This is a genomic window from Rahnella sp. CJA17(1/100) (assembly GCF_963881615.1).
Lineage (GTDB): Bacteria > Pseudomonadota > Gammaproteobacteria > Enterobacterales > Enterobacteriaceae > Rahnella > Rahnella aceris.
This window is the reverse complement of the sequence record NZ_CAWOJA010000017.1, coordinates 1-52,638: the sequence shown is the minus strand read 5'-3', so window position 1 is coordinate 52,638 and position 52,638 is coordinate 1. Positions and strand designations below refer to the sequence as shown.

Sequence of the window (52,638 nt, the reverse complement as noted above, 5' to 3'; positions counted from 1 at the left end):
GGGTTGGGGTGGGGTATTACGGTCAAAAACAAAAGTTGAAGCGTGCTTCAGCCAGTGTATGGTCTGCTAAACCCCCTCCCAGCCTCCCCCTTCGCAGGGGGAGGAGTTTAATCTAAACCAAGCACACCGCGCAGTTTGGACAAGTCTTCTGCCAGCGTGGTGATCGGCCCTTTCATTGCGTTACGGTCTGCATCAGACAGTTTTTCATAATTCTCGTAACCGTCTTTGGTTTTGTATTTATCCAGCAACGCATCGACGGTTTTGAAGTTAGCGTCGATTTTATCCAGCAACGGTTTATCGGCTTTGACCAGTAACGGACGCAGCAGATTGACGATTTTTTGTGCGCCATCAAGGTTGGCACGGAAATCCCACAGGTCAGTGCGGCTGTAACGGTCTTCTTCGCCGCTGATTTTACTGGCGGCCACTTCTTCAATCAGGCCCGCCGCGCCGCCGACCACTTTGCTAGGCGGGAAAGTCAGGTCTGCGATACGTTTTTGCAAATCAACGGTATCGGTATAAAGCTTGTCAGCAAAGGGTTCGGTGCCTTTGGTGGTTTTGTCCGCGAAGAGAATTTTCTCCAGACGGTGGAAACCGGTGAAGTTAGGATCTTCGGCTTTTTTCTCGAAATCATCTTCACGGGCGTCGATGCTGCCGTCCAGATCAGAGAACAGTTCGGCAATCGGTTCGATACGCTCATAGTAAACACGGGTTGACGCGTAAAGGGATTGTGCCTTCGCCAGATCACCCTTCTTCACTGCGTCGGTAAAGGCTTTGGTATGCGCCACCAGTTCAGCGACCTGCTGCGTCACATAGACTTTGTATTCTGCAATCGGGCCAACCAGCGCCATGGCGTCAGGCTTACCGGACGCGGCTGTCCCCTCGGCGGTGACAGTCAGTTTGCCTTTCGGATTGCTCAGCAAACCACAGGTCATGTCGTATTCGCCCGGTTCAAGGTTAGCCGTCATTTTCTGCGTGAAACCCGGTGCCACGTTTTCACGTTCTTCCACCACCATCACGCCTTTCAAAATTTCCCATTCCAGGTTTTTCTGACTGTTGTTATGGATAACAAACTGGGTTTTACCGGCGGGCACGGTCAGCGCCATCGGTTCACATTGTTTGTCGTTAACAGCAATTTTGACCTGACGAACATCAGCAGCCAGCACGTTGGCGCTCAGCGCAAAAGCCGGCAGGGATAACAGTGCAATCTGTAAAGCTTTACGGCGAAAATGTGTCATGTACAACTCCGTGACAAAGGCAAGATGATGGAAAGGTTTAAGGATCAACGTCGTGTTTTTTGCCCGGCAGAGGCCGGCGCGGCCACAGGCGATTTACCTTGTGGCATAAAGAACAGGAACAGCGCAGGGATCAGATACAGGAAGTACACCGCGACCTCACTGACCGTCGGGGCTTCCTGATAGCCAAACATCCCTTCCAGCAACGTGCCGAATAAAGAGTGCGTGGATAATGTGCCGCTCAGATCAAAAGCAATATCCTGCATACGGTTCCACAATCCGGCTTCGTGGAAAGCGCGAATAGCCCCCGCAGCCAGCCCGGCGGCGACAAACAGAATGAACAGGCTGGTCCATTTGAAGAACTTCGCCAGATGCAGCTTCACCCCGCCGTAGTAAATCAGGAAACCCAGCACGATGGCCGCGCCAAGCCCGAGCACTGCGCCGATCGGCGCTTCGATGCCGACGTCCTGCTGGAAGGCCGCCAGCAGGAAAAACACCGATTCCAGACCTTCACGCGCTACCGCAAAAAACACCATCGCGACCAGTGCCCAGCCCTGACCGCGGCCGGAATTCAGCGCATGATCAATCGCCCCTTCCAGATGCACTTTGATAGAACGCGACACTTTGCGCATCCAGAACACCATGTAAGTCAGGATGCACACCGCAACGACGGCGACGATACCTTCAAACAGCTCCTGCTGTTTTTGTGGAAACTCACCGGTCGTGGCATTGATGAAAAGACCGAGCGCCAGACAGAGTGCGGCAGCGATGAAAACGCCAATCCAGACCACACCGAGCCACTGCCCGCGTTGCGTCCGTTTGAGATAGCTGGCAATCAGGCTGACGATCAGTGCAGCTTCCAGCCCTTCGCGAAACATAATGAGAAACGGAACGAACATGACGAGCTCCCGAGCCCTGAATTCTGACGAACAACAGAATGTGTAAGGTCTCTGTAAAGAAAAGTAAAAAGAAACGATAGTGATTATCATTCTTGCCAAAAGAAATACAAGAGGTAACCGATCCTTTTTTTGAAGCGTGATCGGTAAATAGACAGGAAAAATCAGGACGGGGGGATTATCCGGCGGAAAATGCTGAAAACCGGGGGCTGAATGCCCCCGGTCTGAGTGTCATAAAAGTAAAATACCGTTAAATAGTATTATATTCCGCTTCCGCAACAGTGAAGCGCTGTTCCACGGCGGCGGAAGGTTTACGCCCCGCCAGGCTGACAATCCAGATAGCCAGAGACGCGAAAATAAAGCCGGGAATGATTTCATACAGTTCGGCCCAGCCGTATTGTTTCCACAGGATCACTGTCACGGCACCGACGATCATGCCTGCCAGTGCACCGTTACGTGTCATACGTTTCCACATCACGGAAATCAGGATCACCGGTCCGAATGCTGCGCCAAAACCGGCCCATGCATAACTGACTAAACCGAGAACACGGTTTTCCGGATTGGCGGCCAGTGCAATCGCGACCAGCGCCACAACCAGCACCATCGCACGCCCTACCCACACCAGTTCGCGCTGGCTTGCGCCTTTGCGCAGGAAGGCTTTATACAAATCTTCGGTAATGGCGCTTGAACACACCAGCAACTGACAGCTCAGGGTACTCATCACCGCCGCCAGAATAGCGGACAGCAAAATACCGGCAATCCAGGGATTAAACAGAATTTTCGTCAGCTCGATGAACACGCGCTCTCCGTTTTGCGTCACGTTGCCCGCTTCGCCCGGATTATTGCTGAAGTACGCAATCCCGAAGAATCCTACGGCGATGGTGCCCGCCAGACACAAAATCATCCATGTCATGCTGATACGGCGCGCGCTGCGGATAGTTCGGTGAGAATCAGCCGCCATGAAGCGCGCCAGAATATGCGGCTGACCAAAATAGCCCAGTCCCCAGCCCAGCAATGACAAAATCGCCACCAGATTCATGCCCTTGAACATATCGGTGTATTCAGGGTTTTTGGCATTGATTACCATCATCGAGGTATCAATACCGCCAACTGCGAGGATGACGATAACCGGTGTCAGGATCAGCGCGAAAATCATCAGGCTGGCCTGCACGGTATCAGTCCAGCTGACTGCCAGAAAACCGCCGATAAAGGTATAAATGATGGTCGCCGCCGCACCAGCCCAAAGTGCAGTCTGGTACGTCATACCGAAGGTGCTTTCAAACAGACGCGCACCGGCCACGATGCCGGAGGCACAATAAATGGTGAAGAACACCAAAATCACAATCGCGGAGATAATGCGCAGCAGCTTGCTGGAATCTTCAAAACGATGGGTAAAGTAATCCGGCAGTGTCAGCGCATTATTGTTGGCTTCAGTGTGCACACGCAGCCGCCCTGCCACCAGTTTCCAGTTCAGGTACGCGCCGATGGTCAGGCCAATGGCGATCCAGCTTTCCGAAATCCCGGAAATAAAAATCGCCCCCGGTAATCCCATTAACAGCCAGCCGCTCATGTCAGAAGCACCGGCTGAAAGCGCCGTCACCACGCTGCCTAAACTGCGTCCGCCCAGAATATAATCATCAAAGTTTTTGGTTCGTAGATACGCGATGAGCCCAATAAAAATCATCCCGAAAATATAAACACAAAACGTCACCAGCATCGGTGTGTTCATTGTCATTCCATTCTCCACTTCTTATTTTTTGCGATGTTGTCCGGCAGCTGTCTGTCCTGAAGCACTCCACCAGAAGTGCTGCTAAAAACCTGCCGGGGCGAGATGATGGCTGAAACCCTGTAAGGTTGCAGCAAGACTCTCCATATTTTTTACGTAGTCACTGACTCTGTGTGGTTTTTGTTCAAAATTACTGTCGGGCCGGATACTGGTTTAGCCTGATCCACTTTTCAATATTTTTAACATTTCAAATACACAAAATTCACGCTCCATCACAGTTATCCGCAATACCGGTTGTACTTTGCACTGACAAAAGTTGCACCTGATGCAACCTTTGACATTCTCCTCAGGTGAATACAGGCAAGATCCATGCCGTTATTTTATTGTTAAAAATGCCAGACAAATCACAACAGGCATACTTCATGCATTAACAGGGTTGCACAAGGTTGCAACATAGAAGATATTGCTCAGCATAAAATAACGAATTCACCTGAAATTTTTTATATGGAGTGTTTGCGCATGGGTATGACGACGATGGGCGTGAAGCTGGATGAAGGTACACGCGACAGACTTAAAGAAGCGGCTCATAAAATTGATCGCACGCCGCACTGGCTGATCAAACAAGCGATATTTTCCTATCTGGAACGACTGGAAAATGGCGATACACTGCCGGAAATTCCGGCGCTGAATGGCGCTGCGCCTGAAGGTATGGAAGATGTCGCTGTGCAACTGGTTCAGGAAGCCCATCAGCCGTTCCTAGATTTCGCCGAGCAGATCCTGCCACAGTCAGTCAGCCGTTCTGCCATCACTGCCGCCTATCGCCGCCCTGAACCTGAAGCCGTGTCGATGCTGCTTGAACAGGCGCGTTTGCCTGCCCCGCTCAATGATGCTGCGCTGAAACTGGCTACTGACATTGCCACCAGACTCAGGAACCAAAAGAGTGCAAACGGCCGCGCCGGTATGGTGCAAAGCCTGCTGCAGGAGTTCTCTCTGTCTTCTCAGGAAGGCGTGGCGCTGATGTGTCTGGCGGAAGCGCTGCTGCGTATTCCCGACAAACCGACCCGCGATGCGTTAATCCGCGACAAAATCAGCAACGGTAACTGGCATTCGCATCTGGGCCGCAGCCCGTCGCTGTTCGTTAACGCCGCGACCTGGGGTTTGCTGTTCACCGGCAAGCTGGTGGCGACGCATAATGAAGCGAGTCTGTCAAAATCGCTGAACCGCATTATCGGCAAAAGCGGCGAACCGCTAATCCGTAAAGGTGTGGACATGGCAATGCGCCTGATGGGAGAGCAATTCGTGACCGGCGAAACCATCGCCGAAGCGCTGGCCAATGCCCGCAAACATGAAGAAAAAGGTTTCCGCTATTCCTACGACATGCTGGGTGAAGCCGCGCTCACCGCGAAAGACGCGCAGGCCTATTTGCAGTCCTATCAGCAGGCGATCAATGCCATCGGCAAAGCCTCCAATGGTCGCGGCATTTATGAAGGCCCCGGCATTTCCATCAAGCTTTCCGCCCTGCATCCGCGTTACAGCCGTGCGCAATATGAGCGTGTAATGGAAGAGTTGTATCCGCGCCTGCTTTCACTGACCTTGCTGGCACGCAGTTACGACATCGGTATCAACATCGATGCCGAAGAAGCTGACCGCCTGGAAATCTCTCTCGATTTGCTGGAAAAACTCTGCTTCGAACCGGAACTGGCGGGCTGGAACGGCATCGGCTTCGTGATTCAGGCGTATCAGAAACGCTGCCCGATGGTGATTGATTACCTGACCAGTCTGGCTCAGCGCAGCCGCCGCCGTCTGATGGTTCGTCTGGTGAAAGGTGCGTACTGGGACAGCGAAATTAAGCGCGCACAAATGGACGGTCTGGAAGATTATCCGGTTTATACCCGCAAGGTTTACACCGATGTCTCCTATCTGGCCTGCGCCCGTAAACTGCTGGCCGTGCCGAACCTGATTTATCCGCAGTTCGCGACGCATAACGCCCACACCGTGGCGGCGATTTATCAACTGGCCGGTAATAACTATTATCCCGGTCAGTACGAATTCCAGTGCCTGCACGGTATGGGTGAACCGCTGTACGAGCAGGTGGTGGGGAAAATTTCTGACGGCAAACTGAACCGCCCGTGCCGTATTTATGCCCCGGTCGGTACACACGAAACACTGTTGGCGTACCTGGTACGTCGTCTGCTGGAAAACGGCGCGAACACCTCCTTTGTTAACCGTATTGCCGATGCCACGTTACCGATCGATGAACTGGTTGCCGATCCGGTTCTGGCGGTCGAAGCGCTGGCCGCCAGCGAAGGTCAGGTCGGGTTACCCCATCCGCGAATCGCCCTGCCGCGCAATCTTTATGGCGAAAAACGTGTGAATTCTGCCGGTCTGGATATGTCCAGCGAGCACCGTCTGGCCTCCCTTTCCAGCGCCCTGCTGCAAAGCGCCAGCCACCCGGTCAAAGCGCAGCCGATAATTGATGCGCAAACGGACGACGGCGAATTTCTGCCGGTGATCAACCCGTCTGAAAATACCGATATTGTCGGGTATGTTCGCGAAGCGACAGAAGCTGAAATCAGCCGCGCGCTGGATGCCTCAACCGCTGCCGGGTCAATCTGGTTTGCGACGCCTCCCGAAGAACGTGCCGCAATTCTGCAACGGGGTGCAGAACTGATGGAAGCGCAATTGCAAAACCTGCTTGGCGTGCTGGTGCGCGAGGCGGGAAAAACCTTTAATAACGCCATTGCCGAAGTGCGTGAAGCGGTGGACTTCCTGCATTATTACGCCGGGCAGATCCGCGAAGATTTCGCCAATGACACGCACCGTCCGCTGGGGCCGGTGGTCTGTATCAGCCCGTGGAACTTCCCGCTGGCGATCTTTACCGGTCAGATTGCTGCCGCGCTGGCCGCCGGGAACAGCGTGCTGGCAAAACCCGCAGAACAAACGCCACTGGTCGCTGCGCTGGCCGTCAGCATTCTGCATGAAGCCGGAGTTCCGGCAGGCGTATTGCAGTTGCTGCCGGGCCGGGGTGAAACGGTCGGTTCGCAACTGGTCAATGACGAACGTGTACGCGGCGTGCTGTTTACCGGTTCGACGGATGTCGCGGGTATTCTGCAACGCAACATCGCCGGTCGTCTGGATCTGCAGGGGCGTCCGACGCCGCTTATCGCCGAAACCGGCGGGCTGAACGCCATGATTGTCGATTCCTCCGCGCTGACCGAACAGGTGGTGACGGATGTGGTCGCGTCGGCTTTCGACAGCGCCGGTCAGCGCTGCTCCGCCCTGCGCGTGTTGTGTATTCAGGACGACGTCGCCGACCACACGCTGCAAATGCTGCGCGGTGCGATGGCGGAATGCCGGATGGGCAATCCGGAGCGCTTGTCTACGGATATCGGGCCGGTGATCGACGCCGAAGCCAAAGCCGGTATCGAAAAACACATCGATGCGATGCGCACCAAAGGCCGTACTGTGTATCAGGCTGCGCAGGAATTTACGGCTGACCAGCAGGAATGGATCCGCGGTACCTTTGTTAAACCGACGCTGATCGAGCTTGAAAGCTTCGATGAGATGAAGAAAGAAATCTTCGGGCCGGTGCTGCACGTGGTGCGTTATGCCCGCCAGGATCTGGATAAGCTGATCGGTCAGATTAATGCCGCCGGTTATGGCCTGACGCTGGGTATTCATACCCGCATCGATGAGACTATCCATCGCGTTACGCAGCAGGCACACGTCGGCAATATGTACGTGAACCGCAATATGGTGGGTGCTGTCGTGGGTGTGCAACCTTTTGGCGGCGAAGGCTTGTCCGGCACCGGTCCGAAAGCCGGTGGCCCGCTGTATCTTTATCGTCTGCTGAGCAGCCGTCCGCAAGACGCCGTCCAGCAAACCCTGTTACGTCAGGATCGCGAACTGCCGCTCGATACCTCCGTGCGCGAAGCCTTGCTGGCACCGCACCGGGCGCTGCAACAATGGGCAACGGAGCAGAAACACCGTGAGGAGTTTGTCGCAGTTTGCGAACGTTTCGCCCAAACCAGTCAGGGCGGCACCTTGCGCACACTGCCGGGGCCAACCGGCGAGCGTAACACTTACGCACTGTTACCGCGTGAGCGCGTTCTGGCACTGGCAGATAATCAGGAAGATGCCCTGACCCAGCTTGCCGCTGTCACCGCGACAGGTTGCCGCATTCTCTGGCCGGAAGCGCCATTGCAACGTGATTTGTTCAACATCCTGCCAAAAGCGGTGCAGGCGCGAGTCGATTTCGCCAAAGACTGGCAGAACGATGCGCAGGTATTTGATGCAGTGATTTATCACGGTGATGCGGATCAGTTGCGCGAACTTTGTCAGACCATTGCGCAGCGTCCGGGCGCCATTATATCGGTACAGGGCTTTGCGCGCGGCGAGGATAATATTCTGCTGGAACGCCTGTTGCATGAACGTTCACTGAGTGTGAATACGGCAGCCGCCGGGGGAAATGCGAGTCTGATGACGATCGGATAAAGGTTGGGATTGCAGGAAAGCCGCTGCAAGTGGCGGCTTTTAAAAAAGCCTGAAAAAATTTCCCGTTACATTAAGGGCTGAATCGAGAAAATTTCGGTTTCTCAATAACGGTTATCATGTGGCCTTTCGCGCCGAAACCGACCAGAGGGGAAAAGCTTTTCCCCTCTGAACTCCCCTCGCTTTTTCAAACAAGTGATCCGCACGCAAGCTATGTTTCAGGAAACACTGCGACAGGCTGGAAATCTTGCCGCTACGCGGTGCCTTCTCTCGGTCCCGGAGCCTTTGGTCTCCGGGCCGCTCCGTTCAGCAAGATTTCTGAATCGCCCGCACGATCTCAAATTCAAAACCCTTTGGCTTTAAATATTCAATCAGTAAGGTTGCGCAGTAAAAGTCAGAGGCCGGTTCCAAAATACTGCCGGACGAGAGGTGGAAAAGCGCGTTTTTTGGCGCGGGTTGTAACCCGATGGGAGGGCACCGCGTAGCGGCGGGATTTTGCGGCTGTCACCTCGCTCGCTGAAACATAGCCTCCAGCGAAGCGCGCAGTGAAAGAGCCGGGGGGGTCTTGGGGGACGGCGGCGATAAGCCGCCCCCCAAGTCGGTGTGGGCCGACGCCCACGGTTTTGACCTCAGTGTGCCAGGAACTTCTCCAGGAACTGTTTCGTCCTGGCATGTTGCGGATTCGAAAACAGCTCTTTCGCTGGCCCCTGCTCCACGATTTTCCCCTGATCCATAAAAATAGCGCGGTCTGCCACGTCACGGGCGAAACTCATTTCGTGGGTCACAATCACCATGGTGCGGTGCTCAAGTGCCAGTGCGCGGATAGTGTTGAGCACTTCACCCACCAGTTCCGGGTCGAGCGCGGAGGTCGGTTCATCAAACAAAATCACTTCCGGGCTCATCGCCAGTGCGCGGGCGATGGCAACGCGTTGCTGCTGGCCACCGGAGAGACGTCGCGGATAGGCATTTTCTTTGCCGCTTAACCCGACCTTTTCCAGGAGCTGACGTGCTGTGGCGATGGCTTTTTCTTTTGACTCGCCCTTCACAATCACCGGTCCTTCGATGATATTTTCCAGGACTGAACGGTGCGGGAACAGGTTGAAGTTCTGGAAAACAAACCCCACCTGCTTGCGCAGCTCACGAACGTTATTCTTCTGTTTACTGAGCGGCTTGCTGGCATCAATTTCGATATTGCCGACTTTTATGGTGCCGCCGTCCGGCTCTTCCAGCAGGTTAATGCTGCGCAGCAAGGTGGTTTTACCCGAGCCGCTTGGCCCGATAATCGCTACCACTTCGCCGGCGTTGACCTGTAAATCGATACCGTGCAACACCGTTTGTCCGTGGAATTTTTTTGTCAGTTGCTTTACGTCAATGGTACTCATGAAGGCTCCTGATCCTGACGGTTAACGCGGTCTTCCAGACGGTTTTGCAGGAAGGATAAAACGGTCGCCAGCACCCAGTAGATAACCGATGCGGCCAGATACATGGTGAACACTTCCAGCGTGCGCGACGTCACAAGCTGTGCCTGACGGAACAGTTCCGGCACCTGGATGGTCGCGGCCAGCGAGGTATCTTTTACCAGGCCGATAAAGCTGTTACCGAGCGGTGGCAGCGCGGTGCGGGCGGCCTGCGGCAAAATCACGCGGCGCATGGTCTGCCACGGATTCATACCAATACTGGCCGCCGCTTCCCACTGCCCTTTTTCGATGGACGAAATCGCCGCACGCAGGGTTTCGGAGGTGTAGGCTGCGGTATTGAGCGACAGGCCAATCATGGCTGCCGGGATAGGATCCAGCTCGATGCCAAACTGTGGCAGTCCGTAGTAGATCATAAACAATTGGGCGATCAGCGGCGTGCCACGGAAAACGGAGACGTAAAAACGCGATAACCATGACAGCGGCCAGAAATGCGAAAGGCGAATCAGCGCCAGCACGAAGCCCAGGATAAGACCGAACACCATTCCGCCCAGACTGAGCTGGAGCGTAAACAGTGTTCCTTTCAATAAAAATGGTGCTGAATCCAGCACCAGTTGAATACTTTCTTGCATCCGATAAGAACCTTATGGATCAGTTCGTAATGAGCCGGAGCGCCAGTCTGACGCTCCGGTTTTACGGGTATTATTTTGTGACGTCAGCACCAAACCACTTTTCAGAGATTTTGGCGAGCGAGCCATCTTTCTGCATTTCAGCAATCGCTTTGTTGATAGCAGCCAGCAGCTCCGGGTTGTCTTTGCGAATGGCCACGCCAGATTCCAGACGGGAGAACGGTGCGCCTGCAACGGCTAAGGTATCACCGGTTTTCTTCACCAGATCCAGTGCTGCCAGACGGTCAACCAGAATGGCGTTGATACGGCCTACGCGCAGATCCTGATATTTAGTCGGGTCATCATCATAAGTACGGATGTCCACGCCCTGCACATTCTCGCGCAACCATTGCTCGTAGTTACTGCCCAGACCTACGCCGACTTTTTTGCCTTTCAGATCTTCAGGTTTAGTGATGGTGCCTTCCTGACCTTTTTTAGTCAGCGCCTGAATACCGGAAACGGTGTATGGCGTAGAGAAGTCATATTTTTTCTCACGCTCAGGCGAAATGGTCACCTGATTGATCACCACATCAATACGTTTGGATTCCAGCGAAGCCAGCATGCCGTCCCATTTGGTCGGTTGCAGTTTCGCTTTAACGCCCATGTGCTGCGCCAGTGCATCGGCGAACTCGACTTCAAAGCCGGTCAGTTTGCCGTCTTCACCCTGGAAACTGAACGGAGGGTAAGTCCCTTCCAGCCCGACAATCAAGGTGCCGCGATCTTTGACTTTCTTCAGTAACCCTTCGTCAGCAAAAGTATTGCTGACCATGCCTGCTGTCAGCGTGACCGCAACAGCACCCAGAAGTAAACGACGACGCAGTGTAGAAAAACCCATATTCACCTCAGTTATAGTTAGTTATAGAACGCTATATCCCCTACGAATTTGCGCACAGTAGCACCCGCCGCGTCAGTTATCAGGAATATAATTCTATAATCTTAGCTCAAAAAAGCATAAGCGGATTTTAGAGTATTAAACCTGCGGATGATACGCAAACAGTGCCGGTGCACCGCCGGTGTGAATGAACAGGATCGGGCCTTCATCCGGGAACAAACCACGCGCTATACCGTCGAGCAATCCGGCCATCGCTTTGCCGGTATACACCGGATCCAGCAGCATGGCTTCCTGCTCCGCCAGCAATTTCACGGCGGCGGTTCCGGCTTCATTTGGCTCACCGTAGCGTGGCGCAAAATATTCGTCCCACAAGTTAATTGACGGCGTTTTCTCCCCCAGTTGTAATTGTGTTGTCACTTCCCGGGCGATGGTTTCAACTTTGGGACGCTGGGCATCGGCACTGCGCGACACTGTTACACCAATCAGCTGCGTGTCTGGCATTAAATGTTGCAAAGCGACGGCCAGACCAGCGTGCGTACCGGCGCTGCCCGATGCCACCACCACGGCACTGAAATCCACAAAACTGGCCGAAGACTGCTCGGCGATTTCCAGCGCGCACTGCACGTAGCCGAGTGCACCAAGCGCATTGGAACCGCCAACCGGCACGACATAGGGACGAAAACCTTGTGCTTCCAGACGTTCGGCTTGTTCTGCAAGCTGCGCCATCGGGTCATCAAGCGCATCGCACATCACCACTTCCACATTGAACAGATCCAGCAGCAGACGGTTGCCGTTGCTCAGATAATTGACTTCGGTGGTGCCGATCGGGTTTTCCAGCAACGCAACGCATTTCAGGCCCAGTTTGGCGGCCACGGCGGCGGTCTGGCGTACATGGTTTGACTGAATGGCGCCAGCGGTCACCAGCGTATCCGCGCCTTCTGCCAGCGCAGCAGCGGCCAGATATTCCAGTTTGCGCAGCTTGTTACCGCCCATCGCCAGCGGCGTGATGTCATCGCGTTTAATGTAAATGTCACGTCCGGCGTATTCGGAAAGACGATGCAGTTTTTCCAGCGGCGTGGCACTGCCCAGTAAATCGATCCGATCGAAGGCTTCCAGCCGGGTTTTAAGCAAAGAAATTTTAGCAGGCACGATGTTCCCCTGACGCACAGCACGGTGCCGCACGAAGTCGTTATAGTCGAAGTTGGTTTGAGTTTAGAGACAGGTTATTGAGTAAGTATATAAAGAATTTATAGAAACTGCGGACAGATTCAAGACAAAAAAACAGGCTCCCGGAGGAGCCTGTTTGTGCATTGCGTGTCAGTCTGTCTGAGATCCGATTACGCGGATTTCTGCCAGGCCAGATACTGGTCGTATTTGCGCAGGGCAATACGGTAGTTGTCATGACCCGCCACCGGCAAATCATTGATGATCCGCTGGTGGATACTGTCCCCTGAAAGTTTATCCAGAGGATAGTTGTTTGCAGAGAGGATTTCATCCAGACGGCGGAGGCGGACAACATACTCGCGCACCGTGCTGTGATTCATCTCAGTCTGCTCAAACAGATATTGCTTAAACGCCATAATGTCAAAATAGGACGAATGGCTGTTACAGCTTATCTCACTGCAAAAACGACACAGTGCGGTCAGTTCCTGCGACAGGTTGTGCCACACGTCATCATCAATAGGCTGGTCCATCTTGGCGATGGCCTCTTTATTGATGATTTGCCCGCGAAACACCAGTGCCATCCTGTCGAGTTCTTTTGCACACTGTGAGCAATGAGTCTGACTGTGTTTAAAATCTTTAAGATAACGGCTTAAAGGCCTTGTTTTGATTCCCGCTGGCATAAATTTATTCCTGATAAGGGATATAAAATGTATAACCGGCCAGGAAAAAGCGGATCAGTGGTCGTTGGCCAGGCGTGTTCGCAAACGCTTAATCGCCTGACTGTGGAGCTGGCTTACACGGGATTCCCCGACGTCCAGCACCGCCCCGATCTCTTTTAAATTCAACTCTTCCTGGTAGTAAAGCGTAAGTACCAACTTCTCCCGTTCGGGTAACGCATCGATAGCTTCCATCACCCGGTGGCGTAAATTACCCTCCAACAGATGATGTAACGGGTTGGCCTCTTCGTGCCCTTCCATCAATGCCTCGGCAGTATCGCCGTGCTCTTCGCGCCATTCGTCATAAGAAAACAACTGGCTACTGTTCGTATCCATTAATATCTGCCGGTATTCCTCAATGGGAATATCCAGCACCTGCGCCACCTCTCCTTCACTCGGCGGTCGCCCTAATTTCTGTTCTGCGCTATGCATCGCCTGGGACACTTCACGCGCATTACGTCTGACACTACGCGGCACCCAGTCGCGGCTACGCAACTCATCGAGCATGGCGCCGCGAATACGCTGAACGGCATACGTCGTAAACGCCGTCCCCTGCATCGCATCAAAACGCTCAACCGCATTTAACAGGCCGATCCCGCCCGCTTGCAGTAGATCATCAAGCTCTACGCTGGCGGGAAGCCGCACCTGCAAACGCAGGGCTTCATGGCGCACAAGCGGAACATAGCGCTGCCACAAAGAATTTTTGTCTATCACGCCGTCGGCGGTATACAGATCGCTCACTGTCGTAACCTGGCAAATTTAGGGTCAGTATCATTGTGCCAGTGATAATCGCTAATCAATCGGCTGAATAAGGCCTGAAAAACGCGGTTATTTTGATTATGTCTCGCAGATTCTGTTTGCAGACGTCCGCCGGTAACACCGTAAACGATTGACTAAAAAACAATCACAACATAAAGATTATCTTAAATTATACCAGCGAATGCCCCGCATTAATCCTTAAGAATGGTAAATTTTAGTTAAAAAAAACCCCGCCGGAGCGGGGTTTGTTCTGTTTGTAACCGAACTGCGTAATTTGTCGACTAAGACAATTATTGCAGCAGGGACAGTACAGACTGAGGAACCTGGTTAGCTTTAGACAATACTGAAGTACCAGCCTGCTGCAGGATCTGTGCTTTAGACATTGCTGAAACTTCTGTTGCGTAGTCAGCATCCTGAATACGGCTCTGTGCAGAAGACAGGTTAGTCGTGGTGTTGTCCAGGTTGGTGATGGCAGAATCGAAACGGTTCTGAACCGCACCCAGTGAAGAACGGAAGGTGTCAACTTTAGCGATAGCAGCGTCGATTGCTTTCAGTGGGTCAGAAGTCGCAACGCCAGTGTAAGCGTTGGTGTTAGCAGCACTGGCGATGTCGCCGATGGTGCTTGCAACGTTCGCAGTACCGGTAGCGCCGCCGTCAACGATAGCGCCAGCTGCAGTTTTGTAGTCTTTACCCTGAACGGTAACGTAACCTACTGCTGCGCCAGTGGCGTCTGCGCCAACTTTAACCAGTTTGCCAGTCTGAGTACCTGCAGTAACACCGTTGTCAGTGTCAGTGTAAGAAACGTCAGTGGTGTTCAGTGTTACAGCGCCAGTTGCGTCATCTACAGATGCAGCGTAGTTGCTGGTACCATCAGAAACAACGTAAGTTGCAGTCGCTGCGCCAGCTGCTGTCTGAACGTTTTTCAGAGACAGTTTGCTTGCGTCCAGGCCCAGAGAAGTTGCCGCTGCAGACAGGTCAACGTTTTTCAGGGAGCCGCTTGCGCCAACCTGAGTGATTGCATCGCTGGTTTTCAGTGCGTTGCTTGCTACTGAGAAACCGTTCAGACCCAGAGTGGTAGAGTCGATTTTCTGCAGGTCGATGTCGATAGTCTGACCATCGTTAGCGCCAACCTGGATTTTCATGGTCTGGTTAGAGGCCAGTACGTTCACGCCGTTGAACTGAGTCTGACCAGATACACGGTCGATTTCAGACAGACGGGAAGTGATTTCGTCCTGGATTGAGGTCAGGTCGGAATCGGAGTTGGTGCCGTTAGCAGCCTGAACAGACAGCTCACGAATACGTTGTAAGTTGTTGTTGATTTCGCTCAGTGAACCTTCAGTGGTCTGCGCAACAGAGATACCGTCGTTGGCGTTACGTGAAGCCTGAGTCAGACCGTTGATGTTAGAAGTGAAGCGGTTAGCAATCGCCTGACCAGCAGCATCGTCTTTTGCGCTGTTGATACGCAGACCGGAGGACAGACGCTCGATAGCGGTGCTCAGAGCGGACTGGGATTTGTTCAGGTTGTTCTGAGTCATCAGAGACAGCGTGTTGGTATTGATAACTTGAGCCATGAGTGTATTCCTTCAAATCTGGTTAAGGGTTCGGGCTTATTGCCCACGGCGTTCATCACCGTCCAAACTTGTATCGGCGGTACTGCGGTAACCTTTAGAATTATTTCTCAAAAAATCCGGTTTTCTTACTTTGAGAATTACCCTTCCTTATACCGCCTATTCACGCCATTACTTTTTGTTGTGATCTATTAAACTTTTTCTCCGTCGTGCCGATAGGGCTTAAAGACTCTTTTATACCTAAAGTCATTGGAGTTGCAGTAAGCGGCGAGGGAGTGAACCCGTTACCTGACATCCGTCAGGAAAACCGGTGAACGAACGAAGCGAAGGCGACTGTAAATTCACGTACTCAGGGCAATCAAACTGTAAAGGATAATTATGGCCACTTCAGGCACTATCTCTTCATTAGGTATCGGTTCAGGTTTACAACTTTCAGACCTGCTGGATAACCTGACGACTGCAGAAAAAAAACGTTTAACCCCGATCACTGCGGCACAAACCAGCTATAGCGCCAAACTGACGGCCTATGGCACGCTCCAAAGCGCATTACAAACTTTTTCTGACGCTGCGACCGCATTGTCATCGACCAATACTTACGGGGCGACCACGGCTTCGTCGAGCAACACGTCTGCGTTCAGTGTGACAACCGGCACCGGCGCCGCGGCGGGTAAATATTCCGTTTCCGTGACACAGCTGGCCTCTGCGCAGTCTTTGGTTTCTGCCACGCAGTCGAGCAATAAAACCGCACTGGGCGCCACGACCACTGATAATACCCGTACCCTGACCATCAGCCAGGGCGACGGCAGTAAACCACTGAGCATCAAACTAACCGATGATCAGACTTCACTGACCGGCGTTCGTGATGCGATCAATAAAGCCGGTGGCGGTGTCACGGCCAGTATCGTCAAAGTGGATGACAGCAGCTACAAGCTGGTACTGAGCGCGAACAATACCGGTACCAATTCAGAAATGACCGTCAGCGTCACCGGTGATGACCAGCTGAATAATATTATCGGATATAACTCATCCACCGGCACCGGTGCGATGACCGAAAATGCCACAGCAGGCAATGCCAAGCTGACCTTTAATGGCATCGATCTGGAACGTCAAAGCAACACCATCAGTGATGCGCAGGACGGGATTACGTTAAATCTGACCGGTACCACCACCACTGCTGCAACGCTGACAGTGGCGAAAGATAACTCTACAGCCTCCACCGCTATCCAGACTTTTGTTGATGCGTACAACAAGTTGCAGGATACGTTCTCCAGCCTGACCAAGTTCACAGCCACCGCGACGAACACCGATACGGCTGACAGTACCAACGGTGCATTACTGGGTGACAGCGCACTGCGTACCATCCAGACACGTCTGAAGTCAGCGATCACCGGCGTCTCGGGTTCTGGTTCAGTAAGTTCATTGCAGAGTATCGGTATTACCACTGACCCGGACACCGGTAAGCTGGAAGTTGACAGCACCAAGCTGAGTGCGGCGTTAACCAGTAACCCGAATGCTGTGCAGACCATGATGGTAGGTGACGGCAAAACCACCGGCGTGATGACCAACATCAGCAACCTGAACAGCGGGTTCCTGAACACCAGCACCGGTACGATTGCTAATGCTCAAACAGCCGTGAACACCACGCTGAAAAGCCTCACCGAGCAGTACAACAAGGTGAACACCAGCATTAACGACACCATCGCCCGTTATAAAACGCAATTCACGGCACTTGATGTCTCGATCCAGAAGCTCAACAGCACAGCGGATTATCTGACGCAGCAGTTCGAAGCTATGTCCTCATCAAGTTCAAGCTAGTAAGGAAACTGAATATGTATAATGCAAAAGGAACTCAGGCCTACGCACAGGTAGGCCTTGAAAGTGGCGTCATGAGCGCCACTCCGTATCAGCTGGTGACGATGTTATTCGACGGGGCGCGCAGCGCCCTGATCCGTGCTCGTATTTTTATCCAGCAGGGCAGCATTGCCGAAAAAGGCAAATCACTGTCTATGGCAATTAACATTATCGACAGCGGACTGAAAGCCGGATTAAGTCGTGAAAAAGGCGATCCTGAATTAGTGGATAACCTCGAAGCACTTTATTCCTATATGGTCCGTCGTTTATTGCATGCAAATTTACACAACGATCAAGAGGCCATCGCTGAGGTGCTGACCTTGCTTGAAAATATCGCCGATGCCTGGCGGCAAATCGGCCCAAACTACCACCCGTCGCAGGACCAATATAATGGATCAACATCAGTATCTGGTTAATGAATATCAACTGATCCTGTCTTTAAGCGAGCAGATGTTGCGGCTGGCGAGAGAAGAGAAATGGGATGAGCTGGTTGAGCTCGAAGTCAGTTACGTCAAAGCAGTCGAAGCCACGACCCGGTTACCGATGTCTGAACAGACATCGGTAATGATTCAGAATGATGTCCGCCGCTATTTGCGCATTATTCTTGATAACGAAAATACGATTAAAACATTGTTACAAGCCCGGATGAATAAACTCACCGAGCTGATTGGTCAGTCGTCCCGACAACAACAAGTGAATACGACTTACGGAAAAATTGACCTCCGTTCGATTGCCTTCGGCGATCGCCAATAATTATTAAATATTTGTTTGTTTTCTTTCCAATATTTCTTGTGCAAAAATAAGGTTTCAGAGGCAGAGAGCGCCTGGCTGCCAGGGCTAGTTCTCTCTGTCTGCTCCCATAACTTACACATATTAACCGGCAGCCTGTTTGTATTAGCAAAGCGGGAATTATTTATCAGGCAGCACACTACAGGTTGCCGTCGTCATTTTCGGGCATCATCATCATGGTTCGTAAAATAAAAGTGACTCCAGGGATAGGAACCATTTCTCTGCTTATTCAGCATAGTGAACTTTTTATTCATGATGTTTATATTGATAAGCCACAATTGGTTCTCATTCAGAACGGAAGCCTCTCAATTACGGATCAGGCACAGCAAGTCACACTGCAGGCTGGCGAAATGCTGGTGCTTAACAGTGGACAAACGTTGAGCATGACTCACCATTTATCCGGAAATGGCCCTTTCAGCTGCGCCATCATGGCATGGGATCATCAGTTACTCAGTGATGCAGGCCTGCACGCAACCGGCTTCAGCCCGCCACTTCTTGCTGTTAATACCCTGCAAGTCATTCCGCACATCCCCGGTGCGTTCAAACAAAGTTTTACCGACACTCACTCAGCCATTCTCTGGCACCATGGTCTGCCCGCACCGATAACCCGCCACCGCATGCTCGAACAGTTACTCTGGCTTTCGCAACTGGGTGTGCGGTATTCCGTACAGCACAGTGAAAGCGTGACAGATAACGTACGTGAATTATTAGTCAATAATCTGCATAAATCATTTACCGCCGCCGAAGTGGCAGAAAAGCTGATGATGAATGAAGTGATGTTGCGCAGACGTCTTGCGGGCGAAAATTGTGTGCTGCGAAATCTGATGATCGATGTACGCATGACCCACGCGCTGCGGTTGTTGCAATGCACCGATCTGGCGATTTCACATATTGCACATCAGGTAGGCTATGAAAGCGGCTCGCGTTTTGCCGAGCGTTTCCGGAAACGTTTTGGATTCGCCCCTACCGCCATCCGTGGTCATTTACGCCCCCTTTCTACCCCTGCGCTGCTCACAATCGACAACATATAACAACTCGCGCCAAACAGACACAATACAAAACCTTGAGTAACATCACACAATATTTGATTACCAGATGTTAACGGAATATCATACACGCCGTTATTTTATTCATGGTCAGGAGTGAGTTGTGCACGTTTGGTGGGAAGTGATTAAAACAATTTACTGGGGCGGATTGGGCATTGCGGTGCTGTTCACTTTGCTGGTGAGCCGCGATACGATAAAAATAAGACTGTTAACTTCCGGCATTATCGGATTTACCTGGCCGATGAGTCTGCCGGTCGTCCTTCTCTTCTCCCTGTTCTGAGTTTGCCTGCACTGAATGTCCTCTTAATATCTTGAACCCGGCCTGCTGACCGGGTTCAGATAACGGCAAGACAGTGTTATTGCGAGACAATGTGTTATTTGCGAGTCTGCACCCAAAATCCGTGGATTAGACCCGGCAGGTAACCGCAAAGTGTCAGGATAATGTTCAGCAGAAACGCACCGCCGAAACCGTTGCCAATCAATACGCCCAATGGCGGCACAAGAATTGTGATCAATACTCTCCAGAATCCCATCTTACTCTCCCTTTGGTTATCATTGTGTTAACGATAGCGCATGAGAAATGAAACGGGCATCAGATGAAACCTAATTGATCAGCTCCAGCATAATTTCAACATCCCGCCGTGTTTTTTCCAGCATGTCGGTATCGCCGTTGCGATGTTCAGCATCCGACACCTGGTGGATCTGGCGCATCTGCCATCTCACCTGATTCTTTTGTTCGTCGGTCATACTGCGACACATCACAATGATAAAGTTTCGCAGCATCATCTGTTGCATGGCAGTTTCTTCAGCTTGCTTGTTGACCGACATGACCAAATCTATAACATGTTTTTCTGCCATTGCAGGTTCCTGCGGGAGTGGGATAGTCAGGCCAGACTAACATGGTCTGGCAGCCGCTGATGGCGACTGATGATGTGATTAACGCCGCTATTTCTGCGCCTAGAATTGACCCGGACATCCAGATTATGTTTTCCATCGATCATGTTTTTAAGCGCCTGGCCGCTTCACCTTTCCGTCAGCGTTTCCATCTCGGTGCCAAAGAGTACCGGTATTGCCAGGATAAAGGGCCGGAGACGGTCAGCCAGCACGCGGCGGATTTCATTGCTAAGCGCCTTGCCCCGGCAGAGCCAGAACAGGATGGAAAACAGACGCCGATGCGCGGTCACCCGGTATTCATTGCCCAGCACGCAACGGCCACCTGCTGTCGCGGCTGTCTGGAAAAGTGGCATCACATCCCCGCACATACGGCTATGACACCCGCACAGCAGCACTATGCCGTGACGGTGATTTTGCACTGGCTTCATCAGGAAATGCAGCGCCCTGCTCCGGTCGCTAAAGAACGAAAATCTAACAAAAAAATCTCAGACACACCGGACAACGCACAACAGATGAATTTGTTGTAAGAGGCGCATCACACTCGTTAAAAAATAAAAAGTGATAATGGTCACATTTTTCCCGCTTTTCCATACCCAAGTAAGATCGTGCTCTATAATTTTAGAGGAATAAGAATTGTGCGACGGGTTGTCTTCAGCACGCCCTTTGAAGTTTTTGCAGTCTTTCGGATGAGCTTTTCCAGGTGAAACGAGTTTTACACTTGTTGTCAGGATAATTGCCCGTATTGGGAAAAGGAGGATGCATGTCTGAATATCATTATTTACTGGTTGGCGGAAGCCGCAACGGACAACGGCATGTTGATAAACAACATCAGTTTTCGTTGTGCTTTTGGGAAGACGCAGCACAGAACGCGGAACGCGAGTTTTACGGTAAACGTAACGAACGCTACAAAGTTAATCCGGAAAAAGGCGCAGACGGGAACTGGTATCTTGTGGGCTATTGTGGAAATTGTTCGAAAATTAAAGCCGACGAATTAACCACCCAGGCGCTCACCAAGCACGTGAAACCCCTGATGTAAAAATTGTTTTTTGAAAGCCATAAACCCCGCCATTAACGCGGGGTTTTGTTTTCAGGAGACGCCTGACTTTCAGGCCGCCATCCCCTGAATGTTGCGGGCGAAAAATTCAACATGCCCGCCCACCGTAAAATGCGCCTCGTGATGCCCCAGACGGCCAAGTGGCGCAATGCGCACAATTTCACCTTCAAATTCACCATCATGAATTCTGGTGATCGCCACATCAAGCTGATAGCTGGCCGGATGCACGCCTACCGGAAACGTCAGCAACTTGACCCTGTCACCAATCTCAAACCGGGTAAGCAGCGGCAGCGGCGCCTGTTCAAACAGATCCTGATCCATATGTGACTCCTTGTTTTCCAGTGGAATTAATTAGAGGATAGAATATATTGCCGCGTCCTGCCGGATACCGGCGTGAAGCACTTCTCTCTTTCAACATTTATATTGCGCAAGAGCTGGCGTAACCGTCTTTTGCCCCCCCGAAAATCATGAGGAACCCCTGTGAAAAAACTGACGCCACAGCAATGCATCATACTGACCGGATTTACCGGCATCCTGCATGGCGAATTTGAGTGGTTTCACGAAGATTTGGAAAAGCGACTTGGCCGTGAAGTTCAGACCTCAGAACTGGGATACCCGGAGTTTATGGAAGAATGCCGCAGCCTGTATGAAGAGGATTTTAACAACCTGATGCCGGACTAAAAACGAAAGGCCGGGCAAACAGTATTGCCCGGCCTCCTGAGTTCATCGTCATTTAATACAAATCACTAAGGCTTCACGATGCCGCGGATAAAGTGTTCATTCACCCTGATCACATTGCCCGTTTCAACGTTAATGACCTGATATTGCACTGGTTTAACCTCATCAAGAACAGCGACAATTTCAAATAAACCTGGTGTAAAAGTAAGCGTGACAAAAACGCCAACAGGATAGACAGCCATAATTTTATCCTTTCAATCAACCTCTTATAATATACTTCCTTTCCCCCAGCGCGATAACACGCAAGTCATTAATCACTCCAGGTTATTTCATCGCATACATTAATCACTCGGAATGAATGTTACATAAAAGAAATAAAGAACATGTATAAAATGAAGCGGAGGCACTTAAAATCGGATAACTCTGACAGACGTATCAGGAACATAATTAAATTTTACACTCTTCTTACGCAAAGGCGGTTTTCCGCCACACTTCTGCCTGCCAGTCCCTTGTTTTCGGGGGGATTTAAGTTAAAAATATAAATCCACTTTGTTACATTGAGAGCCTGCGCTGTGAGTGCCCAGATTTTTGAAACCGATGCGACTCATCCGCATCTGACACGACTGATTGCTGAGCTGGATGCCTATCAATATCCGCTCTACCCGCCGGAATCGTTTCAGGGAATTAACATCACTGAACTTGATGAAGGCGAGATCACGTGTTTTATGGCGAGGGTTGATGATGACTGGGCCGGTTGCGCCTGTCTGTTTATCACAAAACACGGCCTCGCGGAAATGAAACGTGTTTACGTGAGCCCGCTGTATCGCGGTCAGGGCATTGCCTCATTACTGATTGCCGCAATGGAAAAGAAACTGAAAGCGTTGGGGTACAAAGACCTGTTTCTGGAAACGGGTATGTTTCAGGAAAAAGCCATCACGCTGTATGAAAAACTGGGTTATTGCCGGACAGAAGCGTTTGGCGACTATGCGTTGTCCCCGGATCCGCTGAGTGTTTATATGATGAAAGCGATGAAGTAATGCACGGGAAACGGCAGAAGCGGCAATAAATACCTCCATAACGCTGTCTTATGACAGGGTTATGGAGATGCAAAAAGCAATTACATCAGAACGTTGCTTTTTGTTGCAGTCTGGTCATTCGACGGGATAACCCATTTTTTAAGTGTGATGATAAAGAAATTTTTACCCTTGGTAATTTTCGCACCACGGTCACCACATTCCAGTGCAAGTTTGAAAAACTCATCACTGTTAATATTAAAAGCCAGCTCGACTTTTTTCACCATACCGGAATTAAGCAGATCTTCAGCTTCGTGCAATGATTTGGCCTGAATAACTGACATAACGACCTCGTGATATCGGAAGGGATTGTTTTAGCTCCTACATCCTATTTCACTTTTGTTTCTAAATTATGACAGCTTCATGAACATTAAGAATTTTGCCATTGCACTGATTAATAATTAGCCAATTCGTGCGCACAATCACATCTACGTCAGACGGAAGCGCGGATCCGGCATCGGGGTATCCGGCAGTTGTGTCTGATTGTTCATCTCACGCAGGTTAATCTCTACGTTGGTACACATGGCATCCAGCGGCAGATGGTTATTGGCCAGACCAAAAGGCATTTCCAGCTCTTCCGCCAGCGTATCAAGCGACAAAAAACTATAAGAAATAAAACCTGACACCAGCAACGTCATGTAGTGCAAATCCACCACCAGTGCAAACGGCAACAAACTACAGAACAGATATACCGTCCTGTGCAGCAACAGACCGTACGCAAACGGAATCGGCATGCTAACGATGCGTTCACACCCACCGACCACTTGTGAAAGCTGTAACAGCGTGGAATCCATATGGGTATAGACAATATCCGACAGTTCACCGCTGCGGCGTCGTTCAGCCAGCCATTGTGACAACCGCAGCTGAACCATATTTGTCGGCGCACGGCGCGACAGAATATCTTCCGCATCGTCACCCAGCAAACGCTGAAGATCCGGACGCGGATCACTGTGACGCAACTGGTGCTTAAGGCTGAAACAGAACGCCAGCAGCAACGCAGTCACGCGCTGCGCCTCTCCCGGACATACGGCCATCACCTGACTTTGTAATGTCCGGCAGGCAATCAGCAAACCACCCCATAATTGCCGCGCCTCAACGTAACGCGCATACGCGACGCTGTTACGAAAGCCGAGGAAGATCGCAATAGAGACGCCGAGCAGGCTGAAAGGCGCGAGTGTGAGTTTCACGCCAAGGGTCTCATACCAGGGAAGAGTGAGAATGGCGGCAAGTGACATCAGTAAATTGAGACTCAGACGGAACAGAATACTGGGCAGGACAGAACCATGCCAGGCGAACAAACGCAAGAACCAGTGACGAGGGGGACGGATTATCATTTTGTGCAGGTGCTTTATGCAGGTGAAGCGTTTTTTTTTGCGATTCTGGCAAATAAACCTGCCCATGCAAAGGACAATTTTGTGACACCGGTAACATTTTTTCTGAAACTTACAGTTCTCCGTTACAACTCGCCGGTTATCCCATTCACAACGCTGATTTATTCCCTCTGCAACCTCAAGTTACTGCCCGTTAAGGTCGATAATAGTAACAGGAGGAAAGTAAATAAAGTGGCCAAAATTCCCCCATAACTGACTTCCTGTAACAATTCGATCAGATGCTCCGTAAAGATGCAACTCACCCTACTGACGTGAAGGACTGGAGCCATGAACATAATGTTAAGTATTGCGATGGTCACAGGTATTGCGGCATGGTTCTTTATCAGCTCATCAATAGATGATATCCGAAACGATTATTGAGTGATTCACAACCCCGCCGGGCGGCATCCCGTCCGGTCATTTTCAATCATGAGCGGTGTTAATTTCATTGTCTTTTTCATCTCTTAAATTAAACTTTTTATAACGTAACGTTTTGAAGCAATAATTACGCTTACTTCACGCCGAAATAGATTGTCAGTTTATGTCAATCTGAGAGAGCATGGCGGAAAATTTAAGCATGGTGTACTGATGAAAATTCTTTTTATTGTACTCATCGTTCTGGCGGTCATCGGGTTGTTGATCTGGCTGATACTCCGGTCAGCCGCGAAGGATGCTGATAATGATTATTAATCATTTTCCCCTGCCTGCGCATGAATCTACAGGCTTCATAAGAATTACCGGGCAATAAATATCCGAACACCAAACTTAATACAAATTAAAATCAATGGTGTCAGATTGTAAAAATCCGGGTGAAATAACTCGCATGATGATTAACAAGCTAATTAAAAGCTATGATGCGAATAACAATGGTAAAAGTACGCCTTAAGCGTAAAAAAAGGATGTGTTTCTGATGTTATTTATTAAGTGAAATAGGAAGGAGAAATAATTAGCAGTTATTAATACAAATTAACCAGTTAGCAAATAATATTTTCATTGTGTTAAATGGAGGTGATAACAGGGCAAACTTTTTGCTCACCCCCTGCACCCGCTTTATCTGCCAGATTCCCCCCTACACCGACATGTTCATCACATCCTGATACGCTGCTACCAGTTTATTTCTTACCTGGACCCCAAGCTGCAATGAAATCGAGGATTTTTGCAGATCAACCATCACGTCGTTCAGACTGACACCGGGAACCCCCATCTCCAGCTTTTCAGATTCCAGTTTTGCGTTGTTCTGGGTCTCGCTGATCTTACCTAATGCCGCTTTTAATTCGCTGGCAAAACCGGCCTCTGATGCGGTATCGGTCTTTGGTGCGGCACCGGCCTGGATAGCCGTGGCCTGCATCTGCTGTAAAACGCTCTCAATGCCTTGAATTGACATGCTTTCTCCGGTTATCGGGGTGTCGGTGAACAAATGACTTCTTTCATGGAATGACACCCTATCACATCAGTTTTTTCCTAAACGCGGTAATTGAACCTAAAAACCATGGCTTATCGGGCCATTAACTTTGCGTTAAGCGGCAAATAATGGCTCACCTAGAAAATAGGCCTGCCTGTATGGAGGACTGAAAAATGTCACGCTTCAACGATTGCGCACTTGGGAGTCTGTTTTGTTAAGAGACAACATGAACACCACCATTCAACAGCTAAATAGGGATCTTGTATGAGTTCCGCAATAGCCGGCGCAGAAACCCCTCCAAGCGGTTTTACTGCGTTGCTTAATCGCCTGCGCGCCAACCCAAAAGTTCCTATCGCCATCGCTGCTGCGGCAGCCGTGGCTATTGTTGTTGTCATGATGCTGTGGGCTAAGCAGCCTACTTATAAGGTGCTCTTCAGTAATCTCGGTGACCAGGATGGCGGCGCCATCGTCACTCAGCTGACCCAAATGAACATTCCTTATCAGTTTTCTGATAACGGCGGTGCGTTGCTGATCCCTGCCGACAAAGTGTATGAAACGCGTCTGAAACTGGCGGCTGCCGGTTTACCTAAAGGCGGCGCGGTTGGTTTTGAATTAATGGATCAGGAAAAATTCGGCATCAGCCAGTTTAGCGAGCAGATCAACTATCAGCGCGCGCTGGAAGGTGAGCTCTCACGTACCATCGAAACGCTGGGCCCGGTCAGCAGCGCCCGCGTCCATTTAGCCATTCCTAAGCCTTCCTTATTTGTCCGCGAACAAAAAAACCCTTCCGCCTCTGTGACCCTGAATTTACAGCCGGGGCGTGCGCTGGATGACGGCCAGATCAACGCCATCGTTTATATGGTGTCGAGCAGTGTTTCCGGCTTACCGCCTGCGAACGTTACCGTGGTGGATCAGAGCGGTCATCTGCTGACGCAATCTGATAACAACGGGCGTGACCTGAATGCTTCCCAGCTGAAATATGCCAATGAAGTGGAAGGCCGTCTGCAACGTCGTATCGAGTCCATTCTGCAACCGGTGGTCGGCAACGGTAACGTGCATGCGCAAATCACCGCGCAGATTGATTACGCCAGCCGTGAACAGACAGATGAAAACTATCAGCCAAATGGTTCAGCCGATAAAGCGGCTGTGCGGTCACGTCAGTTAAGCACCAGCGACCAGATTGGCGCGTCATCGGTCGGCGGCGTGCCGGGTGCACTGAGCAACCAGCCTGCTCCGGCAGCGACGGCACCGGTGACGACCCCGCCGGCGGCAAACAATGCAAATGGCACACAAAATCAGACCGGCAATAATGCGCAAAATGCAGCCACCACCGCGAATGCCAATGTGCCGTCCAACCGTCGTCGTGATGAAACCACCAACTATGAAGTTGACCGCACCATCACGCATACCCAGCACAGCGCTGGCGCCGTTCAGCGTCTGTCTGCGGCGGTTGTCGTTAACTACCAGGTCGGACCGGATGGCAAAGCGAAGCCGCTGACTGACGATCAGTTGAAGAAAATTGATGATCTGGTACGCGAAGCGATGGGCTTCTCTCAGGAGCGTGGCGATACGCTGAACGTGGTGAATACACCGTTCAACGAAGCGGCTGACGATTCCGGCGAGCTGCCGTTCTGGAAACAACAGGCGTTCTTCGATCAGTTACTCAATGCAGGTCGCTGGTTACTGGTGCTGATTGTGGCCTGGCTGTTGTGGCGCAAGATGGTTCGTCCGATGCTGCGCAAACAGCAGGCAGAGAAAGATGCCGCAGCCGCAGCCGCGCTTGCCGCCACCATGCCACAGCCTGAAGGCAGTAAACCGGTCAAACTCAGCAATGACGAGCTGGAAAAACGTAAACGTTCACAACAGCGTGTCAGTGTTGAAGTTCAGACCCAACGTGTGCAGGAGCTGGCCGATAAAGATCCTCGTATCGTCGCCCTGGTTATCCGCCAATGGATGAGTACCGAACAACCATGACTATGACCGGAACCGAAAAAAGCGCCATTTTGATGATCACGCTGGGTGAAGACCGCGCGGTGGAGGTGTTCAAACACCTCTCCCCTCGCGAAGTGCAGCAAATCAGTGGCGCGATGGCGAATATCCATCAAATTTCTAACAAACAGCTGGCGGAAGTGCTGAACGAGTTCGAGGACGAATCCGAGCAGTACGCCGCACTGAGCGTCAATACCAGCGAATATCTGCGTGCGGTACTGACCAAAGCGCTGGGCGAGGAGCGTGCGTCAAGCCTGCTGGAAGACATTCTGGAATCGCGCGAAACCACCAGCGGCATGGAAACACTGAACTTCATGGAACCGCTGATGGCAGCCGATCTTATCCGCGACGAACATCCGCAGATTATCGCCACCATCCTCGTTCACCTCAAACGTGGTCAGGCTGCCGATATTCTGGCGCTGTTCGACGAGCGTTTGCGCAACGATGTCATGCTACGTATCGCGACCTTCGGCGGTGTCCAGCCAGCGGCGCTGGCAGAACTGACCGAAGTGCTGAACAACCTGCTCGACGGCCAGAACCTCAAACGTTCGAAGATGGGCGGTGTTCGTACTGCGGCAGAAATTATCAACCTGATGAAAACTCAGCAGGAAGAAGCGGTTATCGAAGCCGTTCGCGGTTACGACGGCGAACTGGCGCAGAAAATTATCGACGAGATGTTCCTGTTCGAAAACCTGGTGGATGTGGACGACCGCAGTATCCAGCGCCTGTTGCAGGAAGTCGAAGGCGAATCGTTACTGGTTGCACTGAAAGGGGCGGAACAGCCATTGCGCGACAAATTCCTGCGCAACATGTCGCAACGTGCAGCAGATATCCTGCGCGACGATCTGGCAAACCGCGGACCGATGCGTATGTCTCTGGTCGAGAACGAACAAAAAGCAATTCTGCAGACGGTTCGCCGCCTGGCAGAGTCCGGCGAAATGATGGTTGGCGGCGGCGAGGATTCTTATGTCTGATGCTCCTAATACTGACTCACCAGAGTCTGACAAACCGGCACCGGAAAAGAAAACGGCGGAAGAACGTCATGCTGAGCGCATCAATGCTTTGCCATGGCAGCGGTGGAGACCGGGCGACCTCAGAATGCCCGTCTTTACCACGCCCGATGAACCTTTGCTGGCCGGCAGCGAGCCAGAGCAAGACGACGGTCTGCCAAAAGTTCAGGTAGACCAGAATGAATTGCTCAATCTTCAGCGTCACGCCGAACAACAGGGTTTCCAGCAGGGTCTCGAAGCCGGACAGAAACAAGGTTACGCCGCCGGTTTCCAGCAAGGTCTGGAAGCCGGGCAGCAGCAGGGTTTGCAGGAAGGTCAGCAACAGCAGGCGGTTCTGACTGAACACTGGCAGCATATGGTTTCTGACTTCCAGCAAACACTGGATGCGCTGGACAGCGTCATTGCTTCCCGTCTGATGCAAATGGCGCTGACTGCCGCTAAACAGATTATTGGTCAGGCGCCGATTTGTGACGGTTCCGCCCTGCTTAATCAGATCCAACAACTTATCCAGCAGGAACCGATGTTCAAGGGCAAACCGCAACTGCGCGTTAACCCGGCAGATTTCGAGCGTGTGGAACTGCAACTGGGAGCCAGCCTGAGCATGAACGGCTGGCGACTGCTGGCTGACAGCCAGATCCACAGCGGCGGCTGTAAAGTCAGTGCCGAAGATGGCGATATGGACGCTTCGCTGGCCACCCGCTGGCATGAACTGTGCCGTCTCGCCGCACCGGGAGATCTCTGATGACCGCCCGACTGAGCCGTTTGCTGAAAACGCTGGATGACGCGGAAAAACGCATGGCGCGCACGCCGTCAGTCCGTCGTTATGGCCGTCTGACGCGGGCAACCGGTCTGGTACTGGAAGCCACCGGTTTGCAGTTACCGCTGGGTGCGACCTGCCTGATTGAGCGCCATGACGGGCCGGTCGTGCAGGAAGTCGAAAGTGAAGTGGTCGGCTTCAACGGTCAGAGCCTGTTCCTGATGCCACTGGAAGAAGTGGAAGGCATTTTGCCGGGCGCGCGGGTGTATGCCCGTATTGCCGCCGACGGCCAGACCGCAGGTAAACAACTGCCGCTCGGTACGCAATTGCTCGGCCGTGTGTTAGATGGCAGCGCCAAGCCACTGGATGGATTACCGCCGCCGGACACCGGCTATCGCGCGGCGCTTATCACGCCGCCGTTTAACCCGCTGCAACGTACCCCGATCACCGATGTTCTGGATGTCGGCGTCCGCGCCATTAACGCCCTGCTGACCGTGGGTCGCGGACAGCGTATGGGGCTTTTCGCCGGTTCAGGTGTCGGGAAATCCGTCCTGCTCGGCATGATGGCGCGCTACACCAAAGCCGACGTGATCGTGGTCGGACTGATTGGTGAACGTGGCCGTGAAGTCAAAGACTTTATTGAGAACATTTTGGGCGACGAAGGTCGTGCCCGTTCTGTGGTTATCGCAGCACCGGCTGACGTCTCTCCTCTTTTACGTATGCAGGGTGCCGCTTACGCCACGCGTATCGCCGAAGACTTCCGCGACCGCGGTCAGCACGTATTGCTGATTATGGATTCCCTGACCCGTTATGCCATGGCGCAGCGTGAAATCGCCCTGGCGATCGGCGAACCACCGGCCACCAAAGGCTACCCACCTTCCGTGTTTGCAAAACTGCCTGCGCTGGTTGAACGCGCGGGTAACGGCATCAGCGGCGGCGGCTCGATTACCGCGTTTTATACCGTACTGACCGAAGGGGATGACCAGCAGGATCCGATTGCTGACTCCGCCCGCGCCATTCTTGACGGCCATGTGGTGCTGTCGCGCCGTCTGGCGGAATCCGGCCATTATCCGGCAATCGATATTGAAGCGTCGATCAGCCGTGCCATGACCTCGCTTATTGACGACGCCCAGTACGGGCGCGTTCGTAATTTCAAACAATTGTTGTCCAGCTACCAGCGCAACCGTGACCTGATCAGCGTCGGTGCATACGCCGCAGGCAGCGATCCGATGCTCGATCGCGCTATCAAGCTGTATCCGCAGATGGAGAACTTCCTGCAACAGGACATCATGGAACGCAGCACATATGAAGACGCCTGTCTGGAACTGAACATGTTGTTCCCGGGCTAAACCAAGATAAGCGAGGCATAAATGGAAAGTTCATCGCCGTTAATCACACTTTGCTCGCTGGCGCAAAAAGCGCTGGATCAGGCGACCAGTCATTTGGGCCAAATCCGACAATCGCAACGTCAGGCTGACGAGCAGCTCACCATGCTGCTCAATTATCAGCGTGAATACCGGGAAAAACTCAATTCCACCATGACCGACGGGATTGCTGCGAATACCTGGCAAAACTACCAACAGTTTATCGGCACACTGGAAGTGGCGATTGAGCAGCACCGCAAACAGCTACAACAATGGGATCAGCGGCTGAATATGGCGGTTAACCAGTGGCAGGACAAGCAGCAACGGCTCAATGCGTACCAGACGTTGCAAACCCGCGCCAGTGAGCAGCAACGTTCTCTGGAAAATAAGATTGATCAAAAGCAGAACGATGAGTTCGCCCAGCGCAGCGCACACAGGAAGAAACAACCATGAATCTGAATATTTTGCCTGCAGCCGTTACCACGGCGAAGACCACTGCGAGCGCGGCGACCGGCAGTGCCTCTGTCAGTACGTCACCGGCAACGGACGTCAGTGCGATCTCCGAGCCGGGCGCTACCAGCCCGGCGGATTTCGCCAGCCAGCTTGAAGCCCAGCTTGGCGAAAAAGTGGATCCGAAAATCACCAGTACGTTAGCCAAACTCGGCCAGCAAATCTCTGCCAAAGGGGTGGTCGTCGATAAAACAACCCTGACGCAGGCAGTGACTTCTGGTGAAGAAGACGGCAGCCTGATGCTGGATGAAAGTGATCTGAGCAAAATGATCGCCGCGATTCAGATATTGCCGACCGGCAATCTGAAAGGCACGGGCTCCGTCCCGGTCAAAGATGCCGCCCTGAGCGATAAAGATAAAGACAGCACTGACGCCGGTGCTGACCTTTCTGTTCAGTCATTGCTCGCGCAACTTGCGGCGCAGCAGCAACCGGCTCAGCAGATTCAAACCGCTACCACCGTCGCCACGCAAACCGTCAGCAGCGAGCCCACCACAACCGATAAGCAGAGTTCACTGCTCGCCGGTCTGACCGCCTCTTCCTTACTGACGGCTGATGGCAAAACCGCCGCAGTAACGGACACCGATCCGAAAGCAGCGGCAGCCGCCTCAGGCAATACCGCGTCGGGCTCCGCACAACATGCCGCCAGCAGTAAAGCGGCCACCAGCAACACACCTGATTTTAGCAGCGCGCTGGCGTCAATGAGCGCAGCAGCCGGCAATGCCGCGGCTCTGCAGCAAAATGACAGCCGCGCTGCCGATAACGGCACGCAGGCACTGAATCAGCTCAACACCGCCGCCGTTGCTGTCTCTTCCGCGCCGGTTTCCAGCACGCCAACCATGACCAGCGCCGTGACCGCGCCAACAACGCCGCTGCTTAATGCACAGCTCGGTACACCGGAATGGCAGCAACAGCTGGGTCAGCAGGTGATGATGTTCAACCGTCAGGGGCAACAGACCGCGGAGCTTCGTCTGCATCCGGCTGATCTGGGTTCTATCCAGATCAGCATGAAGATTGAAAACAATCAGGCACAGCTCCACTTTGTGTCCGGTCACAGCGGCGTGCGCTCGGCAATTGAAGCCGCCATGCCGGAGCTTAAAACCGCGCTGGCAGACAACGGCATCAGCCTGGGTCAGAGCAGCGTCGGCAGTGACAGTTCGCAGTGGCAGCAAGCCCAGCAGCAAAGTCAGTCCGGTTCGCAGCAAGGTAATGCCGCCAGTTGGGCGGCGTTCAGCTCCGGCAGCACTACCTCTGCCAGCGATGCCTTGCCGGTTCCGGCCTCCCTCGCTTCACGGGTCAGCGGCAACAACAGCGTGGACATTTTTGCGTAGGAGTTTGCGTAAAAGTTCGCAGAATTGTTTCAGATAATTGCTGACGGTCAGTTCGTCCTTAATTCAAACGGCAGAGCTGACCTTATTTACCCCGCCTATTCTGACTATTGAACAACGGGATAAGCGGGATAATCGTTTTCAGAATTGACTCAGCAGTGTGGTGCTTCTCGCGCCAGACGGCTCATACTTACAGGAAATCGCCTCATCCATGTCTGACTCTGCTCTCTCGGCGTCGCGTAAAAAAAAGCGGCCGTTAATGATCATTCTGCTGTTACTGATTGCCATCGGAGCCTGTGGTGCGGCCGGTTACGCCTGGTGGATGTTGCACAAGCAACAATCCGGAAATGGAACACAGACGACTGAAGTGAAAAAGAACGAACCGCCTGCGGCACCGATTTTCCTGGCACTGGATACCTTCACCGTTAACCTGCAAACGGCGGATAACGATCCTGACCGCGTGCTGTATGTCGGGCTGACCCTGCGTCTGCCGGACGAAAAAAATCGCGCTACGCTTAATGAATACCTGCCTGAAGTTCGCAGCCGCCTGCTGTTGCTGCTCTCCCGTCAGAAGTCGACGGAGTTAGCCAGCGAAGCGGGTAAACAACAGCTGGTTCAGGACATCAAACAGGTTCTGGACGCGCCACTGGTCAAAGGTCAGCCTCCTCAGGTGATCAACGACGTGCTTTTCACTGCTTTCATACTGCGATAAACAAATTATGGGCGACAGCATACTTTCACAGGCCGAGATCGACGCGCTGCTCAATGGTGACAGTGACAGTGATAATGCAAGCAACACGGCGGCTGCAGCAAAGACTGCCGCGTCTGATGACGGTGTAAAACCTTTTGACCCTACGACGCAGCGTCGCGTTGTGCGCGAGCGGTTGCAGGCTCTGGAAATCATTAACGAGCGTTTTGCCCGTCATTTCCGTATGGGTTTGTTCAACCTGTTGCGCCGTAGCCCGGACATCACCGTAGGTGCGATCAAAATCCAGCCCTACCACGATTTCGCACGCAACTTACCGGTGCCCACCAACCTGAACCTTATCCACCTGAAACCTCTGCGCGGCACGGCGCTGTTTGTGTTCGCACCGAGCCTGGTGTTTATCGCAGTGGATAACCTGTTCGGGGGCGATGGTCGTTTTCCGACCAAAGTGGAAGGCCGCGAATTTACTCACACCGAACAGCGCGTGATTAAGCGCATGCTCAGGCTGGCACTGGATGCCTACGAAGATGCCTGGAGCGGCGTTTACAAACTGAGCGTTGAATATGTGCGTGCCGAATTGCAGATCAAATTCACTAACATCACCTCTTCCCCGAACGACATCGTGGTGACCACGCCGTTCCATGTGGAAATCGGTGCGCTGAGCGGTGATTTCAACATCTGTATTCCGTTCAGCATGATCGAACCTTTACGTGAGTTACTGACCAATCCGCCGGTCGAAAACTCACGTAATGAAGAAAGTCAGTGGCGTGAAAACCTGGTGCATCAGGTTCAGCAGTCTGAGCTCGAACTGGTGGCGAATTTCGTCGAAATCCCGCTGCGCCTGTCGCAGATCCTGAAACTGAAACCGGGCGATGTACTGCCGATTGAGAAGCCGGACCGCCTGATCGCTCACGTCGATGGCGTGCCTGTGCTGACCAGCCAATATGGCACCTTAAACGAACAATACGCCCTGCGCGTTGAACATTTGATCAACCCAATTTTAAATTCTCTAGATGAGGAACAGCCCCATGAGTGACACCAATAAACCGTCTGACGCCGGATCGGATAACGTTGACGATTTATGGGCTGATGCGTTTAACGAACAACAGTCTGCGGGCGGCGCGAAAGCGTCAACTGACGGTGTTTTCGCCGCGCTGGGTGCCCAGGACGGAACAGGCAGTTTGCAAGATATCGACATGATCCTCGATATTCCGGTGAAACTGACCGTGGAATTAGGTCGCACTAAAATGACCATCAAAGAACTGCTGCGTCTGTCGCAGGGTTCCGTGGTGTCGCTCGACGGTCTGGCCGGTGAACCGCTGGATATCCTGATCAACGGTTATCTGATTGCTCAGGGTGAAGTGGTGGTGGTCGCCGATAAATACGGCGTGCGTATCACTGACATCATCACCCCGTCCGAACGTATGCGTCGCCTGAGCCGCTGATGAGCCAGAATGCCGCGACGGATTCTCCGTACATTTCCGGCCCGGTCAATCACGCCACCACCCAGGCATCACCTCAGGCGATGCCTGCCAGTTCTGTACTGACACAAGTCAGTACTGTACTCGGCGGCATCCTGCTACTGATCCTGTTTATCGGCTGGGTGGTTAAGCGTGCCGGTTTCGCGCCACAGTCTAAAAATAACAAACTGCTGAAAGTGACCGCCAGTGTACAGGTCGGTCGCAGTGAAAAAGTGGTGATCGTGGAAGTCGACAATACCTGGCTGGTGCTGGGCGTGACGGCGCAAAACATCACCCCGCTGCATACGCTGAGCGCGCCTCCGGTTGAACAGACGCCAGACTCAGGCAATCCCAATCACCCACCCGCTGATTTCCGTCAGCTGATGCAGAAAATGTTGAAACGTCCGGGAAAGCAGGCATGACCTTGTTGAAATCCGCCCTTACCGCTGCCCGTCAGCGCCCTGTTCGCCTGGTCACTCACCTGTGTCTGCCGCTGCTATTGCTTGCCAGCCCGGCAGCTTTTGCACAGTTACCGGGGATCATCAGCCAGCAGATGTCTAACGGGACACAAAACTGGTCGCTGCCGATTCAGACGCTGGTGTTTATCACCACACTGACCCTGTTACCTGCGATGCTGCTGATGTGTACCAGTTTTACCCGCATCATTATCGTGCTGGGTTTACTGCGAAATGCACTGGGTACACCTTCCGCGCCGCCAAACCAGGTGCTGCTCGGCCTTGGCCTGTTTCTGACCTTCTTCGTGATGGCACCGGTATTCGACAAAATTTACAGCGATGCTTATCAGCCCTTCAGCGAAAACAAGATCACCATGCAGGAAGCAATGGACAAAGGCGCTCAGCCGTTACGCCAGTTTATGCTGCGCCAGACCCGCGAAAGCGATCTGGCTTTGTATGCGCGTCTGGCCAACATCCCGCCTCTTGCAGGCCCGGAAGCCGTGCCGATGCGTATTTTGTTACCGGCTTACGTCACCAGCGAACTGAAAACCGCTTTCCAGATTGGCTTCACCGTATTCATACCGTTCATGATTATCGACCTGGTGGTCGCCAGCGTACTGATGGCGCTGGGGATGATGATGGTGCCACCCGCCACCATTTCACTGCCGTTCAAGCTGATGTTGTTCGTGCTGGTCGATGGCTGGCAACTGCTGCTCGGATCGCTGGCGCAGAGTTTTTACAGTTAATTCAACGCCTGACTTAATGGGCGTTTTTTGCTCCTCCCCCTGCGAAGGGGGAGGCCGGGAGGGGGTTTTACAGGCAACTTGAAATTCTGAGCTGCTATTCATACCCCACCCCAACCCTCCCCTTCGCAGGGGAGGGAGTCGCCCGTCTTCTTTTACGAGAATCTTATGACTCCTGAATCGGTAATGGCACTGGGCAATGAGGCAATGAAAGTGGCGCTGGCCGTTGCTGCGCCTTTGTTGCTGGCCGCGCTGGTGACCGGGCTTATCGTCAGCCTGTTGCAGGCGGCGACACAAATCAACGAACAAACGCTGTCCTTCATTCCTAAAATTCTGGCCGTTGTGGCGACTATCGTGATCGCCGGGCCGTGGATGCTGAATCTGCTGCTCGATTACATGCGCACGTTGTTTACCAACCTGCCTTACATCATCGGTTAATCTATGGTTTCCTTCGACAGCACCCAGTTAGCCGGATGGCTGAGCATGTATTTCTGGCCCCTGCTGCGAATTCTGGCGCTGATCAGCACCGCGCCGATCACCAGTGAAAAGTCAGTCCCTAACCGGGTAAAACTCGGTCTTGGGATGATGATTACCTTCCTGATTGCGCCTTCCCTGCCACCGGTGGACACGCCGATCTTCTCCACGCCTGCACTGTGGCTGGCAATGCAGCAGATTATGATTGGCACCGCGCTGGGTATCACCATGCAACTGGCCTTTGCCGCCATCCGTATGGCCGGTGAAATTATGGGTTTGCAGATGGGGATTTCCTTTGCGACGTTTTATGATCCAAGCAACCGTCTCAATACCCCGCTGCTGGCACAGTTTTTAAACCTGCTGGCGGTGTTGTTGTTCCTGAGTTTCAACGCGCATCTGTGGCTGATTTCCCTGCTGGCCGACAGTTTTCATACCCTGCCCATCAGCCATAATCCGGTGAATGCCGAAGGTTTTATGGCCGTCGCCAAAGCGGGCAGCATTGTATTCAGCGGCGGGATGATGCTGGCTCTGCCAATCGTGACATTGCTGCTGACGCTCAACATGGCGCTGGGCCTGTTAAACCGCGTGACGCCACAGCTTTCCGTTTTCGTCATCGGTTTTCCGCTGACCCTCAGCATTGGGATTCTGGCGATCAGCCTGATGATGCCGATGCTCGCCCCGTTCAGCGAGCATCTGTTCAGTGAAATTCTGGATAAGATTGTGTTGATCATGAATCAGCTGGCGGCTGACTGAATGGTTTAACGCCGCACCAGCAGCGCCATCACTTCGTAATGCGCGGTATGCGGGAACATGTCGAAAAGCCGGACACGCAGAATGTGATAGTCCGGCAGTAATGCCAGATCCTGCGCCATAGTTTGGGCGTTACAGCTTGAATAGAGAATCGTATCCGGCGCCATGTGGCTGAGATATTCGCACAACGCTTTGCCGATGCCACGACGCGGCGGATTCACCAGCACCAGATCCGGCACCTCGCCTTTGCCGGTCGCAAAACCGGTGGAATCGAGCGACTGAAACTCAACGTTTTGCAGCCCCAGACGCACCGCCGATTCTTTCGCACAGGCAATGGCTTCCGCGCTGATTTCGATACCGGTCAGTTTCATCTGCGGTGTTGCACAATGCAGACCAAAGCCGCCCACGCCACAGAACAGATCCCACATACTTCGGATATCCCCTCGCGCCCTCACCCAGTCACGCGCCGTGGCGTAAAGCTTTTCAGCCACCACCGGATTGGTCTGGAAGAAGCTTTGCGGGCGGATAAACAGGGGGACATGGTTAAAATCTTCTTCCAGCCGCTGAACATCCGTCAGTGGAATTTCAGTGTCACCTTCGAGGATCGCCATATGCACCGGCTGGATGTTGGCGGAAATCACTTTCAACTGTGGCAACTGCTGTTGCAACCACGGCAGTGCCGCACGCAGTTGCGCCAGTTTGGCGTCTGAACGCAACACAAAGCGCAGCATCATGCCGCCATCTTTCTGGCTTTCAGTCAGTAACAGGAATTTCAGCTCGCCGCGTTTGCGCGCAACGTTGTAAGGGGTCAGGCCCGCGCGGGCAATAAAGATTTTGAGAACTGAAAATACCGCAGGGAAACTGGCCGGATACAACGGGCACTCACACAAATCGACCGGCGTGCCGTCGCGGTGCAACATCCCAAGTAAAGGGCGTTCCACGCTGCCGCTGACCACCATTTTGGCTTTATTACGAAACGCACTTTCAGGGCCGGTAACCGGTTCACACCATTCATCCACCGGCAAATCTGACAGCAAATCGCTGAGATCCCGCTGCTTGTCGGCTAACTGTTGTAAATAAGGTTTGTCGAGCCACTGGCAGGAACGGCAGGTTCCGGCGGTGTAAAGTTCGCAATGCATGAAAAATTTCCGGTCATCAGATGCAGTAAAAAACTGGCGCGCAGTTTATCACTGCGCGGCGGGAAAGACTCACTTACATCGAGGCTATTTGCGACGGGAAAAGTATCTGCGGCTGCTGGCAGGCACATACAACAGTAGCAGCACCAGCATATCGGGAATTTTTTGCATCAGCAGCGCATAGAGAAATTCGCCCTGTGTTTCGACATTAAAGCGAAAGATACGCGGGCCGAACCAGTCAAATGACGCCAGCAGCATGTAACCGACCACGATCACCTGACAACCGATGAATGCCCGGCGCCCCCAGCGGCGGCCACGCATCATGGCGTACGCGGCACGGCATTCGGTCAACACAATCAGCAAACTGGCCAGCATGATGAAACAGTTCAGCCAGGACTCGGCACTGACTTCAATAAAGCTCATCAGCCCTGAAAAGCCCATAGCATCAAACAATAATATGAATTCGAGCAAGCGCGTCGCGACAATCGCCGACGCACCGATCATGACGGGAACAGGGATAAATGCCAGTTTCATAAATCCGTTTGGGCTCTCCATTTACGTTCAGGGCGGAATACATCCGCCCTGAAAATTATCTTAAAATTTAAGCACGTTGAGCGCGCTGAATTTCTTTGCGCCGTTGTTTCTCGGCACGCGACATAAACCACCAGGCAATCATGCCGATGATGCCCACCACCAGCAGGATCAGCGTCGCCAGTGCGTTGATTTCAGGGTTGACACCCATACGCACGCTGGCAAAAACCAGCATCGGTAACGTGGTCGCGCCCGGCCCGGCGACGAAACTGGCGATCACCAGATCGTCGAGCGACAGCGTAAACGCCAGCAACCAGCCCGAAATCAGCGCTGGCAAGATCATCGGCAGCGTAATAATAAAGAACACTTTCAGTGGCGGTGCGCCTAAATCCATTGCCGCTTCTTCGATGGAACGGTCCAGTTCACGCAAACGCGCCGAGACCACGACCGCGACATACGCACTACAAAACGTCACGTGCGCCAGCCAGATAGTGAACATGCCACGTTCAGCCGGCCAGCCAAAAGTGTGCCCCATCGCCACAAACAGCAACAACAACGCCAGACCGGTGATGACATCAGGCATGACCAGCGGCGCAGTCAGCATAAACGCAAAACCGGTTGAACCGCGAAAACGCCTGAAACGCACCATCACCACGGCGGCCAGTGTACCGACCACCACGGCCATGGTGGCGGCAGCGGTGGCGATCGACAGGCTCATGCCGACAGCATTGATCATCGCCGAATCATGGAAAAGCTGAGTATACCAGCGGGTAGACCAGCCAGCCCAGACCGTTACCAGCTTCGAGCTGTTGAATGAGTAAATAACCAGCATCAGCATCGGGGCGTACAAAAACGTAAAGCCGAGCACCAGAATAAGAATTCGCCACGGCGAACGGACAACCGGTAACTGATTCATTCTTTATCTCCCAGCTCTTTGTTTTGGTATTTCTGGAACCACAGGATAGGCATGATCAGCAGCAACAACATGACCACTGCCACCGCCGAGGCTACCGGCCAGTCGCGGTTATTGAAGAATTCCTGCCACAGGACACGGCCAATCATATTACTGTCCGGCCCGCCGAGCAGTTCCGGTATCACGTACTCCCCCACCGCCGGGATAAAGACCAGCATCGAACCAGCAATAATCCCGCCTTTGGTCAGCGGCATAATCACTTTGAAGAAGGTTTTCATCGGACGCGCACCGAGATCCTGCGCCGCTTCCACCAGTGAGTAATCCATGCGGGTCAGCGCGGTGTAAATCGGCAGCACCATAAACGGCAGATACGAATACACGATGCCGATATACACGGCCAGATTGGTGTGCAAAATCACCAGAGGCTGGTCGATAACATGCAGCCAGATCAGTACGTTATTCAGTACACCGTTGTCTTTAAGAATGCCCATCCAGGCATAAACGCGGATCAGGAATGACGTCCATGATGGCAGGATCACCAGCAACAGCAGGATGTTGCGCGTCGAGGTGCGGCTGTGTGCCACCGCCCACGCCAGCGGATACCCAATCAGCAGGCAAAGCAGCGTGGAAATCGCTGCCACTTGCAGCGATTGCAAATACGCATCGATATACAGCGGATCCTGGGTCAGGCCGATGTAGTTGGCGATGTTGAGTGCAATATCCAGCATGCCGTCTGACCAGGTAACCAGATCGGTATACGGCGGAATGGCACGCGCCATTTCAGCAAAACTGATTTTGAAAACAATCAGAAATGGCAGTAAAAACAGCAGCAGGAACCAGACCAGCGGCAGCAGGATCACCAGCTTGCGGCCATGCCGCTGTTGCAGACGACCGGTGAAGGCTTTAAATCCGCCCGGAGGTTTGCTGGCCGGGGTTTCGGAGATTACAGACATTTTCATCCCCCTTTAAACAGTCAGCACGACACAGCTGTCGGCTTCCCAGCACAGGCGCACTTCGTCGCCCCAGGTTGGCATACCTTTGCGGAAACGGTGACCGTTCTGCAACTGCGCCGTAATCATCTGCCCGCTGTGCAGCCTGACGTGGTAAATCGACAGGTCGCCAAGATAGGCGATATTGACCACCTCTCCGACCGCGAAGTTGCAGCCATCCTGCGGCACGTCTTCACACAACATGATTTTTTCCGGACGCAGCGCAACATACACCGGCACGCCGTCAACCACAGACACATCCGGATCGACTTTCAGCGGATGCCTCAGACCCGGCGAGGTCAGCAGCAGCGCATCGTCCAGACGCTCTTTCAGCACACCTTCAAATATATTCACGGAGCCGATAAATTCGGCGCTGAAACGGCTGGTCGGGTGTTCATAAATTTCTTCCGGCTCGCCGATTTGCACGAATTTACCGCGGTTCATGATGGCAATACGCCCCGCCATGGTCATCGCCTCTTCCTGATCGTGTGTCACCATCACGCAGGTCGCACCGACGCGCTCAAGAATATCCACCACTTCCAGTTGCATACGGTCGCGCAGCTTTTTATCCAGCGCCCCCATCGGCTCATCGAGCAGCAGCAGTTTTGGTCTTTTCGCCAGGCTGCGCGCTAATGCCACACGCTGACGCTGACCGCCGGAAAGCTGGTGCGGCTTACGTTTGGCGAATTCCTGCATATGCACCAGTGTCAGCATTTCCGCCACGCGGCTTTTGATTTCCGCTGACGGCAGCTTGTCCTGCTTGAGGCCGAACGCGATGTTTTGTTCGACCGTCATGTGCGGGAACAAGGCGTAAGACTGGAACATCATGTTGATGGGACGCTGATACGGCGGCACCTGCGAAAGATCTACGCCATCCAGTACGATTTGGCCCTGCGTGGGCGGCTCAAAACCGGCCAGCATACGCAACAGGGTTGATTTCCCACAGCCGGACGCGCCGAGCAGTGCGAAAATCTCGCCTTTATAAATGGTCAGGCTCACATCATCGACGGCGGCCTGGCCATCAAAAGATTTGGTCAGATTGCGGATTTCCAGCAAAGGGGTGAAACCTTTCTGGGTCTTAGGCTGCGGGCGGGGGATAGCGTCGTTCACTCAGAGAAATCTCCGGTATCAGAATAAAGCAGTTCAAATAAGCATAACAGTCAGGGGGGAAAGTGCCTGATCGGTATACCCAAAATACAGCCGGAAGCAAAACGTCAGCGGCCCCGCCATCAATAAGCGGAGCCGCGTTAACGATACTCAAAATCATTCTGGTTGCATCAAGGCGGCAAGTGAGCAAGTCCCCGGGAGCTGACACACGTCAGTGACCGGGGCGCGTTCACGCAGCCAACGCAGAGGAAGCCTGAAGGATGAAGAGTATTATTTGCCGGTTTTAACCTTGGTCCACGAACGGGTGATCACGCGGTCAATCTTCGGATCCTGAACTTTCAGGGTGAAGAGTTTCGCCTGAACATCGGCCGGTGGGTAAATGCCCGGGTTGTTACGCACATCTTCGTTAACCAGTGGTGTCGCGGCTTTGTTTCCGCTGGCGTAGTAAACGGTGTTACTGATTTGCGCAATAACTTTTGGTTCCATCAGGTAATTGAGGAACTGATAGGCTTCATCGAGATTTTTAGCATCCGCCGGGATAGCAAACACGTCGAAGAAGGCCAGCGCCCCTTCTTTGGGAATGCTGTACGCCACGTTCACACCGTTTTTCGCTTCTTTCGCGCGGTTACCCGCCTGCATCACATCACCAGCCCAGCCGATTGCCACACAAATGTCGCCGTTCGCCAGGTCGTTAATGTACTGAGAAGAGTGGAAATAACGGATGTTCGGACGCAGTTTCAGCAGCAGATCGTTGGCTGCACCGGTGTAATCTGATGCTTTGGTGCTGTTCGGATCCAGATGCAGATAATTCAGGACTGTTGCGTAGATTTCCGCAGGGGCATCGAGGAATGAAACGCCGCAGCTTTTCAGTTTCTCGAGGTTTTCAGGCTTGAGCACCAGATCCCAGCTGTCTACCGGGGCATCTTTACCCAGTACGGCTTTCACTTTATCGACGTTATAGCCGATACCGGTGGTCGCCCAAAGATAAGGGATCGCGTATTTGTTGCCCGGATCATGTTGCGCCACCATCTTCAGCAGCTCAGGATCCATATTTTTGTAGTTTGGCAGTTTGCTCTTATCCAGAGGCTGGAACACACCAGCCGCCAGCTGACGTTCGAGGAAGCTGGCCGACGGTACCACCAGATCGAAGCCGGTGCTGCCTGCCATGAGTTTGCCTTCCAGCACTTCATTGGAATCAAACACGTCGTAAACCACTTTAATGCCGGTTTCCTTCTGGAAATCAGGCACGGTATTTGGTGCGATATAATCGGACCAGTTATAGATATGCAGCGTTTTTTCATCCGCAGACGCTGTGACGGACGCAGCCATAACCAGGCCGGCGACAACACCCGATAACCACTTTTTACGCAGGGTGAACATCCGTTACTACCTCCAAGACAGGGAATATAAATCGAATTTGTATCATTGAGACGGATACAAAACCTTTCACACAACTGCCAACCGACACCCATGGAATATGCATAGGCATTCAACGTTGACGCATACGCTGCCTGCGAATTAACCGTTTGGTTTTACGACGTAATCACGCTTGATGCAGAGTCAGAAGCATAGCGCCTGCAACCCTTGTGTACCAGCCTCCTGAGACAAAACCGGCGTTTATCGATTAATTATGCAGATTTAGTCTATACCGTCTGGCATTTTGCCTTTTAACAAAGTGAAATATCTGGCAACAACCACACAAATGCAGCATAACTTATGGCGAAAGCGGATAAAGGCAGCGGAGCCGCAATAAGCACGGCTCGCAGGAAAGGATCTTCAGAGGGGGGAAATGAATGTCCGGAAATGGAAAATTAATGCAGTAAAGGCAGATTCACAGAAGTGACCGGCATGCCTTCTTCTTCCTCGCCAAGGAAAAGCAGGTCATTGGCGTGCGCTTCGAGAATAATCATCGACATCTGCTCCTCAGCCTGTTGCAGGAAGAAAGCAAACTGCTCTTCCGTCACACCCACTGCAATCGTCAGTGACTGGCAAACAATCAGTTTCGGCAAATTGTCGTCCTGAATATCCACGAACGCTTTAATGGTCAGTGAACTGGCATTAATCGAGCTCAGATCGGCCACCAGCGGGATCAACGCCGTCGGTTTGACTTCGGCCAGTGCAGAAAACAAAATCACATTATCTACAATATCGAGTTTGGCATCAAAAATGCCGTCAAAATTCTGCATATGCGGCAAATGGAGAGCCTGACAGGAATCACACTCGAAAAAAGAGATGCCCAGCTGATCCAGCCAGCGCCGCAGCAGCGCTAAATCAGGGACGATGAGCGAATCCATAGAATGCCTCACGAGTTCAACACAACGAAAAAAACAAACCCTTCGTAACGCCAGCGGCATTACGAAGGGGTCATAGCTTACGGAATATTGCCGGTCAGCGCTACGATCATTACCGGATTGATGGACATTTAACGCACGGGAATAAGAATTAGCCACCGGATTTCAGACGGAATCCCGGCCGCGCTCTTTGTTCAATATAGTCAATCATCATACCGGCGATATCCAGACCGGTGGTGGCTTCAATCCCTTCGAGCCCCGGCGAGGCATTAACTTCCATCACCAGCGGCCCGCGGTTTGAACGTAAAATATCGACCCCGGCGACGTCCAGCCCCAGAGTCTGCGCGGCTTTAACCGCAATGTCTTTCTCCTGCGGCGTAATTTTGACATTGGTGGCCGTCCCGCCGCGATGCAGGTTCGAGCGGAAATCACCCGGTTTGGCCTGACGCTCAATCGCTCCGACCACTTTTTTCCCCACCACCAGACAACGAATGTCGCGCCCTTCTGCTTCGCGGATATATTCCTGTACCAGAATATGCGCGTTCAGGCCGCGAAATGCGTCAATGACACTTTCTGCCGCCTGACGGGTTTCTGCCAGCACCACACCAATCCCCTGTGTTCCTTCAACCAGCTTCACCACCAGCGGCGCACCACCGACCAGCGCAATCAAATCGGCGGTGTCATCCGGCGCATTAGCAAAACCGGTCGTCGGCAGATCAATGCCTTCACGCGCCAGAATCTGCATGGAACGCAATTTATCGCGCGCCCGGGTGATCGCCACCGATTCATTCAGCGGGAAACTGCCCAGCATTTCAAACTGACGCAGCACCGCTGTGCCATAGAAGGTAATCGCAGAGCCAATTCGTGGGATCACCGCATGGTACTTATCCAGCTGATGCCCGCGATAGTGCACGCTGGGCGCAGCAGGATTGATATTCATGTAGCAGGACAGCGGATCGATAATGTCGATCTCATGTCCGCGTGCTTCAGCCGCTTCCTTCAGGCGTTTACACGAATACAACGACCCGTCACGGGAAAGAATTGCAATTTTCATCCAACACTCCGTCGCCGTTTAGCGTGTTGCCCAACCTTGCTTGTGCAATGCGTCCAGCATAAACGGACGTTGTTCCTTTTTAAGGGTACGAATAATCAAATCACTCCAGGTATCGCGTCGCGCATTGCTGTCGCGTTGCAGATAATACGCCGATAGCGCGTCGTCATATTCTGCCAGTTGCTCTTTATCTACCGGCTGATAGCTGTTTTCATGCACCAGCAGAGACTGCGGCATACGCGGCTTGACCTGATGATCCTGCGCGGGGGTTCCGATACATAAACCAAACAAAGGCATCACAAATTTAGGCAGTTTCAGCAGATTCACTACGTCTTCCACCTGATTACGGATACCGCCGATAAACACACCGCCCAGCCCCAGTGACTCCGCCGCCGTCATGGCATTTTGCGCCATCAGCGCGGTGTCCACACAACCGAGTAACAACTGCTCGGCCAGACCCAGCTCGGCTTGAGGGTTGATCTGTAAATTACGATTGAAATCAGCACAGAAAACCCAAAATTCAGCGGCGCTGGCGACATATTTCTGACCACCGGTGTACTGCACCAGTGTCTCCCGCAGCACAGGATTGGTCACGCGGATAATCGAATAACATTGCAGAAAGCTCGAAGTCGAAGCAGCCTGAGCGGCGGCAATAATGGCTTCACGTTGCTCGTCCGGGACCGGTTGATCGGTAAAAGCACGGATGGAGCGGTGTGAGCGCAGAAGATCGATGGTCGGCGTCATTAAAAAATTCCTGAGCGATAAGGATAAATAAAAAAGTTGCCCCAATCATTCATGCTGTGAGCACCGTTTGCAAGGATTCCGGCACCTGTAGCTGTAACAATGTGCTGTGTCTGAAAAAGAGTGCCGGTTCATTCAGATAGGTCAAAGGTATCGGACTGACAGGTAATTCCTGCTTTTTTTTATGGTTTGTAACAGGCATAGTAGCGACATCAAAAAGGTGATGTGGTTAACAAAAACAGACATTCCCCTTTCATTTATCTTGTTGGCATTAACAAAGGAGTCTCCATGTTTGCAGTAATTTTTGGGCGCCCTGGCTGTCCTTATTGCGTACGCGCTAAAGAGTTGGCTGAAAAACTGACTGAAGAACGTGATGATTTCAACTTCCGCTACATCGATATTCACGCGGAAGGCATCACTAAAGCCGACCTGGAAAAAACCGTGGGTAAACCGGTAGAAACCGTTCCGCAGATTTTCCTCGATCAAAAACACATTGGCGGTTGCACTGATTTCGAAGCCTATGCCAAAGAGCATCTGGCGCTGTTCAGCAACTGATCCGCGATAAAATAAAGATATACACAGCCAAAAGGCGCTCAGTGAGCGCCTTTTTTATGGCTTCTACCTTATGACATGTCAGTGTTGCCTGAACTGCCGGTAAGCAATGACCAGCAAATGAACCAGCATAGCGCCCAGAACACACCAAAATATCGCACTGGTGGCATAGGCCAGTTCCTGCATCAGCGGACGAACGCGTGGATAAAAGGCCATGCGCAATAAAAAGCACACAGGGATGGAAACCAGCCCGCCGACAAAGGACGAAAATATCGCCGAATCGCGGGAAATCAGCGACGTCACCACGCCGGGAATTAAAAATAATAACAGGCCATATTCCGGGCCTGGCGCGATATTTCTAACAATAATCCAGCCATTCTTTAACATAAGAAAAATAATTAAGAACATTGTGCAACAAATTAATGGGGCTACCACTTTTCGCCAAATTGCCATTTTACTTCCTCCTTAAAGTTGGCGAGATTTCACAGGTTCTCTGCATAAAATGCGTTCTTTGTTACCTGTCAGAGCCTTCTGGCTCATTTCCCCAGAGCGTTCCGCACTCCCGCGAAACACAAAAAAAGCTTTCAGAAGATTTATACGGGCATTTCTCTGGCTGAACTGGCGTTCTGTGACTAAAATGACGCCCGAAACCCAATTTTCCACCCCGCCGGGCTGAAACAGACCGCGCGATCCTGAGTAGGAATTTTCTGTTTCTGAATTTATCCTTTACATTCTCCTATATCAAGAATTTGTTGGTAAACAATAAGTTATCCTTGTGAATATAAACGTCGCTAGTTTGTTAAACGGGAATTACATCCTGTTATTATTTGTGGTTTTGGCACTCGGTCTGTGCCTGGGGAAAATTCGCCTGGGTTCCGTTCAGCTCGGAAATTCTATCGGCGTATTAGTGGTTTCGCTGCTTTTGGGTCAGCAGCATTTCAGTATTAATACTGAAGCGCTCAACCTCGGCTTTATGTTGTTTATTTTCTGTGTAGGCGTCGAAGCAGGGCCAAACTTTTTTTCCATTTTCTTCCGTGACGGCAAAAATTATTTCATGCTGGCACTGGTGATGGTCGGCAGCGCCATGTTACTGGCACTCGGACTCGGACGTTTGTTCGGCTGGGACATCGGCCTCACCGCCGGGATGCTCGCGGGTTCAATGACCTCAACCCCGGTTCTGGTCGGCGCCGGAGACACGCTGCGTAATACCATGGGCGGTAACAAGATGCTCGGGCCTGAACTGGATAACCTGAGCCTGGGCTACGCCCTGACCTATCTCATCGGTCTGGTGAGCCTGATTTTCGGCGCACGTTATCTGCCGAAGCTGCAACATCAGGATTTGCCTACCAGCGCCCAGCAGATCGCGCGCGAGCGTGGCCTGGATACCGACAGTAAACGAAAAGTGTATCTGCCGGTGATCCGCGCCTATCGCGTGGGACAGGAGCTGGTGGCCTGGGCTGATGGCAAAAACCTGCGTGAACTGGGGATCTATCGTCAGACTGGCTGCTATATAGAGCGAATCCGCCGTAATGGCATCCTGGCGACACCGGACGGCGACGCCGTATTGCAGGTGGGCGATGAGATCTCACTGGTCGGTTATCCGGACGCACATTCACGCCTCGACCCGAGTTTCCGTAACGGTAAGGAAGTGTTTGACCGCGACCTGCTCGACATGCGTATCGTGACCGAAGAAGTGGTGGTCAAGAATAACCACGCGGTCGGCAAGCGTCTGAGTCAACTGAATCTCACCGATCAGGGCTGTTTCCTCAACCGCGTGATCCGCAGTCAGATTGAAATGCCTATCGATGACAGTATCGTGCTGAATAAAGGCGATGTGTTGCAGGTCAGCGGCGACGCAAAACGGGTGAAAAGCGTGGCGGAGCGTATCGGGTTTATCTCCGTACACAGTCAGCTCACGGATTTGCTGGCCTTCTGCGCCTTCTTTATTGTCGGCCTGATGATCGGCCTCATCACTTTCCAGTTCAAAAACTTCAGTTTTGGCATCGGTAACGCCGCCGGACTGCTGTTCGCCGGGATCATGCTCGGCTTCCTGCGAGCCAACCACCCTACTTTCGGTTATATCCCGCAGGGCGCGCTAAACATGGTGAAAGAGTTTGGCCTGATGGTGTTTATGGCGGGCGTCGGCCTCAGTGCTGGTGCGGGTATCAATAATGGTCTCGGCGCAATAGGCGGCCAGATGCTGCTTTCCGGCCTGATTGTCAGCCTGGTGCCGGTGGTGATTTGCTTCATTTTCGGGGCATATGTTTTACGCATGAACCGCGCTTTGCTGTTCGGAGCCATCATGGGTGCACGAACCTGCGCTCCGGCGATGGAAATCATCAGCGACACGGCACGCAGTAACATTCCGGCACTCGGTTATGCAGGAACCTATGCCATTGCTAACGTATTACTGACGCTCGCCGGTACGCTTATCGTCATCATCTGGCCCGGTGCATGACGTAACTCATTGAAGTGTAATGGGGCAAAAAAAAATCAATATTTTTTTAAATTTTTGCCCCCTCGCACGAACTTTTAAAGTTAGCCAGAGTCTTAATTAGTGCCACTGCTTTTCTTTGAAGTCCCCAAATTTGGAGAGCCCGTCAATCCCGCCTTATTAGGTTCAAGATTGCCGGGTTTTTTCTTGCCCGAAATTCATACCTTGTGCATAAGGCATATTGAGTACTTCATTTAGATCCGTTGCGAGACAAAGCAGCGGGAAGAAATGCAAGTGTAATGTCCCGCCAACTAGGCAACTTCAATCTGATATAGCAATTCCACGAGCGATATCGCGCTAACATTATCCCAGCGAAGATAGCTATCCAACGAACTGGATCCTGAATCTCTTCCCAGTACTCTAAGACAGATTGCTTGATGGTCTTGTGATGCAGATACCCATACAACCCCACTCTGCTGGGCAAAATAAGTAGACCCCTTCAGGCCTTCTCGTTGTATGCGCTTCTTCCATGTATCAACTTTTTGCGTACTAATTTTTAGGCTCATAGTTATCCCATATCCGATAATCGAATTGAATTGAATTGAATTAATGAATATCGGCTCCAGACTTGATAAAGATATCTTCATATCAGTGTGATATAACCTCATTCATCTGTGAACCAAATTCATAGGTGTATGTGATGGGCACTGGTTGATCAATATCAATGGAACTTATTCAGTTAAACTAATCATCTGATTGCCCAAGGACATGATTTAAATTCCCACCGCAGGCAACAGTTTTGAGTGTGTTTTTTCAGATATTGAAGAGATTACATATGTAAGAAGCACACCAGTTTTGAATTGACAGAATAAAGGATTATGAAATGGATTTATTTGTCACATTAGTACTCTTGTTAGCCCTACTTTCTCCAATCCTGACTGTTACCCTGGTCAAGAAAAGCAAAAAGCATAAGGTAGTAGTCGATAACCTTATCGCAAGTAATACTTCCCTCGCAAATGAATTATATGATAGCCAAGATAAGCTGAGCCTGATTGAAGAAAATTTTGCTCAAGCTGTTCGAGAGCATTCTGAACTTGAAGGAAAAGCAGCTCCCTTATGGCAGTATCAAAGACTACATGATGCAGTCCAGAATGCTGAGAAAAAGATAAAGACTGCTGAGTCAATAGCCAAAGAAAAAATTGATGAAGCCCAAATAAAGGCCGCCAGAGCTATAAGTGAAGCTCATAATCAAGCTCGGCTCACAATAAACAATGCAAACAGTGAAGCAGTAGCAATCACTAAAGACGCGCGAGATGCTCGTTTGAAAGCCAAAGAACGGCTTGATAATGCCAACAGTAAAACCGATGAGCTGATATCTAATGCAAATGATAATGCGATGAAAATAATCGCTGATGCAGAGATCCGAGCAAAAGAGATTGCTGGTTCTGCCTATGAAGCGAAAGAGTTTGCTGAAACATACCAGGCTGTAGCCAAATCCATGAAAAATAAAATTGAAGGATATGGCGATGAATGGATAGTTCCCAACCGCAGCGTTTTAGATGAAATTGCAGATAATTATGAGTTTACTGATGCAGGAAGAGAGCTTCAAAAAGCGCGAGAGTTAACTAAGTCTCTTATTAATACAAGTAAAGCCGCAAGCTGCGAGTATGTTGAAACCAATAGGCGCAACACTGCAATTAAATTTGTATTAGATGCGTTTAATGGGAAAGTTGACAGTACTCTTTCTAAAATCAAGCACAACAACTACGGTAAACTTTCACAAGAAATTAAAGATGCATTCCAGTTGGTGAATTTTAATGGCTCAGCATTTCGGTCTGCTCAGATCACCGACATCTACCTTCAGGCCCGACTTAACGAACTTAAGTGGGGTGTTGCGGTAAATGAAATCATGCTTGAAGAAAAAGAGGAGCAAAGACGAATTAAAGAACAACTGCGTGAAGAAGAAAAAGCTCGCCGTGAATACGAGAAAGCGATAAAAGAAGCCGAGAAAGAAGAGAAAACCATACAGCAAGCCATCGATAAAGCGACACAAGAGTTAATGCTTGCAAGTGAAGAACAACGCTTAGCTCTTGAGCAAAAATTAGCTGAGCTTCAAACCAAATACGAAGAAGCCGAGGCCAAGAACCAAAGAGCAATTTCAATGGCCCAGCAAACACGTGCAGGTCACGTATATGTTATCAGCAATATTGGCTCTTTCGGTGAACACGTATACAAAATTGGGATGACGCGTCGTCTAGAACCATTAGACCGCGTTCGTGAACTTGGTGACGCCAGCGTTCCATTCTCATTTGATGTACATGCCATGATTTACAGTGACGATGCGCCTTCACTAGAAAACCATTTGCATAAAGTATTCAATGACAGGCAAGTGAACAAGATTAATGCTCGTAAAGAGTTCTTCAATGTCAGGATAAAGGATATCAAATCAACTATTGAAGATATGAGCATCAGTGCGCACTGGACAATGTTTGCGGACGCCAAAGAATATAGAGAGTCCTTAGCTATTGAAAATGAGCGTTCAGCAGCAATCACTGCAAATGAGGAGCTTGTGGTTGCTTAATATTTATGCTTTTTCATAAAGCGGCTGCCTGGCCCTGCCACGGAACCGGAAGTGTCTGGTAACCGTGCTCGGTGAAGACCACGCAGGGGACACCAGCTCAACCAGCGTGTTGAACTGACAGGTATCGAGGTGATGCCACTTGCGACGCCGGTGAACATGTATGGAGCAGGATTTACCGCAGGTTGGGGGGCAGTTGTGTGTGCCCAGCAATGCCGACAATGTCCGTCACAGAACCGGATTTTTCAACAAGAGAAAGAAACTGAACCTGCCACGGTAAGACAGGATAAGAATAGAGGGATTTTTGTCCATGAAAGTGCTCTGGGTTGGTTAGATACTTATACATTTTTCTGGCACCAAACCATACTCTCCAGAATGTTTGAGCGCCCAGCACCAGCAGTTTAGAGACTAGATGACAGAATTTTCTCGCTGGACCTGACTGAGAGTTCATGGGCCATACAGTCTTCAATACAGATAACTTCTTTAGAACTGAGGGGGAGAAAATATTTGTTGGGGAGCCCATCCGGCTTTCCCTGAGGTGAGTGTTATCAATACCCACCCCGGATATTCAAGGTCACAATGGCTAATAACGGCAGTATCATTTTTCGTTATCAAAATAGGGTCAGGAAAAGTAGAAGTGTAATTTCTGATGACAACAGCAGCATTACTCAAGTGGTACCTCCCATTGTTCGGTGAACAACCAAATCCTACAATAGCCACCACAACGGGGGAAGACCCTTTTGTATACAGTTAAATATCCCCTTCTTTGGAGGGAATCACGCATGGCAGTCCGCAAAGTGACAACTGGTCAATAAATGTGTGAACGCTACCCTGCCAGCCGTTCTGGCTGCAGGGTGTCTGTAGTGGAATACTAAATCTGGCCACCTGAATAGAGGTGATATCATCACCTCATAGTCAAAACAGGTGACATTATGACCGGACGTAACAGACGTAATTTTAGCCCCGAGTTTCGCCTCGAAGCTGCCCAGCTTGTACTCGATCAGCACTACACCGTTGCCGGCGCTGCAACGGCAATGAATGTCGGTAAATCCACGATGGATAAATGGGTTCGCCAGCTTAAAGAAGAACGCGCAGGGAAATCCCCAAAGGCCTCTCCGATGACGCCTGAGCAACTTCGCATTCGTGAA

56 protein-coding genes and 1 pseudogene are annotated in these 52,638 nt (G+C 51.8%); 28 read left to right on the top strand and 29 right to left on the bottom strand.

The window, feature by feature from the left end:
• Window positions 1-107: 107 nt before the first annotated feature.
• The 3 genes from efeO to putP all read right to left on the bottom strand — a co-directional run bounded on the left by efeO (window position 108) and on the right by putP (window position 3,863).
• A complete protein-coding gene (efeO, locus tag AACU55_RS10570; protein WP_013575768.1) occupies window positions 108-1,235 on the bottom strand; it encodes an iron uptake system protein EfeO in 1,128 nt (375 codons plus the stop codon).
• A gap of 44 nt (window positions 1,236-1,279) precedes the next feature.
• Window positions 1,280-2,131, bottom strand: a complete 852-nt coding sequence (gene efeU / locus AACU55_RS10565; protein WP_037034423.1) for an iron uptake transporter permease EfeU — start codon at window positions 2,129-2,131, stop codon at window positions 1,280-1,282.
• A gap of 247 nt (window positions 2,132-2,378) precedes the next feature.
• Window positions 2,379-3,863, bottom strand: a complete 1,485-nt coding sequence (putP, locus tag AACU55_RS10560) for a sodium/proline symporter PutP (protein ID WP_013575770.1) — start codon at window positions 3,861-3,863, stop codon at window positions 2,379-2,381.
• A 510-nt stretch (window positions 3,864-4,373) separates the two neighbouring features.
• On the opposite strand from putP, the gene putA reads away from it, so the two are divergent.
• A complete protein-coding gene (putA, locus tag AACU55_RS10555; protein ID WP_134706994.1) occupies window positions 4,374-8,348 on the top strand; it encodes a trifunctional transcriptional regulator/proline dehydrogenase/L-glutamate gamma-semialdehyde dehydrogenase in 3,975 nt (1,324 codons plus the stop codon).
• Window positions 8,349-8,974: 626 nt separating this feature from the next.
• On the opposite strand, the gene tcyN is transcribed toward putA, so the two are convergent.
• The 7 genes from tcyN to AACU55_RS10520 all read right to left on the bottom strand — a co-directional run bounded on the left by tcyN (window position 8,975) and on the right by AACU55_RS10520 (window position 15,470).
• Window positions 8,975-9,727: an L-cystine ABC transporter ATP-binding protein TcyN gene (tcyN, locus tag AACU55_RS10550; RefSeq protein WP_013575772.1), complete on the bottom strand. Its 753-nt coding sequence runs from the start codon at window positions 9,725-9,727 to the stop codon at window positions 8,975-8,977.
• Complete coding sequence (gene tcyL / locus AACU55_RS10545; RefSeq protein WP_134706993.1) at window positions 9,724-10,392, bottom strand: cystine ABC transporter permease; 669 nt, start codon at window positions 10,390-10,392, stop codon at window positions 9,724-9,726. Before tcyL ends, tcyN begins: the two co-directional genes overlap by 4 nt.
• 70 nt (window positions 10,393-10,462) lie before the next feature.
• Complete coding sequence (gene tcyJ, locus AACU55_RS10540) at window positions 10,463-11,263, bottom strand: cystine ABC transporter substrate-binding protein (protein ID WP_015690037.1); 801 nt, start codon at window positions 11,261-11,263, stop codon at window positions 10,463-10,465.
• A gap of 135 nt (window positions 11,264-11,398) precedes the next feature.
• The gene (locus tag AACU55_RS10535) at window positions 11,399-12,409 is read right to left on the bottom strand and encodes a D-cysteine desulfhydrase (RefSeq protein ID WP_134706992.1); all 1,011 of its coding nucleotides are present in this window, start codon (window positions 12,407-12,409) and stop codon (window positions 11,399-11,401) included.
• Between the two features lie 188 nt (window positions 12,410-12,597).
• The gene (fliZ, locus tag AACU55_RS10530) at window positions 12,598-13,104 is read right to left on the bottom strand and encodes a flagella biosynthesis regulatory protein FliZ (protein ID WP_013575776.1); all 507 of its coding nucleotides are present in this window, start codon (window positions 13,102-13,104) and stop codon (window positions 12,598-12,600) included.
• Between the two features lie 54 nt (window positions 13,105-13,158).
• On the bottom strand, window positions 13,159-13,881 hold the full coding sequence (locus AACU55_RS10525) for an RNA polymerase sigma factor FliA (protein WP_013575777.1): 723 nt from the start codon (window positions 13,879-13,881) through the stop codon (window positions 13,159-13,161).
• 308 nt (window positions 13,882-14,189) lie between these two features.
• A complete protein-coding gene (locus AACU55_RS10520) occupies window positions 14,190-15,470 on the bottom strand; it encodes a FliC/FljB family flagellin (protein ID WP_013575778.1) in 1,281 nt (426 codons plus the stop codon).
• A 375-nt stretch (window positions 15,471-15,845) separates the two neighbouring features.
• Between AACU55_RS10520 and fliD the strand changes: the two genes are divergently transcribed.
• The 5 genes from fliD to AACU55_RS10495 all read left to right on the top strand — a co-directional run bounded on the left by fliD (window position 15,846) and on the right by AACU55_RS10495 (window position 19,433).
• Entirely contained in the window at window positions 15,846-17,282 is a 1,437-nt protein-coding gene (gene fliD, locus AACU55_RS10515) for a flagellar filament capping protein FliD (RefSeq protein ID WP_134706991.1), read from the top strand.
• A gap of 14 nt (window positions 17,283-17,296) precedes the next feature.
• Entirely contained in the window at window positions 17,297-17,734 is a 438-nt protein-coding gene (fliS, locus tag AACU55_RS10510; protein WP_013575780.1) for a flagellar export chaperone FliS, read from the top strand.
• A complete protein-coding gene (gene fliT, locus AACU55_RS10505) occupies window positions 17,709-18,071 on the top strand; it encodes a flagella biosynthesis regulatory protein FliT (protein WP_013575781.1) in 363 nt (120 codons plus the stop codon). The genes fliS and fliT overlap by 26 nt, the downstream gene beginning before the upstream one ends.
• A 386-nt stretch (window positions 18,072-18,457) precedes the next feature.
• On the top strand, window positions 18,458-19,138 hold the full coding sequence (locus AACU55_RS10500) for a helix-turn-helix transcriptional regulator (RefSeq protein WP_231576043.1): 681 nt from the start codon (window positions 18,458-18,460) through the stop codon (window positions 19,136-19,138).
• 118 nt (window positions 19,139-19,256) lie between these two features.
• Window positions 19,257-19,433, top strand: coding sequence for a GhoT/OrtT family toxin (locus tag AACU55_RS10495; RefSeq protein ID WP_013575783.1), 177 nt, complete (start codon window positions 19,257-19,259; stop codon window positions 19,431-19,433).
• Between the two features lie 94 nt (window positions 19,434-19,527).
• Here AACU55_RS10495 and AACU55_RS10490 read toward each other — a convergent pair whose 3' ends face one another.
• Window positions 19,528-19,686, bottom strand: coding sequence for a YqaE/Pmp3 family membrane protein (locus AACU55_RS10490; protein ID WP_015690040.1), 159 nt, complete (start codon window positions 19,684-19,686; stop codon window positions 19,528-19,530).
• A gap of 70 nt (window positions 19,687-19,756) precedes the next feature.
• Complete coding sequence (locus AACU55_RS10485; RefSeq protein WP_037034427.1) at window positions 19,757-20,011, bottom strand: hypothetical protein; 255 nt, start codon at window positions 20,009-20,011, stop codon at window positions 19,757-19,759.
• Window positions 20,012-20,052: 41 nt separating this feature from the next.
• On the opposite strand from AACU55_RS10485, the gene AACU55_RS10480 reads away from it, so the two are divergent.
• Both AACU55_RS10480 and AACU55_RS10475 read left to right on the top strand, forming a co-directional pair.
• Complete coding sequence (locus AACU55_RS10480) at window positions 20,053-20,574, top strand: DUF4186 domain-containing protein (protein ID WP_013575786.1); 522 nt, start codon at window positions 20,053-20,055, stop codon at window positions 20,572-20,574.
• Between the two features lie 233 nt (window positions 20,575-20,807).
• Window positions 20,808-21,083 (top strand): hypothetical protein, encoded by a 276-nt coding sequence (locus AACU55_RS10475; RefSeq protein ID WP_013575787.1) that lies wholly within the window; start codon window positions 20,808-20,810, stop codon window positions 21,081-21,083.
• Window positions 21,084-21,152: 69 nt separating this feature from the next.
• Here the strand turns inward: AACU55_RS10475 and AACU55_RS10470 are convergent, their stop codons facing one another.
• On the bottom strand, window positions 21,153-21,422 hold the full coding sequence (locus AACU55_RS10470) for a hypothetical protein (protein ID WP_013575788.1): 270 nt from the start codon (window positions 21,420-21,422) through the stop codon (window positions 21,153-21,155).
• A 159-nt stretch (window positions 21,423-21,581) separates the two neighbouring features.
• On the opposite strand from AACU55_RS10470, the gene AACU55_RS10465 reads away from it, so the two are divergent.
• On the top strand, window positions 21,582-21,782 hold the full coding sequence (locus AACU55_RS10465; protein WP_013575789.1) for a DUF7736 domain-containing protein: 201 nt from the start codon (window positions 21,582-21,584) through the stop codon (window positions 21,780-21,782).
• A 65-nt stretch (window positions 21,783-21,847) separates the two neighbouring features.
• On the opposite strand, the gene AACU55_RS10460 is transcribed toward AACU55_RS10465, so the two are convergent.
• Window positions 21,848-22,021 carry a hypothetical protein gene (locus AACU55_RS10460; protein WP_013575790.1) on the bottom strand — a complete coding sequence of 58 codons (174 nt, stop codon included), beginning with the start codon at window positions 22,019-22,021 and terminating at the stop codon, window positions 21,848-21,850.
• Window positions 22,022-22,351: 330 nt separating this feature from the next.
• Here AACU55_RS10460 and AACU55_RS10455 point away from each other — a divergent pair, with 330 nt between their 5' ends.
• Window positions 22,352-22,816 carry a GNAT family N-acetyltransferase gene (locus AACU55_RS10455; RefSeq protein WP_134706990.1) on the top strand — a complete coding sequence of 155 codons (465 nt, stop codon included), beginning with the start codon at window positions 22,352-22,354 and terminating at the stop codon, window positions 22,814-22,816.
• 80 nt (window positions 22,817-22,896) lie between these two features.
• Here the strand turns inward: AACU55_RS10455 and AACU55_RS10450 are convergent, their stop codons facing one another.
• Together AACU55_RS10450 and AACU55_RS10445 are read right to left on the bottom strand one after the other, a co-directional pair.
• Window positions 22,897-23,136: a hypothetical protein gene (locus tag AACU55_RS10450; RefSeq protein WP_013575792.1), complete on the bottom strand. Its 240-nt coding sequence runs from the start codon at window positions 23,134-23,136 to the stop codon at window positions 22,897-22,899.
• A gap of 144 nt (window positions 23,137-23,280) precedes the next feature.
• Window positions 23,281-24,186 (bottom strand): bestrophin family protein, encoded by a 906-nt coding sequence (locus tag AACU55_RS10445; protein ID WP_134706989.1) that lies wholly within the window; start codon window positions 24,184-24,186, stop codon window positions 23,281-23,283.
• Here AACU55_RS10445 and AACU55_RS10440 point away from each other — a divergent pair.
• Window positions 24,136-24,435 (top strand): hypothetical protein, encoded by a 300-nt coding sequence (locus AACU55_RS10440; RefSeq protein ID WP_191996173.1) that lies wholly within the window; start codon window positions 24,136-24,138, stop codon window positions 24,433-24,435. The two genes, AACU55_RS10445 and AACU55_RS10440, sit on opposite strands and share 51 nt — an antisense overlap.
• 856 nt (window positions 24,436-25,291) lie before the next feature.
• On the opposite strand, the gene fliE is transcribed toward AACU55_RS10440, so the two are convergent.
• Window positions 25,292-25,606 (bottom strand): flagellar hook-basal body complex protein FliE, encoded by a 315-nt coding sequence (fliE, locus tag AACU55_RS10435; protein WP_013575795.1) that lies wholly within the window; start codon window positions 25,604-25,606, stop codon window positions 25,292-25,294.
• Window positions 25,607-25,888: 282 nt separating this feature from the next.
• Between fliE and fliF the strand changes: the two genes are divergently transcribed.
• The 13 genes from fliF to fliR all read left to right on the top strand — a co-directional run bounded on the left by fliF (window position 25,889) and on the right by fliR (window position 37,170).
• Window positions 25,889-27,598, top strand: a complete 1,710-nt coding sequence (gene fliF / locus AACU55_RS10430; protein ID WP_015690044.1) for a flagellar basal-body MS-ring/collar protein FliF — start codon at window positions 25,889-25,891, stop codon at window positions 27,596-27,598.
• Window positions 27,595-28,587 carry a flagellar motor switch protein FliG gene (fliG, locus tag AACU55_RS10425; protein ID WP_013575797.1) on the top strand — a complete coding sequence of 331 codons (993 nt, stop codon included), beginning with the start codon at window positions 27,595-27,597 and terminating at the stop codon, window positions 28,585-28,587. The genes fliF and fliG overlap by 4 nt, the downstream gene beginning before the upstream one ends.
• A gap of 124 nt (window positions 28,588-28,711) precedes the next feature.
• A complete protein-coding gene (gene fliH / locus AACU55_RS10420; RefSeq protein ID WP_369794788.1) occupies window positions 28,712-29,365 on the top strand; it encodes a flagellar assembly protein FliH in 654 nt (217 codons plus the stop codon).
• Window positions 29,365-30,729, top strand: a complete 1,365-nt coding sequence (gene fliI, locus AACU55_RS10415; RefSeq protein ID WP_013575799.1) for a flagellar protein export ATPase FliI — start codon at window positions 29,365-29,367, stop codon at window positions 30,727-30,729. Before fliH ends, fliI begins: the two co-directional genes overlap by 1 nt.
• Before the next feature lie 21 nt (window positions 30,730-30,750).
• Window positions 30,751-31,197 (top strand): flagellar export protein FliJ, encoded by a 447-nt coding sequence (gene fliJ, locus AACU55_RS10410; RefSeq protein ID WP_013575800.1) that lies wholly within the window; start codon window positions 30,751-30,753, stop codon window positions 31,195-31,197.
• Entirely contained in the window at window positions 31,194-32,582 is a 1,389-nt protein-coding gene (locus AACU55_RS10405) for a flagellar hook-length control protein FliK (protein WP_134706988.1), read from the top strand. Before fliJ ends, AACU55_RS10405 begins: the two co-directional genes overlap by 4 nt.
• Before the next feature lie 208 nt (window positions 32,583-32,790).
• Window positions 32,791-33,291: a flagellar basal body-associated protein FliL gene (gene fliL / locus AACU55_RS10400; RefSeq protein WP_037034434.1), complete on the top strand. Its 501-nt coding sequence runs from the start codon at window positions 32,791-32,793 to the stop codon at window positions 33,289-33,291.
• A gap of 7 nt (window positions 33,292-33,298) precedes the next feature.
• Window positions 33,299-34,321: a flagellar motor switch protein FliM gene (fliM, locus tag AACU55_RS10395; RefSeq protein ID WP_013575803.1), complete on the top strand. Its 1,023-nt coding sequence runs from the start codon at window positions 33,299-33,301 to the stop codon at window positions 34,319-34,321.
• A complete protein-coding gene (gene fliN / locus AACU55_RS10390; RefSeq protein WP_013575804.1) occupies window positions 34,314-34,730 on the top strand; it encodes a flagellar motor switch protein FliN in 417 nt (138 codons plus the stop codon). The genes fliM and fliN overlap by 8 nt, the downstream gene beginning before the upstream one ends.
• Entirely contained in the window at window positions 34,730-35,167 is a 438-nt protein-coding gene (fliO, locus tag AACU55_RS10385; protein WP_013575805.1) for a flagellar biosynthetic protein FliO, read from the top strand. Before fliN ends, fliO begins: the two co-directional genes overlap by 1 nt.
• Complete coding sequence (fliP, locus tag AACU55_RS10380) at window positions 35,164-35,946, top strand: flagellar type III secretion system pore protein FliP (protein ID WP_013575806.1); 783 nt, start codon at window positions 35,164-35,166, stop codon at window positions 35,944-35,946. The genes fliO and fliP overlap by 4 nt, the downstream gene beginning before the upstream one ends.
• 165 nt (window positions 35,947-36,111) lie before the next feature.
• A complete protein-coding gene (gene fliQ, locus AACU55_RS10375) occupies window positions 36,112-36,381 on the top strand; it encodes a flagellar biosynthesis protein FliQ (protein ID WP_013575807.1) in 270 nt (89 codons plus the stop codon).
• A 3-nt stretch (window positions 36,382-36,384) separates the two neighbouring features.
• Window positions 36,385-37,170, top strand: a complete 786-nt coding sequence (fliR, locus tag AACU55_RS10370) for a flagellar biosynthetic protein FliR (protein WP_013575808.1) — start codon at window positions 36,385-36,387, stop codon at window positions 37,168-37,170.
• Between the two features lie 5 nt (window positions 37,171-37,175).
• On the opposite strand, the gene rlmC is transcribed toward fliR, so the two are convergent.
• The 9 genes from rlmC to nfsA form a co-directional block, all read right to left on the bottom strand.
• Window positions 37,176-38,306, bottom strand: a complete 1,131-nt coding sequence (gene rlmC / locus AACU55_RS10365) for a 23S rRNA (uracil(747)-C(5))-methyltransferase RlmC (protein ID WP_134706987.1) — start codon at window positions 38,304-38,306, stop codon at window positions 37,176-37,178.
• 84 nt (window positions 38,307-38,390) lie between these two features.
• Window positions 38,391-38,837, bottom strand: a complete 447-nt coding sequence (locus AACU55_RS10360) for a YbjO family protein (RefSeq protein ID WP_013575810.1) — start codon at window positions 38,835-38,837, stop codon at window positions 38,391-38,393.
• Window positions 38,838-38,904: 67 nt separating this feature from the next.
• On the bottom strand, window positions 38,905-39,750 hold the full coding sequence (gene potI, locus AACU55_RS10355; RefSeq protein ID WP_013575811.1) for a putrescine ABC transporter permease PotI: 846 nt from the start codon (window positions 39,748-39,750) through the stop codon (window positions 38,905-38,907).
• On the bottom strand, window positions 39,747-40,700 hold the full coding sequence (gene potH / locus AACU55_RS10350) for a putrescine ABC transporter permease PotH (RefSeq protein ID WP_013575812.1): 954 nt from the start codon (window positions 40,698-40,700) through the stop codon (window positions 39,747-39,749). Before potH ends, potI begins: the two co-directional genes overlap by 4 nt.
• Window positions 40,701-40,712: 12 nt before the next feature.
• Complete coding sequence (gene potG, locus AACU55_RS10345) at window positions 40,713-41,846, bottom strand: putrescine ABC transporter ATP-binding subunit PotG (RefSeq protein WP_013575813.1); 1,134 nt, start codon at window positions 41,844-41,846, stop codon at window positions 40,713-40,715.
• Window positions 41,847-42,113: 267 nt separating this feature from the next.
• Window positions 42,114-43,223, bottom strand: coding sequence for a spermidine/putrescine ABC transporter substrate-binding protein PotF (gene potF, locus AACU55_RS10340; protein ID WP_013575814.1), 1,110 nt, complete (start codon window positions 43,221-43,223; stop codon window positions 42,114-42,116).
• 431 nt (window positions 43,224-43,654) lie between these two features.
• Window positions 43,655-44,137 carry a YbjN domain-containing protein gene (locus AACU55_RS10335; protein WP_013575815.1) on the bottom strand — a complete coding sequence of 161 codons (483 nt, stop codon included), beginning with the start codon at window positions 44,135-44,137 and terminating at the stop codon, window positions 43,655-43,657.
• A 148-nt stretch (window positions 44,138-44,285) separates the two neighbouring features.
• Complete coding sequence (rimK, locus tag AACU55_RS10330) at window positions 44,286-45,188, bottom strand: 30S ribosomal protein S6--L-glutamate ligase (protein ID WP_013575816.1); 903 nt, start codon at window positions 45,186-45,188, stop codon at window positions 44,286-44,288.
• Window positions 45,189-45,206: 18 nt separating this feature from the next.
• Window positions 45,207-45,929 carry an oxygen-insensitive NADPH nitroreductase gene (gene nfsA / locus AACU55_RS10325; protein WP_134706986.1) on the bottom strand — a complete coding sequence of 241 codons (723 nt, stop codon included), beginning with the start codon at window positions 45,927-45,929 and terminating at the stop codon, window positions 45,207-45,209.
• A gap of 285 nt (window positions 45,930-46,214) precedes the next feature.
• On the opposite strand from nfsA, the gene AACU55_RS10320 reads away from it, so the two are divergent.
• Window positions 46,215-46,481 carry a GrxA family glutaredoxin gene (locus AACU55_RS10320; RefSeq protein ID WP_013575818.1) on the top strand — a complete coding sequence of 89 codons (267 nt, stop codon included), beginning with the start codon at window positions 46,215-46,217 and terminating at the stop codon, window positions 46,479-46,481.
• 78 nt (window positions 46,482-46,559) lie between these two features.
• On the opposite strand, the gene ybjM is transcribed toward AACU55_RS10320, so the two are convergent.
• Window positions 46,560-46,931 (bottom strand): inner membrane protein YbjM, encoded by a 372-nt coding sequence (gene ybjM, locus AACU55_RS10315; protein ID WP_013575819.1) that lies wholly within the window; start codon window positions 46,929-46,931, stop codon window positions 46,560-46,562.
• 322 nt (window positions 46,932-47,253) lie between these two features.
• Between ybjM and AACU55_RS10310 the strand changes: the two genes are divergently transcribed.
• A complete protein-coding gene (locus tag AACU55_RS10310) occupies window positions 47,254-48,936 on the top strand; it encodes an aspartate:alanine antiporter (protein ID WP_013575820.1) in 1,683 nt (560 codons plus the stop codon).
• A gap of 859 nt (window positions 48,937-49,795) precedes the next feature.
• Window positions 49,796-51,493, top strand: coding sequence for a DUF4041 domain-containing protein (locus AACU55_RS10305; protein WP_134706985.1), 1,698 nt, complete (start codon window positions 49,796-49,798; stop codon window positions 51,491-51,493).
• 22 nt (window positions 51,494-51,515) lie between these two features.
• Here the strand turns inward: AACU55_RS10305 and AACU55_RS10300 are convergent.
• Both AACU55_RS10300 and AACU55_RS10295 read right to left on the bottom strand, forming a co-directional pair.
• A pseudogene (locus AACU55_RS10300) lies at window positions 51,516-51,836 on the bottom strand (hypothetical protein); the annotation flags it as partial.
• Between the two features lie 137 nt (window positions 51,837-51,973).
• A complete protein-coding gene (locus AACU55_RS10295) occupies window positions 51,974-52,210 on the bottom strand; it encodes an SH3 domain-containing protein (protein ID WP_339382236.1) in 237 nt (78 codons plus the stop codon).
• Between the two features lie 212 nt (window positions 52,211-52,422).
• Between AACU55_RS10295 and AACU55_RS10290 the strand changes: the two genes are divergently transcribed.
• Window positions 52,423-52,638 (top strand): transposase (locus AACU55_RS10290; RefSeq protein ID WP_134706984.1); only part of this gene is annotated, 216 nt, incomplete at its 3' end.

What these genes read in the sequence shown, in the direction of transcription:
- efeO (WP_013575768.1), bottom strand. Translation starts at nt 1,235, where the DNA reads ATGACACATTTTCGCCGTAAAGCTTTACAGATTGCACTGTTATCCCTG.
- efeU (WP_037034423.1), bottom strand. Translation starts at nt 2,131, where the DNA reads ATGTTCGTTCCGTTTCTCATTATGTTTCGCGAAGGGCTGGAAGCTGCA.
- putP (WP_013575770.1), bottom strand. Translation starts at nt 3,863, where the DNA reads ATGACAATGAACACACCGATGCTGGTGACGTTTTGTGTTTATATTTTC.
- putA (WP_134706994.1), top strand. Translation starts at nt 4,374, where the DNA reads ATGGGTATGACGACGATGGGCGTGAAGCTGGATGAAGGTACACGCGAC.
- tcyN (WP_013575772.1), bottom strand. Translation starts at nt 9,727, where the DNA reads ATGAGTACCATTGACGTAAAGCAACTGACAAAAAAATTCCACGGACAA.
- tcyL (WP_134706993.1), bottom strand. Translation starts at nt 10,392, where the DNA reads ATGCAAGAAAGTATTCAACTGGTGCTGGATTCAGCACCATTTTTATTG.
- tcyJ (WP_015690037.1), bottom strand. Translation starts at nt 11,263, where the DNA reads ATGGGTTTTTCTACACTGCGTCGTCGTTTACTTCTGGGTGCTGTTGCG.
- fliZ (WP_013575776.1), bottom strand. Translation starts at nt 13,104, where the DNA reads ATGCCAGCGGGAATCAAAACAAGGCCTTTAAGCCGTTATCTTAAAGAT.
- AACU55_RS10520 (WP_013575778.1), bottom strand. Translation starts at nt 15,470, where the DNA reads ATGGCTCAAGTTATCAATACCAACACGCTGTCTCTGATGACTCAGAAC.
- fliD (WP_134706991.1), top strand. Translation starts at nt 15,846, where the DNA reads ATGGCCACTTCAGGCACTATCTCTTCATTAGGTATCGGTTCAGGTTTA.
- fliS (WP_013575780.1), top strand. Translation starts at nt 17,297, where the DNA reads ATGTATAATGCAAAAGGAACTCAGGCCTACGCACAGGTAGGCCTTGAA.
- fliT (WP_013575781.1), top strand. Translation starts at nt 17,709, where the DNA reads ATGGATCAACATCAGTATCTGGTTAATGAATATCAACTGATCCTGTCT.
- AACU55_RS10500 (WP_231576043.1), top strand. Translation starts at nt 18,458, where the DNA reads ATGCTGGTGCTTAACAGTGGACAAACGTTGAGCATGACTCACCATTTA.
- AACU55_RS10490 (WP_015690040.1), bottom strand. Translation starts at nt 19,686, where the DNA reads ATGGGATTCTGGAGAGTATTGATCACAATTCTTGTGCCGCCATTGGGC.
- AACU55_RS10485 (WP_037034427.1), bottom strand. Translation starts at nt 20,011, where the DNA reads ATGGCAGAAAAACATGTTATAGATTTGGTCATGTCGGTCAACAAGCAA.
- AACU55_RS10480 (WP_013575786.1), top strand. Translation starts at nt 20,053, where the DNA reads ATGGTCTGGCAGCCGCTGATGGCGACTGATGATGTGATTAACGCCGCT.
- AACU55_RS10475 (WP_013575787.1), top strand. Translation starts at nt 20,808, where the DNA reads ATGTCTGAATATCATTATTTACTGGTTGGCGGAAGCCGCAACGGACAA.
- AACU55_RS10470 (WP_013575788.1), bottom strand. Translation starts at nt 21,422, where the DNA reads ATGGATCAGGATCTGTTTGAACAGGCGCCGCTGCCGCTGCTTACCCGG.
- AACU55_RS10460 (WP_013575790.1), bottom strand. Translation starts at nt 22,021, where the DNA reads ATGGCTGTCTATCCTGTTGGCGTTTTTGTCACGCTTACTTTTACACCA.
- AACU55_RS10450 (WP_013575792.1), bottom strand. Translation starts at nt 23,136, where the DNA reads ATGTCAGTTATTCAGGCCAAATCATTGCACGAAGCTGAAGATCTGCTT.
- AACU55_RS10440 (WP_191996173.1), top strand. Translation starts at nt 24,136, where the DNA reads ATGCCAGGCGAACAAACGCAAGAACCAGTGACGAGGGGGACGGATTAT.
- AACU55_RS10445 (WP_134706989.1), bottom strand. Translation starts at nt 24,186, where the DNA reads ATGATAATCCGTCCCCCTCGTCACTGGTTCTTGCGTTTGTTCGCCTGG.
- fliE (WP_013575795.1), bottom strand. Translation starts at nt 25,606, where the DNA reads ATGTCAATTCAAGGCATTGAGAGCGTTTTACAGCAGATGCAGGCCACG.
- fliF (WP_015690044.1), top strand. Translation starts at nt 25,889, where the DNA reads ATGAGTTCCGCAATAGCCGGCGCAGAAACCCCTCCAAGCGGTTTTACT.
- fliG (WP_013575797.1), top strand. Translation starts at nt 27,595, where the DNA reads ATGACTATGACCGGAACCGAAAAAAGCGCCATTTTGATGATCACGCTG.
- fliH (WP_369794788.1), top strand. Translation starts at nt 28,712, where the DNA reads ATGCCCGTCTTTACCACGCCCGATGAACCTTTGCTGGCCGGCAGCGAG.
- fliI (WP_013575799.1), top strand. Translation starts at nt 29,365, where the DNA reads ATGACCGCCCGACTGAGCCGTTTGCTGAAAACGCTGGATGACGCGGAA.
- fliJ (WP_013575800.1), top strand. Translation starts at nt 30,751, where the DNA reads ATGGAAAGTTCATCGCCGTTAATCACACTTTGCTCGCTGGCGCAAAAA.
- AACU55_RS10405 (WP_134706988.1), top strand. Translation starts at nt 31,194, where the DNA reads ATGAATCTGAATATTTTGCCTGCAGCCGTTACCACGGCGAAGACCACT.
- fliL (WP_037034434.1), top strand. Translation starts at nt 32,791, where the DNA reads ATGTCTGACTCTGCTCTCTCGGCGTCGCGTAAAAAAAAGCGGCCGTTA.
- fliM (WP_013575803.1), top strand. Translation starts at nt 33,299, where the DNA reads ATGGGCGACAGCATACTTTCACAGGCCGAGATCGACGCGCTGCTCAAT.
- fliN (WP_013575804.1), top strand. Translation starts at nt 34,314, where the DNA reads ATGAGTGACACCAATAAACCGTCTGACGCCGGATCGGATAACGTTGAC.
- fliO (WP_013575805.1), top strand. Translation starts at nt 34,730, where the DNA reads ATGAGCCAGAATGCCGCGACGGATTCTCCGTACATTTCCGGCCCGGTC.
- fliP (WP_013575806.1), top strand. Translation starts at nt 35,164, where the DNA reads ATGACCTTGTTGAAATCCGCCCTTACCGCTGCCCGTCAGCGCCCTGTT.
- fliQ (WP_013575807.1), top strand. Translation starts at nt 36,112, where the DNA reads ATGACTCCTGAATCGGTAATGGCACTGGGCAATGAGGCAATGAAAGTG.
- fliR (WP_013575808.1), top strand. Translation starts at nt 36,385, where the DNA reads ATGGTTTCCTTCGACAGCACCCAGTTAGCCGGATGGCTGAGCATGTAT.
- rlmC (WP_134706987.1), bottom strand. Translation starts at nt 38,306, where the DNA reads ATGCATTGCGAACTTTACACCGCCGGAACCTGCCGTTCCTGCCAGTGG.
- AACU55_RS10360 (WP_013575810.1), bottom strand. Translation starts at nt 38,837, where the DNA reads ATGAAACTGGCATTTATCCCTGTTCCCGTCATGATCGGTGCGTCGGCG.
- potI (WP_013575811.1), bottom strand. Translation starts at nt 39,750, where the DNA reads ATGAATCAGTTACCGGTTGTCCGTTCGCCGTGGCGAATTCTTATTCTG.
- potH (WP_013575812.1), bottom strand. Translation starts at nt 40,700, where the DNA reads ATGTCTGTAATCTCCGAAACCCCGGCCAGCAAACCTCCGGGCGGATTT.
- potF (WP_013575814.1), bottom strand. Translation starts at nt 43,223, where the DNA reads ATGTTCACCCTGCGTAAAAAGTGGTTATCGGGTGTTGTCGCCGGCCTG.
- AACU55_RS10335 (WP_013575815.1), bottom strand. Translation starts at nt 44,137, where the DNA reads ATGGATTCGCTCATCGTCCCTGATTTAGCGCTGCTGCGGCGCTGGCTG.
- rimK (WP_013575816.1), bottom strand. Translation starts at nt 45,188, where the DNA reads ATGAAAATTGCAATTCTTTCCCGTGACGGGTCGTTGTATTCGTGTAAA.
- nfsA (WP_134706986.1), bottom strand. Translation starts at nt 45,929, where the DNA reads ATGACGCCGACCATCGATCTTCTGCGCTCACACCGCTCCATCCGTGCT.
- AACU55_RS10320 (WP_013575818.1), top strand. Translation starts at nt 46,215, where the DNA reads ATGTTTGCAGTAATTTTTGGGCGCCCTGGCTGTCCTTATTGCGTACGC.
- ybjM (WP_013575819.1), bottom strand. Translation starts at nt 46,931, where the DNA reads ATGGCAATTTGGCGAAAAGTGGTAGCCCCATTAATTTGTTGCACAATG.
- AACU55_RS10305 (WP_134706985.1), top strand. Translation starts at nt 49,796, where the DNA reads ATGGATTTATTTGTCACATTAGTACTCTTGTTAGCCCTACTTTCTCCA.